The sequence below is a fragment of the Pseudomonas auratipiscis genome (assembly GCF_036324085.1).
In the GTDB taxonomy this organism is placed as follows: domain Bacteria; phylum Pseudomonadota; class Gammaproteobacteria; order Pseudomonadales; family Pseudomonadaceae; genus Aquipseudomonas; species Aquipseudomonas auratipiscis.
On the sequence record NZ_JAZDCU010000004.1, the window covers coordinates 171,565 to 229,235 of the forward strand.

Here is a 57,671-nt window from a genome sequence, read left to right on the forward strand (position 1 = left end):
CACTGAAGCCCCCTCCACCACCACGTCCACCACCAAAACCGCCGTAGCCGCCACCAAAACCACCGCCCATACCGCCACGGCCACCGCGCCCGCCACCGCCCAGCCCCAAGGACTGCGCGGCAAAGACCAGGATAATCATCAGCACGAACAAGCCAACGGCCCAGGCCGGCGCTTGCTCCTCAGCGCTACCTTGAGCGCGCGACGGTTCGGCCAAAGGGTTGCCACCCAACACCTGGAGAATCGCAGCTGTGCCCTGGACAATGCCCAGGCTGAACTCGCCACGGCGAAACGCTGGCGTGATGATGCCGTTGATAATCACCGAAGCCTGGGCATCGGTCAGACGCTCCTCAAGACCGTAGCCAACTTCGATGCGCAGCTTGCGCTGCGCCGGGGCGACGATCAACAGGGCGCCGTTGTCCTTGCCCTTCTGGCCGATGCCCCAATGGCGTCCGAGCTGGTAGCCGAAATCCTCGATGGGCAACCCTTGCAGATCCTTGACAGTGACAACCACCACCTGCTCGCCAGTCGCCTGTTCGTGGGCAGTGAGCATCCGTTCGAGCTGCGCGCGGCTGCCGCCATCGAGCAAGCCGGCGTTGTCCACAACACGGCCCGTCAAGGCCGGAAAACTTGGCTCGGCGCGCAACGGCGTGACAATCAGCAGCGCCAGCAGCAGCCCCCATTGCAGCAGACGCATCAGAATTTCACTTCAGGTGCTTTGTCGGCATCAGTGGCGGTGGCTTCGAAGTTCTCTCGCAGCGGCAGGCTGCTGTACATCACACTGTGCCACAGGCGCCCGGGAAAGGTGCGGATCTCGGTGTTATAGCGCTGCACCGCGGCAATGAAATCCTTGCGCGCGACGGCAATGCGGTTTTCCGTGCCTTCAAGCTGCGACTGCAGGGCCAGAAAGTTCTGGTTCGATTTCAGGTCCGGATAGCGTTCCGACACCACCATCAAGCGGCTGAGCGCACCGGTCAGTTGCGCCTGTGCCTGCTGGAATTGTTGCAGCTTCTGCGGATCGTCCAAGGTGCTGGCATCAACCTGGATCGAAGTGGCCTTGGCACGCGCTTCGATGACCGCGGTCAGGGTTTCCTGTTCCTGCTTGGCATAGCCTTTGACGGTTTCCACCAGATTGGGGATCAGGTCCGCGCGGCGCTGGTACTGGTTCTGCACCTGGGCCCAGGCAGCCTTTACCTGCTCGTCATAGTTGGGAATGTTGTTGATCCCGCAACCGGCCAGAATGCTGCTGAGTACCAGCAACAGCCATACCTTTGCGCCCTTGAACTGTATTGCCTGCATAGTTGCCTTACTCCTTGATCAGCGTGTACGTGTGTACTTGAGGCATAATCGATCACCGCCGCTGGATCGTGACGGCCCAATCGGCTAAAAGATGCCCAGCAAACTACAACAATAGCCGCTTCCCCAACTTCGGCTGGGCAGTATCACCGTGAATACTGCCATGAGCCTTGAGAAAAGAACTTAATGAATAAGCTGTGTTTGCTGGGCCTCCTTGTCAGCCTGGCCAGTCAGTCGGCCCTTGCCGACACATCTGCCGATCCGCTGAAGAACAAACAAGTATTCATCGCCGACCTCATGGGCCAGATGACCCTGGACGAGAAGATCGGCCAATTACGCTTGATCAGCATCGGCCCGGAGATGCCCCGGGAAATGATCCGCAAGGAAATCGCCGCAGGCCGCATTGGCGGAACCTTCAACTCGATCACCCGTGCCGAGAACCGTCCGATGCAGGACGCGGCAGGTCGCAGCCGCCTGAAGATCCCGATGTTCTTCGCCTATGACGTGATCCATGGCCATCGCACGATTTTCCCGATCAGCCTGGCCCTGGCGTCGAGCTGGGACATGGATGCAATCGCCAAGGTTGGCCGGGTTTCCGCCCTTGAAGCCGCCTCCGACGGTATCGACATGACCTTCGCGCCCATGGTCGATATCGCCCGCGACCCGCGCTGGGGCCGCACCAGTGAAGGTTTTGGCGAAGACACTTATCTGGTCTCACGCATTTCCAAGGTAATGGTCGAGTCATTCCAGGGCAAGAGCCCGGCCGAGCCCACCAGCCTGATGGCTGCCGTCAAGCATTTTGCCCTGTACGGCGCGGTGGAAGGCGGACGCGACTACAACACCGTCGACATGAGCCCGACGAAGATGTTCAACGAATACCTGCCGCCTTACCGCGCCGCCATCGATGCAGGCGCTGGCGGGGTGATGGTTGCCCTGAACTCGATCAACGGCGTACCAGCCACCTCCAATACCTGGCTGATGCAGGACCTGCTGCGCAAGGACTGGGGATTTAAAGGCGTAACCGTCAGTGACCACGGAGCCATCACCGAACTGGTTCGCCACGGCGTGGCCAGCGATGGCCGTGAGGCTGCAAAGCTTGCGATCAAGGCCGGCATCGACCTGAGCATGAACGACTCGTTGTACGGCGAGGAACTGGCCAGCCTGCTCAAGGCGGGTGAAATCGATCAGGCCGACATCGACAATGCCGTGCGTGAAGTACTGGGCGCCAAATATGACATGGGCCTGTTCGCCGACCCTTACCGACGCATTGGCAAGGCCAGTGAAGACCCGGCCGACACCTACGCCGACAACCGCCTGCACCGCGCCGAAGCGCGTGATGTAGCACGTCGCAGCCTGGTGTTGCTGGAAAACCACGAGCAAACCTTGCCACTGAAAAAAGCTGGCACCATTGCCCTGGTCGGTCCGCTGGCGGACGCGCCCATCGACATGATGGGCAGTTGGGCCGCCGCCGGTCGCCCGCATCAGTCGGTGACGGTGCGCGAAGGCATGCGTCAGGTGCTCGGTGACAAAGCCAAGGTGATCTACGCCAAAGGCTCCAACATCACCCACGACAAAGCCATTCTCGACTACCTGAACTTCCTCAACTTCGATGCTCCGGAAATCGTCGACGACCCACGTCCGGCCGCCGTGCTGATCGACGAGGCCGTCAAGGCAGCCAAACAGTCCGATGTCGTGGTGGCCGTGGTCGGTGAGTCCCGTGGCATGTCCCACGAGTCGTCGAGCCGTACCACGCTGGAAATTCCCGCGGCTCAGCGCGAGCTGATCAAGGCCCTTAAAGCCACCGGCAAGCCTCTGGTACTGGTGCTGATGAACGGCCGCCCACTGTCGCTGGCCTGGGAACGTGAACAGGCCGATGCCATTCTCGAAACCTGGTTCAGCGGCACCGAAGGTGGCAACGCAATTGCCGACGTTCTGTTCGGTGACTACAACCCGTCGGGCAAGTTGGCGATTACCTTCCCGCGCTCTGTCGGCCAGATCCCGATGTACTACAACCATCTGAGCATCGGTCGGCCGTTTACCCCGGGCAAGCCTGGTAACTACACCTCGCAGTACTTCGAAGAACCCAATGGTCCGCTTTACCCTTTCGGCTACGGCCTGAGCTACAGCGACTTCAGCCTGTCGGCGCTGACGCTGTCGAGCAAGACCCTGGAAAAGGGTCAGTCCCTCGAAGCCAGCATACGTGTGAAAAACACCGGCAAACGTGACGGCGAAACCGTGGTGCAGTTGTATGTGCAAGACGTTGCCGCGTCCATGAGCCGCCCGGTGAAGGAGTTGAAGAACTTCCAGAAGCTCATGCTCAAAGCAGGTGAAGAACGTACTGTACGCTTCCAGATCAGCGAACAAGACCTCAAGTTCTACAACAGCCAACTGCAATGGGCAGCGGAACCCGGCGATTTCAATGTCCAGGTCGGCCTGGACTCGCAAACCGTTCAGCAGCAGCGTTTCAAACTGCTGTAAGCCGCCGCCAAGCACCAAGGGAAGGCCAGGAGGCCTTCTCAATCTGCCGGGATTCGCACCATGCCCTACTCGTACCGCGCCCTGCGTTTGGGCCTGATCGTTTTTTTCATCCTTGCCGGCATGCTCCTCACTGCAGGCTGGGCGATGCACCATGCCAAGCGTCAGTCGATGGTCGAAGATGCCGGGCGCGCCAGCCAGCAATTGGGCTTGTACGCCACGTCGCTGCATACCTTGATCGAACGCTACCGTGCCCTGCCCGCAGTCCTCGCCCTTGACCCGGAATTGATCAACGCACTCGCAGGCCCGGTCAACGAACAGGTTCAGGATGCCCTCAATCGCAAGCTTGAACGCATCAATGGCGCCGCCAACTCCTCGACCCTGGAGTTGCTCGACCGAACCGGCCTTGCCGTGGCTGCCAGCAACTGGCGCTTGCCCAGCACCTACGTCGGCTCCAATTACGGTTTTCGTCCGTACTTCCAACAAACCCGTAGCCACGGCAGTGGACGTTTCTATGCCATTGGCGTGACCAGCGGCGTCCCCGGTTATTTCCTTTCCAGCGCGGTGCAGGATGAAAACAAGCGTTTTCTCGGCGCCATGGTGGTGAAACTGGAATTTCCGGAACTGGAACGCGAATGGCGCCAAGGCAACGACATTCTGCTGGTCAGTGATGCTCGCGGGATCATCTTCATTGCCAACCAGGACGGCTGGCGCTACCGCCACCTTGGTCCACTGAGCAGCGCTGACCGTGCCGAACTTGCCGCTACCCGTCAGTACGACAAGCAACAACTGGTGCCGTTGCAGCATCAGGTGCTCAACCGCTTTGGTGACAACAGCCAATTGATGCGGGTCCAGGGTCCTGAAGGCAACACCGAATACATTTGGGAGAGTTTGCCTTTGCAGGCCGAGGGCTGGACCTTGCACCTGCTGCGCAAGCCACAGGTCAGCGACGATGGCCGCAATGCTGCACTCGCTGCTGCAGCGGTGTGGCTGAGCCTGGTATTCGCGCTGCTGTTCATCAGCCAGCGTTTGCGCCTGGCACGCCTGCGCCAGCGCAGCCGTGAAGAACTCAAGCGCCTGGTCGAAGAGCGTACCCGCGAGCTGCGTACAGCCCAAGAGGGGTTGGTGCAATCCGCCAAATTGGCCGCCTTGGGCCAGATGTCGGCGGCCCTGGCGCACGAAATCAATCAACCGCTGACCACTCAACGCATGCAACTGGCCACCCTGCGCCTGCTGCTCGACAACCAGCGTTTCGATGAGGCGCGCCTGGCGCTGGAGCCGCTGGAGCAAATGCTCAAGCGCATGGCTGCACTTACCGGTCACCTGAAAACCTTCGCCCGCAACAGCCCCAGCGGCCTGCGCGAGCGCCTGGACCTGGCCACCGTGGTTGATCAGGCTCTACAGTTGCTGGATGCACGGATTCGCGCCGAACAGGTCGAAGTGGCTCAGTACCTGGCCCGCCCGGCCTGGATACGCGGCGATGCCATTCGTCTGGAGCAAGTACTGATCAACCTGCTGCGCAATGCCCTGGACGCCATGGCCGGTAAAAGCTACAAACGCCTGGAGATCCGTATCGAAGCCGTGGCCGAACATTGGCGACTGAGCGTGCTCGACAGTGGCGGGGGTATATCCGCCGAGCACCTGAGCAGTGTCTTCGACCCGTTTTTCACCACCAAACCTGTGGGTGACGGACTGGGCCTGGGCCTGGCGATTTCCTATGGCATCATTCATGAGGCCGGCGGCCGCCTGGAGGTAGACAATCAACCTGGCGGCGCCTGTTTCAGTTTTACTCTGCCTTACGATCTGGAGCCTTGATGTTCAATTCGGTAATGGTTGTCGATGATGAAGCCAGTATCCGCACTGCAGTCGAGCAGTGGCTGAGTCTGTCCGGTTTCGACGTACAACTGTTCAGCCGCGCCGACGACTGCCTGAAGCAACTGCCCGAACACTTTCCAGGGGTGATTCTCAGTGATGTGCGCATGCCTGGAATGGACGGCCTGCAATTGCTCGATCAGCTTCAGGCACGTGATGCCGACCTGCCAGTGATCCTTTTGACCGGGCACGGCGATGTGCCCATGGCGGTCGAGGCCATCCGCAATGGCGCTTACGATTTTCTGGAAAAGCCGTTCAGTCCGGAAAGCCTGTTGGGCAGCCTGCGCCGGGCGTTGGAGAAACGCCAATTGGTCCTGGAGAATCGCCGCCTGCATGAACAGGCCGACCTCAAGGCACGTCTTGAGCTTAACCTTCTGGGAATGTCGCACGGCATGCAGCAGTTGCGCAGACAAGTGCTGGACCTGGCCAGTCTGCCAGTCAACGTACTGATTCGTGGCGAAACCGGTAGTGGCAAGGAGCAGGTCGCGCGCTGTCTGCACGACTTCGGCCCGCGAGCCGACAAACCGTTCGTCGCACTCAACTGCGCCGCCATTCCCGAAGCATTGTTCGAGGCTGAACTGTTCGGGCATGAAAGCGGTGCCTTCACCGGAGCGCAGGGCAAGCGCATCGGCAAGCTGGAATATGCCAATGGCGGCACGGTGTTTCTCGACGAAATCGAGAGCATGCCTCTGGCCCAGCAAGCCAAGCTGTTGCGTGTACTGCAAGAGCAGAAGCTGGAACGCTTGGGCGCCAACCAGAGCATCACTGTCGACTTGCGCATCATCGCCGCGACAAAGCCGGACCTGCTCGAAGAAGCCCGCGCCGGACGTTTTCGCGAGGACCTGGCGTACCGTCTGAATGTGGCGGAACTGCGCCTGGCACCGCTACGCGAGCGGCGCGAAGACATCCCCCTGCTGTTCGAGCACTTTGCCCGTCTGGCCGGCGAGCGCATGGGCCGCAGTGCGCCAGCCTTGAGCGGCGCTCATTTGGGCCAACTGCTCAGCCACGCCTGGCCCGGCAACGTTCGCGAACTGGCCAACGCTGCCGAGCGTCATGCCCTTGGTCTGGGTGAACCAGACATTGCCGCGGTCGAATCCGGGCAGTCACTCGCGGCCCAGCAGGAAGCGTTCGAGGCGCAGTGCCTGCGTGCAGCCCTGAGCCGGCACAAAGGCGAGATCAAAGCGGTCATGGAAGAGCTGCAACTGCCGCGCCGCACGCTTAACGAAAAGATGCAGCGTCATGGCTTGATGCGCGAAGACTTCCTTTAGACAGCCCCCGATAAGCGGAATCTTGCCTAGCACCAAGGCTGACATGGGCGGATTTCCGCTCATCAACACGCTCAAACCCTTCTAGGCCGGCCCTTCAGAACCTGGCACAGCTCCTGCTATAGCCCTGTCAGGTTGCGTTTCGGCGCGCTCCACAAAAATAACGATGAAGGTCCCCTAGATGGATAACTCCACCACCCTGCCAGCCGGGGCGGCCATTGCGCCCGCCACGGAAAAAACTACCCGCAGTCGCCTGAAATCCATTTTCAGTGGTTCGATCGGCAACATGGTCGAATGGTACGACTGGTACGTCTACGCCGCGTTTTCCCTGTACTTCGCCAAAGCCTTCTTCCCTGCCGGGGACTCTACCGCCCAGCTTCTCAATACCGCCGCAATCTTTGCCGTAGGCTTTTTGATGCGCCCAATCGGCGGTTGGCTGATGGGCATCTACGCCGACCGCAAGGGACGCAAGGCAGCACTGATGGCCTCGGTATTGCTGATGTGCGCAGGCTCGCTGGTAATCGCCCTGACGCCTGGTTACGAAACCATCGGTGTAGCCGCCCCAGTCCTGCTGGTGGTAGCGCGCTTGATGCAGGGCTTGTCAGTGGGTGGCGAATACGGCACCTCGGCCACCTACCTCAGTGAGATGGCGACCAAAGATCGTCGTGGCTTCTTCTCCAGCTTCCAGTACGTCACCTTGATCTCGGGCCAGCTCATCGCTCTGGCGGTGCTGATCGTCCTGCAGCAAACGCTGACCACCGAGCAACTGTATGCCTGGGGCTGGCGTGTACCGTTCGTGATCGGCGCCCTGTGCGCGGTCGTGGCCCTGTACCTGCGTCGTGGCATGGAAGAAACCGCCTCCTTCACCAAGAAGGAAAAGTCCAAGGAAAGCCTGATGCGCACATTGATGCGTCATCCGAAGGAACTGGCCACCGTGGTCGGCCTGACCATGGGCGGTACTCTGGCCTTCTACACCTACACCACCTACATGCAGAAGTACCTGGTGAATACGGTGGGCATGAGCATCTCCGACTCCACCACCATCTCGGCCGCCACACTGTTCCTGTTCATGTGCCTGCAACCGATCGTTGGCAGCCTGTCCGACAAAATCGGTCGTCGTCCGATCCTGATCGCCTTCGGTGTACTGGGCACCCTGTGCACTGTGCCGATCCTGACCACGCTGCACACCATCCAGACTTGGTGGGGCGCGTTCTTCCTGATCATGGCAGCACTGATCATCGTCAGTGGCTACACCTCGATCAACGCGGTGGTCAAAGCTGAACTGTTCCCAACCGAAATCCGCGCCCTGGGTGTCGGCCTGCCTTACGCACTGACCGTGTCGATCTTCGGCGGCACCGCTGAATACATCGCACTGTGGTTCAAGGCCCAGGGCATGGAGTCCGGTTTCTACTGGTACGTGACCGCTTGTATCGCCTGTTCGTTGCTGGTGTACGTGTTCATGAAAGACACCCGCAAGCATTCGCGGATCACCACCGACTGAGGCTTGGCCTGATGCAGCGCGAAGGGGCGTCCAGCAGTGGACGCCCCTTTTTTATGTTTAACGCCGCATTAATCCGCGGTTGAGAGGGTGTTCATCACCGGCGCCACCATCCCACTCATTGAGTTAGAGAGATGTAACGTCGCCATACACATCGAATAACTTGATTTTTTAGCGCTATTTTTTGCGCTTTTTAATCAATTTAATCAGCGTAGCATTGAACACATAGAAACAAACAACCTCTCACCACCTCGGAGCAACGACCATGAAAACCAAACTGATCCTCACCCTGGCCTTCTCGGTACTGGCTGCCAACGCTTTTGCAGAAGACGGTTTTGATCGCACCAATGGCCACAACTTCAGTGCGGTACAAACCCAGTCGGCGGGATACGCAGAAGACGGATTCGATCGTACCGGCGCAGCCAAATTCGCCGAAGACGGCTTTGATCGCACCGGTGCTGCCAAGTTTGCCGAAGATGGTTTTGACCGTACTGGCGCGGCCAGATTTGCCGAAGACGGCTTTGATCGCACCCAGGCTCACCGCATCAGCTAACCCTGATGCGCTGCAATCAGCCCGGCTTCGGCCGGGCTTAATCGTTTTCAGTCGGACAAAGCCTTGGCACACTAGACGCTTTCACCAAGGGAAGGCCGCAAGGCCAGCGCAGATGTACTACTACGAACCCGCAAACGGCCACGGCCTGCCTCACGATCCGTTCAACGCCATCATCGGCCCCCGCCCCATCGGCTGGATTTCATCCCAGGACGAGCAAGGTCGCTTGAACCTGGCGCCGTACAGTTTCTTCAATGCCTTCAACTACATTCCGCCCATCATCGGTTTCTCCAGTGTCGGGCGCAAAGACAGCCTGAACAATATCGAGAAAACCGGCGAATTCGCCTGGAACCTGGCGACGCGACCACTGGCCGAAGCCATGAACCAGAGCTGCGCGGCGGTGGCGGCCGACGTCGATGAGTTTGCCTTGAGCGGCCTTTCACCGGTTGCCTCGAAGGTCATCGCTGTACCGCGGGTACAGGAAAGTCCGGTGTCCTTCGAATGCAAGGTGACGCAGATCATTCAGCTGCAGCGAGCAGACCAGATGCTGGTGCCCAGTTGGTTGATTCTGGGCGAAGTGGTGGCGGTGCATATTGCCGAACACCTGCTCAAGGACGGCATCTACGACACCGCTGCCGCCGAGCCAATCCTGCGTGGAGGTGGCCCTGCTGATTACTTCGAGTTGGGTAACTTGTTCAAGATGGCCCGCCCGCAGGTCAACGGCTGAGTTACCAGACCAGATCGGCGTCGTCACTGACGTCTTGCAGGCGTTCAAGCTCGGAGCAGGCAGCCTCGTCAGCGGCCATGGCTGTCTTGAACGTCTGCCCTTCGAGCACTTTATGAAACCGCGGCGCCCCCGTGGCGCCCAGGCCTTTCACGGCGATCGCAGCGCAGTACCCCTCATCGCCGCGAACAGCTGCCGATACTGCTTCGAACTGCGCAAACTCTTTACGTGCCATGTGTTTCACATCCACATCGATTACTTGAAAGCGTCATTCTAACCCGCAGACGGTTCCCCAAAGGTATGCAGGTCTAGACTGGCGACCACCTGGGCTTGAACCAGTTCACCAAACAGGTCCAATGTGGGCGAAGCAAAATAGCCGCTCATCGCCTGCTGATCACGCCACAGGCCGCTGAGCAACCACAGATCAGCGTCCGCTTGTGACTGTTGCAGGTTGAAGTGCAGGCAGCCAGGGCACTCCCGGGACGGTTCGAGCAATTGGCGCAAGCGCTCGCCCAGTTCCACGGAGCGACCGCTGCTGGCACGGATAAAAGCAAGATGGGTGACCGGTTGCGGCAAGGTCATGGGTATTTCTCCTAGAGCAGCCCGTTGTTACTGTCAGGCTGCCAAGACTAGGAGATGCATCGCGTGCGCCGTTAGGCCATTCCTGTCACCGGCTTGCCTGATCCTGCGCGCGGCAGGATCAGGCAAGCCAACGACAGCATTCGGCTAGCGTCGCTGCTTGCACATACCTATGCTGCTCAAGTCCTTTTCTGGAAGTACCGCGATGTCTACACCTGCCTCTGATCGCCCAATACTCGATCCGGCCCTGGAACTACAGCGCCAGAAACTGGCGGACCTGGTTCGCCGTCATGCGCCGCGCAGCGTCAGTGGTGAATCGGCCATCGAAGACTTGTTCCTGGTGCAATACGAAGAAAGCGTACGCTCCATGCCGACCCTGGCGCAGCCGGCCTTGTGCATTCTTGCCCACGGCAGCAAGGAAATCTGCCTGGGAGACGAGCGCTACCTCTACGATCCGTTGAATTACATGGTGTTGTCGGTGGCACTGCCAATCAGCGGTGTATTGCTGGAGGCCAGCCCCGAGAATCCCAGCCTTGGGGTGCGCATGAACATCGACCCGGCGCAGATCAATAACCTGATTGCCGAGGCCGGCCCCATGGGTGTTCCGGCATTGCCTTCGGGGCGTGGACTGTACGTCGAGCGCACCGATCCATTACTGCTCGATGCCTTGCTGCGCCTGATACGCCTGCTCGATACGCCAAAAGACATACCGGTGTTGGCGCCACTGATCCAGCGGGAAATTCTCTATCGCCTGCTGCGCGGTCCGCAGGGTTATCGCCTGTATGAAATAGCCATGTCCAGCAGCCAGACCCACCGCGTGTGCCAAGCGATTGAATGGCTCAACCAGCACTTCGATCGTCCGCTGCGCATCGATGATCTGGCCCGTGAGGTGAACCTCAGCAGCTCTACCCTGCATCACCGCTTCAAGGCCGTCACCTCCATGAGCCCTCTGCAGTACCAGAAGCAACTGCGCCTGCAGGAGGCTCGTCGGCTGATGCTCAACGACGGCCTGGAAGCGGCGGTGGCCGGGTATCGAGTGGGCTATGAAAGTCCGTCGCAGTTCAGCCGGGAGTACAGCCGCTTGTACGGCGCCCCGCCTGTACGGGATTTGGCGCGTTTGCGAAGTGCACTTTAGGAGTGCAGTGCCCCAGTCGGTGGTAGCCAGCGTCCTGTAGAGACCGGACACATCGCTGACACGTGTGCGCAGACATGGTTGACGCATTATGGGCCGCGGTCAGGTTTATTCACGCCAGTGGATCGGCGTCTGGCTGTATGTGTCACTGACTACACAGTTGGCCGACCGCAGGTGAGCACCGGAATGTGGCTCGAGTGGCGATGGGCATATCCGTTTGATGCAGCGGCGCAACTGGCTGGTTTCGCCTTTACGGCGACCCACTTTTGTCGGGGCAAAAGTGGGCAAAACCCCTTGTCCCTGCATCCGGCCCTATGCTGCGCTTCGGGTTCCCTCATTCCACCCTTGCTCCCGTGGGGACCGCGCCGAAGGGCCGTCCTGGCCCTGCGGCGCTCGCCGGCCATCCATGGCCGTCGCCCCACTACGCAAGGGTTCCATTCGGCCTACTGAAGGGACGATTTGTGGCGTCTGCACGATTTGTGTAGGTAGAAGCACAGCAATGGCAATGGCAATGGCAATGGCAATGAACCTGAGTAAAGTTGAAACCGACCTTGCCGGCGATAGGTGGACCGACCTACACCGCTCGGAGCACGTGCTTGATTTCCTGAAAGGCGCTCAATCCCCAAGGCCCAAGCTCCCGCCCGATGCTGCTTTGTTTGTAGCCACCCCAAGCGGTCTGCGGGAATATCACTTGCGGCGCGTTGATCCAGACCAAGCCAGCCTCAAGCGCGTTGGCCACCCGCTCGGCAGCGATCAAGTCGCTGCTGACCACACTGGCCACCAGCCCAAACTCGCTGTCGTTGGCCAGTGCCACAGCTTGGGCTTCGTCGGCCACCGGGCGTACACAAAGCACCGGACCGAAGATTTCCTCGCACCACAGCGCACTGTCCAAGGGCACATCGGTGAACACGGTGGGGCTGATGTAGTACCCGCTCGACAGCGTTGATGGCCGCGCGCCACCGCACAGCAGTCGCGCGCCGGCCTCCAGGCCTGCAGCGATATGTTGCTGCACGCGCCGGTATTGCGCCTGGTTGACCAGTGCACCCATTTCACTTTCGCCCGTGAACGGGTCGCCGACTCGAATGGCCTCTGCCCGACATTTCAGACGAGCGACAAAGTCCGGGTACAAGGCCTCAGCAACCAATACGCGACTGGTGGCCGAACACATTTGCCCGGCATTGAAGAAACCGCCCAAACACGCCAGCTCAACAGCCAGATCAAGATTAGCCGCCTCAAGCACCAGCAACGATGACTTGCCACCCAGTTCCAGGCTAACGCCCTTGACGGTTTCCGCGGCGCGCTGCATCACTTGGACCCCCACCGCATTGCTGCCGGTAAAGGACACCTTGGCGATACGCGGGTCCGCCGCCAAGGCTGCACCGACGTCGACTCCGGCGCCACAGACCAGGTTGAACACACCAGCAGGCAAGCCCGCCTGGGCAATCACATTGGCCAGTTCAAGTTCCGCCAACGGCGTTACCTCCGAAGGCTTGAGCACCACACAACAGCCGGCCGCCAATGCCGGTGCCAGTTTCCAGGCGGTAGTCACCATGGGGAAGTTCCAGGGCACGATCAAGCCGACCACACCGCACGGCTCGCGCCGTAACCGCGCAACAAAATCCTCGCTCGGCAGTGCCACTGGGCAGTCCTGCCCGGCATCGAGTTGATCGGCAAGCTCGGCGTAGTAGCGGAACGTTGCAATGACATCGTCGACGTCGATGTGTGCTTCGGCGAGCGGCTTGCCATTGTTACTGGCCTGGAGGAACACCAGGCGCTCACGACTCGCCTCGACACCCTCGGCAATCGTGCGCAGTACCACCGCACGCTCGCTTGCGCATGTTTTCGACCACTCTGCGAATGCAGCCCGAGCTGCCAGGGTCGCACGCGCTACCGCCGCGCCATCGCCGCCCGCCACTTCAGCCAATGGCTGCTCGTTGCTGGGGTTGATCACCGTCAGCGGCTGGCGCCCAAGCTCCCAAACACCGTTGATGTAGACCCCTGGAGTTTTGATCATGCCGGCACCACCTGCATCCAGCGGTTCTGATCGATTTCGATCAGGCTCGGTCCCTTGCGGTCACTCGCCTGGCGCAACGCCTCACGCAGTTGCTCGACATCGTTCACAGCCTTGGCGGCACAGCCTAGAGCCTTGGCCACACCGATGAAGTCTGGGGTATGAATATCCACGCCCACTGGCTCGATGGCGCGGTTGACCATGTACTTCTTGATTTCCTCGTAGCCCTGGTTGTTCCACAGCAAGACAATCAGCGGCACCTGCGCTTCGGTTGCGCTGGCCAATTCCGGCAAGGTGAACTGCAAACCGCCATCACCGATCAGGCAAATGACTGGCGCCCGGTTCTCAATGGCTTCGGCACTGCCCAGCCACGCGCCCATGGCTGCCGGCAAAGCGTAGCCCAGCGTGCCGTAGCCGGTTGAGGCATTGAACCAGCGCCGTGGATGATCCATGTCCAGGGTCAGGTTTCCGGTGTAGACCGGTTGAGTCGAATCGCCCACCAACACGGCATTGGGCAAGGTTTCGAGCAGGGTCTTGAGCATGCGGGTCTGGCTGTGCATTGGCGCATCCCAATCAGCCAACAGCCGCTCACGCAAACGTGCCGCGCGGCCGGCGCCCCACTGCGCAGCGCGCACCGGCGTCGGCTGATCGGCCAACGCTACGAGTAGCGCCTGGGTAGCGACTGTAGCGTCGGCGACCAACGCAAGCTCTGGCGGGTAGTTGCGTACCGTCTGGTCCGGATCGATGTCGATTCGCAGCAAACGGCCAGGGATCTCGAAGCCACCTTTGAAGGTCACGTCATAGTCGGTTTCGGCGAGCTCGGTGCCAATCGCTAGCACCACATCCGCCTCGGCTACCAACTCACGGGTTGCCACCAGCGACTGGGTCGAACCGATCTGCAGCGGGTGGTTGGAGGGCAGCACACCCTTGGCGTTGATCGTCAGCGCCACCGGCGCCTGCAGATATTCAGCCAGGCGCGTCAGCTCCCCGCTAGCATCGATGGCACCGCCACCGGCAAGAATCAGCGGGCGTCGTGCACTGGCCAAGAGTGTCGCCATCTGCGTCACGGCTGCCGGGGCAGCACCGGCACGGGCGATGTGCACAGGCGTACTGTTCAACAGGTGATCAGCGTCTTCAACCAGGACATCCAATGGAATCTCGATATGCACCGGGCGCGGGCGCCCCCCCTCGAACACCGCAAAGGCACGGGCCAACACCATCGGCAGATCATCGGCACTCATCAAGGTATGCGAAAAGCCCGCAACACCCGCGACCAGACTGCCCTGGGCCGGCAATTCATGCAGCTTGCCGCGCCCGCCTCCCAACTGGTTGCGCGACTGCACGCTGGAAATCACCAGCATCGGAATCGAGTCGGCATAGGCCTGGCCCATCGCGGTGGTGATGTTGGTCATTCCCGGACCGGTAATGATGAAGCAGACACCCGGCTTGCCACGAGTGCGCGCGTAGCCATCAGCCATGAAGCCTGCGCCCTGCTCGTGACGCGGGGTGATGTGTCGGATAGAAGAACGTGCCAGCCCACGGTAGAGCTCCACGGTATGCACGCCGGGAATTCCAAAGACATGGTCCACACCATAGCCTTCAAGGAGTTTTACCAGTACTTCACCGCAAGTCGCCATGTTCGTATGCCTGTTGTTGTGCCGAAAACAGGCTTCATTGGACCGCTGGCTGGCTACCGGCACAATGCAAAAAAGCTCATACTAGCCATGTCCAAAGATCATGGCTGAGTACTGATGAAACGCCTGCCGCCGTTGCCCGCCCTGCATACTTTTCTGGTCACTGCCCAGTGCTGCAACTTCACCCGCGCAGCGCAACTGCTGCACATTACCCAAGGGGCAGTGAGCCGGCAGATCGCAGGCCTGGAAGATCATCTTGGCTACGCCCTGTTCCTGCGCCAGGCCCGAGGCTTGAGCCTGACCCGCGAAGGTCATGACTGGTTGCCACGGGTGCAACAGGTTTTCGCCTTGATCGAAGAAGGTGTTCAGCAAGTGGGGGCACGCAGCACCACCTTGCAGATCAAGGCGCCCACCTGCGTCATGCGCTGGCTGCTGCCGCGCTTGATGGAATGGCAAGCGCTACGCCCGGATGTGCCGGTAGAGCTGACCACCACCGTGCAGCATGGCGTGGATTTTCGCCGCGAAGTGTTCGATGCGGCAGTGGTGTACGGCACCGCGCCCAATCATGGCCTGCAAACCCTCAAGCTGTTCGATGAACAACTCACACCTGTGTGCGCGCCGCAATTGCTCGCCGGGCCTTTGCCCTTGCAGCAATTGGCGGACCTTGAACACCACATGCTGCTGCACCCGACACGTGACCAGCGTGACTGGCACACTTGGCTCGCAGCAGCAGGTGCAAATCTGTCCCGGCAAGGCAAAGTCCAGCATTTCGAAACCTTGGACATGGCCATGTCCATGGCCTCACAGGGGACTGGCGTAGCGATCGGCGATTGGTCGCTGATCGCTGATGATCTGACTTGTGGCCGGCTGGTTACGCCGTTCCCGCTCAAGGTCGCTACCGGTCAGGCCTACTACCTGGTGCGACCACAAGGTTCGACGTCGACAGCCTTGCTAGAACTGCTCGACTGGTTGCGCGAGCAGTCCCAGGCCCGCACGCCTCAGTAACCGACGGTGAAGCGCTGGCGCGAGTGAGCGGGCTTTTCCACTTCATTGAGCATGGCGATGGCGTAGTCGGCAAAGCTGATCCAGCTTTTACCGTCGGCAGCGATCAGCAGATGATCCTTGCCGGCACGATAGTGGCCGGTTCGCGCTGCTTCGACGAACTCGGCCGATGGCGAAAGGAACGTCCAGTCCAGCTCTTTTTCCTGACGCAGGGTATCGAGGTAGTGCCCACCGGCCGTGGCTTCGGCCTTGTACGCTTCGGGAAAATCCGGACTGTCGATAACCTTGTGGCCCGAGGGCAGCAACAGGCTACCTGCCCCACCCACTACCAACAGTCGTTTGACCCCGGCCTTTTTCACCGGCTCGATAATGGCCTGTGGCTTGATGCCGGAAAAATGCGCAGCACTGAGAACCACGTCCTGGCCAACCAGGGCCCGCTCCAATGCAGCCGCGTCACTGACGTCCAGGGCTAAGGTGGTCACCCCTTCACGCCCCTGCAAGCAGGCCGGATTGCGTGCGATAGCGGTAACGCTATGCCCCCGTCGCAGGGCCTCTTCCAACAATTGACTACCGGCACGGCCCGTTGCACCAATGATTGCTATCTTGCTCATGGAAAATCTCCAGTCAGAGTTGAATGTCACTTACCACTTCATTTCGCCCTTGGCGACCTTGGCGCCAAGCTCCAACGAACTTTCTTCACCCAGACCCGGGTAGCGTTTTTTCATCGCAGCGATCAGCTCCGCGGCGTTACCGGCCTTGGCGGCTTCCTCATCGAAGGCACGGATGTAGTCAGCGGTAAAGTTCACTGCTTCAAGCGACTTTCCCGGCTGGCCCAAGTAATGACCAGGCACCACGACCTGCGGCTTGAGCATCTGGATGCGCTGAAGTGTGGTAAGCCAATCCTTGTGGGACTGCGCCGATTGGGTGTCAGCCATCCACACATGCAGGTTGTCTGCGACTACGACCCCACCGACCACCGCCTTGATCGAAGGAATCCAGACAAAACTGCGATCCGCTTGCGGGCCATCCAGGCCAAGCACTTGCAAAGGCTGGCCTTCCAACGTCAGCTCGTTACCTTCCAGCACTTGCGGCACGACCAACCGTGCAGGTTTGTCGGTACCCATCTGCGGCCCCCAGTACGCCAGTTTGGCGTCCATGGTCTGTTGGATATGCGCCACAGTGGCCGCGGAGGCGACGACCTTGGCCTGCGGATAGGCATCGGTGAGCGTCTGCAAGCCGAAGTAGTAATCCGGATCACCATGGCTGATATAGATCGTGGTGAGGTTTTTGCCACTGGCGCGAAGCTTGGCCAGGACCTGTTCGGCTTGGGCCTTGCCGAACTGGGCATCGACCAGAATAGCGTCATGTTTGGCGCTGACAATTGCCGAGCTGACCGGAAACAATGCGCCAGTGCCTGGGTTGTAGACGTCCAGGTGCAGCGGCGGCTCGGCGGCATGGCTCTGGGCCAGAACGCCGAAAGTGACACAGGCCAGCAGCAACCCACGCAAGGAGAATGAACGACGCATCGAGGCAGATCCTGTAAGTAAAGGCAGTGGGCAACAGCTTAGTTGCACAAACCAACACAAAAAATGCGATGCTTGGACATAGTTTGTTTCTAAAACCGGGCAAATCATGGATCGTCTGAACGCAATGCGGGTCTTCGTCAGTGTCGTGGATCTGGGCAGCCAATCGGCGGCTGCCGATCACCTGGACCTGTCACGCCCGGTTGTCTCTCGCTACCTGGCAGCGCTTGAGGACTGGGTGGGTGCGCGCTTGATGCAACGCACGACCCGACGCTTGAGCCTGACTGCCGCCGGCCAGGAAACCTTGCCGCGCTGCCGTCAGATGCTGGAATTGGCTGGCGACCTGCAAGCAGCCGTCAGCACCCCGGACGAAGCGCCACGCGGTGAATTGCGCATCAGCGTCAGCACCTCGTTTGGCCAGGCACAATTGATGGACGCTGTGGCCGAATACGTCAAACGCTATCCAGGCGTAAAGATCGACCTGCAAATGCTCGATCGCACCGTCAATCTGGTGGATGAGCGCATCGATCTGGCGATCCGCACCAGCAACGACCTGGACCCCAACCTGATCGCTCGACGCCTGACCGTGTGCCGCTCGGTCATCTGCGCATCCCCCGCCTACTTGCGCAGCAACCCCACGCCCTTGCAGGTGCAGGATCTGAGTCAGCACAACTGCCTCACCCACTCCTACTTCGGCCGCAGCCTCTGGCACTTCGAAGTACGCGGCGAAGCCGTCGCGGTGCCAGTACAGGGTAATATCAGCGCCAATGAAGCGATGACCTTGCAACGTGCGGCACTGGCCGGCGTCGGCATTGCCATGCTGCCCACCTACCAGGCCGCAGCCGCCTTGCGCAGCGGTGAACTGATGCGCCTGCTGCCCCACGCACGCCCGCGTGAACTCAACCTCAATGCGGTCTACACCTCACGCAAGCACATGCCTGCAACGCTGCGCAGCATGCTCGACTTCCTCGCCGAGCGTTTTACCGCCGAACCACAATGGGACCGCGACCTGCCCTGATACAGGCAGCCCAGGCAAAGCTGGCCTATGCTTTAGGTAGCACTTGTGTGCGGATGAAAAGAGGTGAGCATCATGACCCTCAAGTCCAGAAGATGCGCTGTCATTTGCGCCATCGCCGCGGTGCTGGGGCTCTATGCCGCAGCCGCTTTCAGGGTCGAACAGGCCCGCCACCAGCCGTATTCAGCAGCCAGTTGCAGCCTGGCCCATTGCGTCCCCCACACCGCCACCTTGAGCGCGCTCAGATAGCTTCCGGCGCAAAGGTTATTAGCAGCATGTGCTTCGCGGCAGACGCTTAGCAAGCTATCGAGTACACTGGGTAGCACTTGCTCCCGCAGCTCAAGCCTGGGGGATAACTCTGCCTTTCGAGCTGGCCTGTGACGCAACTCAATACCCCGCAACCGGTCCTGCGCAGCGTGCTGGTAGCGCTGATGCTGGCGATTTTCCTGGGTGCCCTGGACCAGACCATTGTCGCCGTGTCGATGCCGGCGATCTCCGCTCAATTCAACGATGTCGGCCTGCTTGCCTGGGTAATTTCCGGCTATATGGTTGCCATGACCGTGGCTGTGCCGATTTACGGCAAGCTGGGCGATCTGTACGGCAGGCGCCGGATGATTCTCACCGGTACCGCGCTGTTTACCCTCGCATCGCTGTTATGTGCCCTGGCCCAGAATATGGAGCAGTTGGTGCTGGCGCGGGTACTCCAGGGTATCGGCGCAGGTGGCATGGTCTCAGTGAGCCAGGCGATCATCGGCGACTTCGTGCCACCACGAGAACGGGGCCGCTATCAGGGTTACTTCAGCAGCATGTACGCGCTGGCCAGCGTCCTCGGCCCGGTGCTGGGTGGTTATTTGACCGAATATTTGTCGTGGCGCTGGGTATTCTGGTTGAACCTGCCGCTGGGACTGACGGCATGGTGGGTGACCCGCCGCGCGCTGCGAACCCTGGCGGTGCCGCAGCGCCAGGTTCAGGTCGATTACATGGGGGCTGCGTTGCTGATCTTCGGGCTGAGCAGCTTATTACTGGGTATTACTCTGATCGGCCAGGGTCAATCCTGGTACTCACCAGCAGTCAGCGCTCTGTTGCTCTGCGCCCTCGTCGGGTTGCTGGTTTTCGTCCTTCATGAGCGCCGCACGCCGGAGCCGCTGCTGCCACTGAAACTGTTCGCCAACCGGGTCGCGACCCTGTGTTGGTGCACCCTCTTCTTCACCAGTTTCCAGGCCATTTCCCTGACGATGTTGATGCCCTTGCGTTATCAGAGCATCACCGGTGCGGGCGCCGACAGCGCCGCATTGCACCTGCTGCCCTTGGCTATCGGCCTGCCAATCGGTGCCTACTGCGGTGGACGCCTGACCAGTTTTACTGGTCGCTACAAACCGCAGATTCTGGGTGGCGCGCTGCTCATGCCGTTTGCCATCGTCGGCATGGCCTATACGGCACCAGAAGCTGTCTGGCTCAGCGGTGTGTTCATGCTACTGACCGGAATTGCATCGGGCCTGCAGTTTCCAACCTCGCTGGTCGCGGCCCAGAGCGCAGTAGAACCAAAGGATATCGGCGTAGCGACCAGCACCAGTAACCTGTTTCGCTCCCTGGGGGGAGCAATGGGGGTTGCGTGTATGTCGGCGCTGCTGCTGGCGATGCTGCAACAGGGAGGTCTGAGCCTCGCCGGTGACGCGCTGCTCGGAAGCCTCAAAGCCGCAGGCCCGAGTGCGACCCTGCAAGCCGAATTGCTGCTGACCTTTCGTCAGCTGCTGCTTGGTAGTGCAACAGTGTCGCTACTCGGATTAACCGCCGCGCTGGCTTTGCCTGACAGACAGTTACGCGGCCGCATGTAGGGCTTTATGAAGTAGACCGCAACAATTGATCACAAACCTTCACAAAGTCTTATTTGCGCAACGAGGGGCTCAAGCGCAGCATATCCAGCCCGGTATCGACCCATAGCTCGGCGTCACCCAGCAAGTCGAAGCTTTCCGGTAGCAGCAGCCAGCGGCGTATCAAGCCATCTATATAGGCATAGATCGCCAACGCAGCGCGCTCCGGGTTCATATCCGCGGGTAATTGCCCACGCCTGACTGCATTGCCCAGTGATAAGGCGATGTTGGCATGACATTCAAAAGTCGACGTCTGCCGTTGCTGGCGGATTTCGCACATATCATCGGTAAATTCACATTTATGATGGAGAATTTCGTTGATACGGCGAGTTTTCGGGTCGAGCACCATCTGATGCATCAATTGCACGAGAAGCTTGCGCATGCAGCCCAGAGGATCAACCTCATCTTCGCTTTCACTGGCCCGGGCCAAGGCGTCCAGAGGCTCGTGCAGGCTTTCGAGCATAGCTTCGACCAGTTCTGCCTTGTCGTTGAAATGCCAATAGATAGCACCGCGCGTCACCCCAGCCAACTTGGCGATGTCGGCGAGTGTGGTACGCGCTACCCCGCGCTTGTAGAAGGCTTTTTCCGCAGCTTCGAGAATTTGCGCGCGGGTTTCCTGAGCTTCCTCTTTGGTTCGACGGACCATGGCATCACCACCTCATCAAGACCCAGATACGTCTGCAGGAACCTGGGAGCTGCGCCGGATCAACCTCTGTTGGGCGTTACCGGAGTATTAATTTCAAGGCTTGCGACAGCCACTGGCATCACGCGCAAGGTATTTACAAACAACCATGAATGTAAGTATATTCCTTAGCAAGCTATTAATCCATATAGACAAATTTATTTCATAGCGCCCCCTTTCCATTATTCTTGAGCGTCTTCAGCTCTTGCGACCCGAGGATCTTCATGCAATTCAAGCCAGCTGTTACCGCTCTGGTATCCGCCGTCGCCCTGGCAACACTGCTCAGCGGCTGTAAAAAGGAAGAGGCTGCGCCTGTCGCGCAAGTTCCTCAGGTCGGCATCGTTACGCTCCAGACTCAAGCCTATACCCTGACCTCCGACCTGCCGGGGCGCACCACTGCGTACCGCATCGCCGAAGTTCGTCCACAGGTCAACGGCATCATTCTCAAACGCCTGTTCAAAGAAGGCAGCGAGGTCAAGGAAGGCCAGCAGCTGTACCAGATCGACCCTTCGGTGTACGAAGCGACCCTGGCCAGCGCCCAAGCCAACTTGCAATCAAGCCGTTCGCTGTCCGAGCGCTACAAGCAACTGGTCGCCGAACAAGCGGTGAGCCGTCAGGAATACGACGACGCGCAAGCCAAACGTTTGCAAGCTGAAGCGGCACTGCGCAGCGCCCAGATCGACTTGCGCTACACCAAGGTCCTGGCACCGCTGAGCGGGCGTATTGGCCGTTCCTCGGTGACCGAAGGTGCGCTGGTCAACAATGGTCAGGCTGACGCGATGGCCGTGATCCAGCAACTCGATCCGATCTACGTCGACGTCACCCAATCCTCGGCCGAGCTGCTCAAGCTGCGCCGCGAGCTGGAAAGCGGCCAGTTGCAGAAAATTGGCGACAACGCGGCCAAGGTCACCCTGACCCTGGAAGACGGCAGCACCTACCGCCAGGAAGGTCGCCTGGAGTTCTCGGAAGTCTCAGTCGACCCAACCACCGGCTCAGTGACGTTGCGTGCCGTATTCCCGAACCCTGAGCACAACCTGCTGCCGGGCATGTTCGTTCATGCGCGCCTGAAGGCCGGGGTCAACGCTCAAGCCATCCTCGCGCCACAACAGGGTGTAACCCGCGACCTCAAGGGCCAGCCAACCGCCCTGGTTGTCAACAAGGAAAACAAGGTTGAGCTGCGTCAGCTTGAAGCCAGCCGTACCGTTGGTAGCGACTGGCTGATCGCCAAAGGCCTGAACGCCGGCGACCGCCTGATCACCGAAGGCTTGCAGTTCGTCAAGCCGGGCGATGAGGTCAAGGTCAGCGAAGCGACCAACGTCAAGCCTGCCCAGCCAACCCAGGCCAATGCAACGACTGCAGGGGCCAAAGGGGAGTAAACCATGTCGAGATTTTTTATCGATCGCCCGATCTTTGCCTGGGTGATCGCTTTGGTGATCATGCTGGTCGGTGCGTTGGCGATCCTGAAGTTGCCAATCAACCAGTACCCCAGCATCGCCCCACCGGCTGTGGCGATCTCCGTGACCTACCCGGGTGCTTCGGCACAAACCGTGCAGGACACCGTGGTTCAGGTTATCGAGCAGCAGCTCAACGGTATCGACAACCTGCGGTATGTATCGTCGGAAAGTAACTCCGACGGCACCATGACCATTACCGCGACCTTCGAACAGGGGACCAACTCCGATACCGCTCAGGTTCAGGTACAGAACAAGCTGAACCTGGCAACGCCACTGCTGCCGCAAGAGGTTCAGCAGCAAGGTATCCGTGTGACCAAGGCAGTGAAGAACTTTCTTCTGGTAATCGGTCTGGTATCTGAAGACGGCAGCATGACCAAGGACGACTTGGCCAACTACATCGTCTCCAACATGCAGGACCCGATCTCGCGAACCGCCGGTGTCGGTGACTTCCAGGTGTTCGGTGCTCAGTACGCAATGCGTATCTGGCTGGATCCGGCCAAGCTGAACAAGTACCAGTTGACCCCGGTCGACGTACGCACCGCGGTATCGGCGCAGAACGTCCAGATTTCCTCTGGTCAGCTTGGCGGCCTGCCGGCCCTGCCGGGTACTCAGCTCAACGCCACCATCATCGGCAAGACGCGTCTGCAGACTGCCGAGCAGTTTGAAAACATCCTGCTCAAGGTCAACCGCGACGGCTCGCAAGTGCGTCTGAAAGACGTAGCTGAAGTCGGTCTTGGCGGTGAGAACTACGCCGTCAGCGCCCAGTTCAACGGCAAGCCGGCCTCGGGTCTGGCGGTCAAGCTGGCAACCGGCGCCAACGCCCTGGATACTGCCAAGGCCCTGCGCAAGACCATCAGCGACCTGGAACCGTTCTTCCCGGAAGGCATGAAGGCGGTATTCCCGTATGACACCACGCCAGTGGTGACCGAATCGATCAGCGGGGTAATCCATACCCTGATCGAAGCGATCGTGCTGGTGTTCCTGGTGATGTACCTGTTCCTGCAGAACTTCCGCGCCACCATCATCACAACCATGACCGTGCCCGTGGTACTGCTCGGCACCTTTGGCATCCTTGCTGCCGCAGGCTTCAGTATCAACACCCTGACCATGTTCGGCATGGTGCTCGCCATCGGCTTGCTGGTGGACGATGCCATTGTTGTGGTGGAGAACGTCGAACGGGTAATGGCCGAGGAAGGCCTGTCACCCAAGGAAGCGACGAAAAAGTCCATGGGCCAGATCCAGGGGGCCCTGGTTGGTATCGCCATGGTGCTTTCCGCTGTATTGCTGCCGATGGCGTTCTTCAGTGGTTCTACCGGGGTAATCTACAAGCAGTTCTCGATCACCATCGTCTCTGCGATGGGACTCTCGGTGCTGGTTGCCTTGATCTTCACCCCAGCGCTGTGCGCGACCATGCTCAAACCAATCGCCAAGGGTGGGCATCATGTCGCCAAGCGCGGCTTCTTCGGCTGGTTCAACCGCAACTTTGACCGCAGCGTAGAGAGCTATGAACGTGGCGTAGGCAACATCCTGCGAAACAAAGCGCCGTACCTGCTGGCCTACCTGCTGATCATGGTCGGCATGATCTGGCTGTTCACCCGTATCCCGACGGCTTTCCTTCCCGAGGAAGACCAAGGCGTACTGTTTGCCCAGGTCCAAACGCCGGCGGGCTCCAGTGCCGAGCGGACCCAGGTGGTGATCGACGAAATGCGCGCCTACCTGCTGGACAAGGAAGCCGATACCGTTGCCTCGGTGTTCACTGTGAACGGCTTCAACTTTGCCGGTCGCGGCCAAAGCTCCGGCATGGCCTTCATCATGCTCAAGCCATGGGAAGAGCGCTCCGCCGAGAACAACGTGTTCAATCTGGCGACCCGCGCCCAGCAGCACTTCTTCACCTTCCGCGATGCCATGGTGTTCGCCTTTGCCCCGCCTGCGGTGCTTGAGCTGGGTAACGCCACCGGTTTCGACGTGTTCCTTCAGGACCGTGCCGGTGTCGGCCACGAAAAACTGATGGAAGCGCGCAACCAGTTCCTCGGCATGGCAGCGCAAAGCAAGATTCTCTCTGCTGTGCGTCCAAACGGCCTGAACGATGAACCGCAGTACCAGTTGACCGTCGACGACGAACGCGCCAGCGCTTTGGGCGTGACCATTGCCGAGATCAACAACACCCTGTCGATTGCCTTGGGTGCGAGTTACGTCAACGACTTCATCGACCGCGGTCGGGTCAAGAAGGTCTACATCCAGGGTGAGTCCGCATCGCGCATGAGCCCAGAAGATCTGCAGAAGTGGTATGTGCGCAATGCCGTTGGCGAGATGGTGCCGTTCTCCTCCTTCGCCAAGGGTGAATGGATCTACGGCCCACCGAAACTTGCGCGCTACAACGGTGTAGAGGCGATGGAAATTCTCGGTGCCCCGGCCCCTGGCTACAGTACCGGTGAAGCCATGCTTGAAGTTGAGCGCATTGCCGCCCAGTTGCCAAAAGGCATCGGTTACTCCTGGACCGGCCTGTCGTACGAGGAACGCCTCTCGGGCTCCCAGGCGCCGGCCTTGTATGCGCTGTCGCTGCTGATGGTGTTCCTGTGTCTGGCAGCGCTGTATGAAAGCTGGTCGATTCCGATCGCGGTCATGCTCGTAGTACCCCTGGGGGTCATTGGTGCGCTGCTGGCCACCAGCCTGCGCGGTCTGTCCAACGACGTGTACTTCCAGGTGGGTCTATTGACCACCATCGGTCTGGCAGCGAAGAACGCGATTCTGATCGTGGAGTTCGCCAAGGAACTGCATGAGCAGGGTCGAAGCCTTACCGATGCAGCGATCGAAGCCTGCCGGATGCGTCTGCGGCCGATCATCATGACCTCGCTGGCGTTCATTCTCGGCGTGGTACCGTTGGCTATCTCCACCGGTGCAGGCTCGGGCAGCCAGCACGCTATCGGTACCGGGGTAATCGGCGGGATGCTGACGGCCACCGTACTGGCGATCTTCTGGGTACCGCTGTTCTTTGTAATGGTGTCGTCGATGTTCAGCAGCAAGAAACCTGAAGAAGACGCCAAACCTGAAACTCCACGCTACGAGGCTGGGCAATGAGTAAGTCCCTTTTGTCCCTGGCGGTAACCGCTTTCATACTTGGCGGCTGCTCGCTGATCCCTGATTACCAGACCCCGGAATCGCCGGTGGCCGCGCAGTGGCCGCAAGGCCCTGCGTATTCACCGACCGAGTCGGCGAATGTCTCGGCCGCCGAGCAGGGCTGGCGTCAGTTTTTCAATGACCCGGCACTGCAGCAGCTGATCCAGACCTCGCTGGTCAACAACCGTGACCTCAAGGTTGCGGCGCTGAACATCGATGCCTACCGGGCCCAGTACCGTATCCAGCGCGCCGACCTGTTTCCGGCAGTCAGCGCCAATGGCAGCGGCAGCCGCCAGCGCATGCCCGGCAACATGACGCAGACTGGCGATTCGGAAATCACCAGTTCATATTCGGCCACGCTCGGTGTAAGCGCCTATGAACTCGACCTGTTCGGTCGGGTTCGCAGCCTCACTGAACAGCAACTGGAAATCTACCTGTCCAGTGAAGAGGCTCGCCGCTCCACCCAGATCGCTCTGGTTGCCAGCGTCGCCAATGCCTATTTCACCTGGCAGGCCGACCAGGCTTTGCTGAAGCTGACCGAAGAAACCCTCAAGACCTATGAGCAAAGCTACGCACTGACCCTGCGCAGCAATGAAGTCGGTGTAGCGTCAGCCCTGGACCTGAGCCAGGCAAGGACGTCGGTCGAAGGCGCCCGGGTCAAGCTGGCCCAGTACCAACGCCTGGTCGCCCAGGATGCGAACAGCCTGGCAGTCCTGATCGGTACCGGCCTGCCCGCCGACCTGCCAGCAGCACAAAACCTGGACAGCGACCTGTTGGCCGAAGTGCCAGCGGGCTTGCCGTCCGACCTGCTGCAACGTCGTCCGGACATCCAGGAAGCCGAACACCTGCTCAAGGCCGCCAATGCCAACATCGGCGCCGCCCGTGCAGCGTTCTTCCCGAGTATCAGCCTGACCGCCAATGCCGGTACCCTGAGTCCGGACATGGACGGCTTGTTCAAGGGCGGCTCCGGAACCTGGCTGTTCCAGCCGCAGATCAATCTGCCGATCTTCAACGCCGGTGCCTTGCGTGCCAGCCTCGACTACTCGAAGATCCAGAAAGATATCAACATCGCCAAGTACGAGAAAACCATCCAGACCGCTTTCCAGGAAGTGTCTGATGGTCTCGCGGCACGCCGTACCTTCAACGATCAGTTGCAGGCCCAGCGCGATCTGGTCGCCGCCAACCAGGACTACTACCGTCTGGCTGAGCGTCGCTACCGTATCGGTGTCGACAGCAACCTGACCTTCCTCGATGCACAGCGCCAGCTTTTCAACACCCAACAGGCGTTGATCAGTGATCGTCTGTCGCAACTGATCAGTGAGGTCAACCTGTACAAGGCCCTTGGTGGCGGCTGGAACGAGCAGACCGCTCAGGCCCAGCAGCACGCGGCGATCGACTCGTCGAAAAGCTGAATACCTGTTGCGTAATCAAGCCCACCCCAGCGGTGGGCTTTTTTATGGTTCTTCAGGGAGTTCCGGGAACTATAGTTTCTGGGTAGGTGGTTGGGTTTGAGGCTGCGAGGTTATCCAATCCATGCGGCGCCGCTGCCGACCCTACGGTCACCAATTACTCAGTTGGCCTTTCGCGGGTAGTACCGGAATGTGGCTCGTGTGTCGATGGGCATATCCGTTTGATGCAGTGGCGCTACTGGCTGGTTTCGCCTTTACGGCGACCCACTTTTGTCGGGGCAAAAGTGGGCAAAACCCCCTGTCCCTGCATTCGGCCCTACGCTGCGCTCCGGGTTCCCTCATTCCACCCTTGCTCCCGCGGGGACCGCGCCGAAGGGCCATCCATGGCCGTCGCCCCACTCCGCAAGGGTTCCATTCGGCCTGCTGAAGGGACGATTTGTGGCGTCTGCACGATTTGTGTAGGTAGAAGCACAGCAGCGGCAACGGCAACAGCGAGGTGCTGGTGTGCAGCTTTTGCTTTTGATCTGGCTCTTCGTACATCGCCAGCCCAGACACCCTGGATCGTCCCTTCAGTAGGCTGAGTGTAGGTATTGCGTAGTCGGGTGCAGGCCATGGATGGCCTGCGAGCACCGTAGGGCCAGGACGGCCCTTCGGTGCGGTCCCGACGGGAGCAATGCCGGAGCGAAGGGACCCGGAGCGCAGCGTAGGGCCGAATGCAGGGACACACGGTTTTGGTTCCTTTTGCCAAGACAAAAGGGACCCGCCGTAAGGGCGGAAGGGGCCAACAGCGGCGCCGCATTGAATGGATAAGCTCGCAGACTCAAATCCCAGCCCAGCCTAGACCAGCCCCAAGATCATGCCCCCGGGACTCCGTGAAGAACCAATAAAAAGCCCCACCCGAAGGTGAGGCTCTGTGTGGCAATTGCGCTACTTACAGGAATACAAACTTGGCAATGAAGATCGCGGTCAACACCCACAGGCTCGCCGAGATTTCGCTGAAGCGACCTGTACCTGCCTTGAGCACCACGTAGGTGATGAAGCCCAGAGCAATACCGTCGGCAACCGAGAAGGTCAGCGGCATCATGATCGCGGTGACGATCGCCGGGATGCTGTCGGTGGCTTCATCCCAATTGATGTGGGCCATGCTGCCCATCATCAGCATGGCCACATAGATCAGGGCACCTGCAGTAGCGTAAGCGGGGATCATGCCGGCCAGCGGCGCGAAGAACATTGCGGCAATGAAGAACAAGCCAACTACAACTGCAGTGAGACCGGTTCGTCCACCTGCGGCTACACCGGCAGCACTTTCCACGTAGCTGGTGACGGGCGGCACACCCACCACGGCGCCGAATACGCTCGAAGCACTATCAGCCTTCAAGGCCCGCGAAAGGTTTTCGATGCGCCCGTCAGCTTTCACCAGATTGGCCCGTTGCGCTACACCCATCAGAGTGCCGGCGGTATCGAACATGTGCACGAAGAGAAACGCGAACACTACGGCAATCATGCTGACGTTGAATACGCCTGCCACATCCATTGCCATCCAGGTCGGCGCCAGGCTCGGTGGCAGTGAGAACACACCGCCATATTCGACCAGGCCCAGGCCCCAGCCCGCCAGGGTGACGCTGATGATGCTGATCAGGATCGCACCGAACACGCGGTGGTAGCTAAGCACCGCGATCATCAGAAAGCAGATTGCCGCCAGCAGCGGGCCAGGTTCATGCAGGGAGCCAAGCTTGATCAGGGTGGCAGGGCTGTCGACGACAATCCCGGCAGTTTTAAGACCGATCAGTCCGAGGAACAATCCGACGCCGGCACCCATTGCATGACGCAAGCTTACGGGAATGCTGTTGAGCAGCCACTCACGTACGCGCGACAGCGTCAGCAGCATGAACAGCACCCCGGAGACAAACACTGCGCCCAGCGCGGCTTCCCAGGTGTAGCCCATGGTGCCAACCACGGTATAGGTAAAGAAGGCGTTGAGCCCCATGCCTGGCGCTAGACCCACCGGCCAGTTGGCATAAAGGCCCATCAACAGGCAGCCGAGGGCGGCGGCAATACAAGTTGCGACGAATGCAGCTCCATGATCTATGCCGGCGTCGGCCATGATGTTGGGGTTGACGAAAATGATGTAGGCCATGGTGATGAAGGTGGTCAACCCGGCGATCATTTCGGTTTTGACGGTAGTGCCGTGTAGCTTGAGTTTGAAAATCCGCTCCAGCCAACTCGTTTCGAGTGGTGGGGCAAGATCCAGCGTAGGGGCTTCGGATTTGCGGCTTTCCACAGCATGTACTCCTCAAGTCTTTTCTTGTTTTTCAGAGCCAGTCCTGCGCACGCACTGGGGAGCTCTGTGAGGCGGATGGGATGGCAGGCTACCGGACTTTTGTTGACTTCTGGGTCAGGAAGTTGCACGCATGGATTATGCGTTTGTATACAAAGAATGCAAATAATGTTTTCGTTGCTGTGCGCAAATAATTTGCCTGAGCAGCTATAAAGGCCATCACCCCTGCAGAAATCGCTGCGCCTGTGTACAATGTGCCCATACCTTAATCGTTTAATTTTCTTATCAAGACTTGCCTTCGCCCCACTGGCTGGTATTACAGTCAGGGTCCGACCGGCCGATCCCTGTGCTCGAGTGCCCATGAACGAACAGCTGCAACCTCTCAAGAAACCAGTGCGTACCGGCAAGGCTGGACGCAGCGGAACCCAGGACGACATCGTCTACGCGCATATTTTCGAGGCCATTCTCGAGCAGCGATTGGCGCCGGGTACCAAGTTGAGCGAGGAAGCGCTGGGCGAGATCTTTGGCGTCAGTCGCACTATCATTCGTCGTGCGCTGTCGCGTCTGGCTCACGAAAGCGTGGTGCTGCTGCGACCTAACCGCGGCGCGGTGGTGGCCAGCCCTACAGTTGAAGAGGCGCGCCAGGTGTTCTTCTCTCGGCGTATGGTCGAGCGGGCGATCACCGAGCTTGCGGTCGAGCATGCCACTGGCGAGCAATTGAACGAATTGCGCCAGATGGTGCGCGATGAGCGCGACAGTTTTTCCCGTGGCGACCGTGGCGCCGGCATTCGCCTGTCTGGCGAGTTCCACCTGAAACTCGCCGAAGCCGCTGGCAATGCACCCTTGATCAGCTTCCAGCGCAGCCTGGTGTCGCAAACTTCCCTGATCATCGCCCAGTACGAAAGCGGCAACCGCTCGCACTGCTCCTACGATGAACACATGCAACTGATCGATGCTATCGAAGCCCGTGATGTCAACCAGGCGGTTAGCCTGATGATGCACCACATGGATCACATCGACAGCAAGCTCAACCTCGACGAAGACAGTGCCTCGGATGACCTGCATGCGGTGTTCTCGCATTTGCTGCAGACCAAGAAGCGCGGTAGCCCTGCACCAGTGAAGGGCTGAGACATTTCTTGGGGCTGCAACGCAGCCCCATTGGATACTGGCACTTCATCCAACCTCTGCTAGATTCTCAGCTGATCCACCCCGCAAACCTTCATCAAGCAGTTGGGCTTGCGCGCATTGCGTGAAACGTCAACGACTTGAGGATAGGCACATGTCATCACCTCTGGGTACACGTATGGGTGCTGAGTTGGTCGGCACGTTCTGGTTGGTGTTGGGCGGTTGTGGGAGTGCGGTGCTGGCGGCGTCTTTACCCGCCGGAATCGGGCTTGTCGGTGTGGCCATGGCCTTTGGTCTCACCGTTCTGACCATGGCGTTCGCTATTGGTCATATCTCCGGATGTCATCTCAATCCGGCCGTGTCGCTCGGTCTGGTAGTGGGTGGGCGATTCCCGGCCAAGGAGCTGCTGCCTTACGTTGTCGCACAGGTGGCTGGGGCGATCATTGCCGCAGGCGTGATCTATTTCATCGCCAGTGGCAAGGCCGGGTTCGATATTGCTTCCGGGCTGGCCTCCAATGGCTATGCCGAGCATTCCCCGGCGGGTTATTCGCTGGCGGCAGGCTTTGCCAGTGAAGTCGTGATGACCGCGATGTTCATCCTGATCATCATGGGCGCTACCGACCGTCGTGCACCTGCTGGTTTTGCCCCGATTGCCATCGGCCTGGCTCTGACCCTTATTCACCTGATTTCGATTCCGGTGACCAATACCTCGGTCAACCCCGCGCGCAGTACAGGCCCGGCGCTGTTTGTCGGTGGTTGGGCGTTGCAGCAGTTGTGGCTGTTTTGGGTGGCGCCGCTGATCGGAGCAGTGATCGGCGGCGCGTTGTACAAGGGGCTTTTCGAGGGGCTTAGCGCTGATGAACGCAGCGGCCGGCAGCAAAGGTCTGCTTGACGGTCCGGTCATCGCCCAGGGTCATCAGCACGAACAGCGTCTCGTCGATGCTGTTCGACTGCTGGATGCGGTAGTCCATCAGTGGTGTGGCCTTGTAGTCCAGCACCACGAAGTCGGCGTCATTGCCGGGCTTGAGGTTGCCGATACGATCGTCGAGATACAGTGCCTGGGCGCCGCCCAGGGTGGCGAGGTACAGCGACTTGAACGGACTCAGTCGTGCGCCTTGTAGCTGCATGACCTTGTACGCTTCGTTGAGCGTATTGAGCAGCGAGAAGCTGGTGCCTGCCCCCACGTCGGTACCCAGGCCCACCTTGACTTTGAACTTCTCGGCTTGCGGCAGGTTGAACAGGCCGCTGCCGAGAAACAGGTTGGAGGTGGGGCAGAAGGCGACCGCCGAACCGGTTTCGGCCAGACGCTGGCATTCCTCGTCGCACAGGTGCACACCGTGGGCGAACACGGAGCGTTTGCCAAGCAGTTTGAAGTGATCGTAGACGTCCAGGTAGCCCTTGCGCTCTGGAAACAATGCTTTTACCCAGTCGATTTCCTTGAGGTTTTCGCTCAAGTGGGTATGCATATACAGGTCTGGAAATTCACTCAGCAGTTGGCCGGCCAGGGCCAGTTGCTCCGGGGTGCTGGTCGGTGCGAAACGTGGCGTGACCGCATAATGCAGGCGAGCCTTGCCGTGCCAACGTTCGATCAATGCCTTGCTTTGGGTATAGCCCGATTCGGCGGTGTCGGTCAGGTAGTCCGGGGCATTGCGATCCATCATCACCTTGCCGGCGATCATGCGTAGATCCAGGCGCTCGGCTTCTTCAAAGAAGGCGTTGACCGATTCAGGGTGCACGCTGCCAAACACCAGGGCAGTGGTGGTGCCGTTGCGCAGCAGTTCTTCGACGAAGATTTTCGCCACCTTATCGGCATGCGCCTTGTCGGCAAACTGCTTTTCGCAGGGGAAGGTGTAGGTGTTGAGCCAATCCAGCAGTTGCTCGCCGTAGGAGCCGATCATGCCGGTCTGCGGAAAGTGAATATGGGTGTCGATAAAGCCAGGGGTGATCAGCGCATCCTGATAATGCTGCACTTCGATGTCGGCTGGCAGGGTCGGCAGCAAATCGCTGGCGTGGCCTAGGGCGCTGACCTTGCCGTTGTCGACCAACAGCAGGCCATCTTCGAAATACTCGTAAGACGCTTCGATGCCTACCTCGGCAGGGTCGGCGACACTGTGCAAAATGGCGGCACGGTAAGCTTTGCGGGTTGCGCTCATAGGGCTCTCGTCATATGGCTTGGCTGCGCCGAGAGGGCGGCAGCAATTGGGCAATGGGGCCGGCGTTGACAGCAGTATCGTGCTGGCCAAAGCTGGCGTTGTAGGTGGCGATGATTTCCGCGGCGATGGAGACAGCGATCTCGATCGGTAGCTTACCTTTGACCTCGGCCAAGCCCATCGGGCAGCGCATGCGTTGCATGCGCTCCTCGGTAAAGCCGCGGTCTTGCAGGCGGTGTTCGAACTTGACCCGTTTGGTTTTCGAGCCAATCAAACCGAACCAACTGAAATCATTGCGCTTGAGGATTGCAGCGGTCAGTTCCAGGTCCAGTTGGTGGTTGTGGGTCATGACGATGCAATAACTGCCCGCGGGCAGGTCGTCGACTTCATCGACCGGCTCTTCGCTGACAATCTTGCTGACCCCGGCTGGAATATTTTCGGGAAATTCCTGCTCGCGCGAATCGATCCAGCGCACCCGGCAGGGCAGCGCGGCGAGCAAGGGTACCAGAGCGCGGCCGACATGACCTGCACCGAACACGGCGATTTGTGCCTGCACCTGGCCCATCGGTTCAAACAGCAACACGGTGGCGCCGCCGCAGCACTGGCCCAGGCTGGCACCGAGGCTGAAACGTTCAAGATGTGGCGATTCGCGACGCTCGGCGAGCATTTCGCGGGCGATCTTCATCGCCTTGTACTCAAGGTGTCCGCCGCCAATGGTATCGAACAGTTGCTCGGCGCTGACCACCATCTTCGAACCGGCATTGCGCGGTGTAGAACCGCGCTCTTCGATGATGGTCACCAGCACGCAGGCTTCGCCACGGGCTTGCAGGTCGGCGAGGGCATTGATCCAAATGTGCATAGCTGATTTGCCTCGTTGATCGCGGGGCAATTGAGCTCCCACAAGGTGGGAGCTCAATTGCCCGTGATATCACCTTACGGTGTGACGGTCTCGACCTCGGTAGCCGGCTGCTGCGCCGCCACCACCTTGCGCATCTGCTCGCAACCCCACAGCACCCGCTCAGGTGTAGCCGGGGCGTCGACCTTCGGCTGCACACGGTAGTCGGCAAGGCTGGCCACGGCGTCCTTGATCGCGCACCAGGCAGCGATCCCCAGCATGAACGGCGGTTCGCCGACAGCCTTGGAATGGAAAACGGTGTCTTCCGGGTTCTTGCGGTTCTCCACCAGCTTGACCCGCAGGTCTATTGGCATGTCGGCCACCGCCGGGATCTTGTAGCTGGCCGGGCCGTTGGTCATCAACTTGCCCTTGGCGTTCCATACCAGTTCTTCGGTGGTCAGCCAGCCCATGCCCTGAATAAAGCCACCTTCGACCTGGCCAATGTCGATGGCCGGGTTAAGCGAAGCGCCGACATCGTGGAGGATGTCGGTGCGCAGCATCTTGTATTCGCCAGTCAGGGTGTCGACGATCACTTCGGCACACGCGGCGCCGAACGCGAAGTAATAGAATGGGCGGCCGCGGGCCTGGCTGCGGTCGTAGAAGATCTTCGGGGTCTTGTAAAAACCTGTGCTGGACAACGATACCTGAGCGAAATAGGCCTGCTGTACCAGTGCTTCGAAGCTGAGAATTTCGTCACGCACGCGCACATGGCCATTGCGAAACTCGACGTCCTCTTCGCTGACCTTGTAGTGACGAGCGGCAAATTCAGTCAGGCGCTTCTTGAGAATTTCGGCAGCGTTCTGCGCCGCCTTGCCGTTCAGGTCAGCGCCGCTGGAGGCCGCGGTGGGGGAGGTGTTGGGCACTTTGTCAGTGTTGGTCGCGGTGATCTGGATACGCTCGAAGTCGACCTGGAATACTTCGGCAACCACCTGGGCAACCTTGGTGTTGAGGCCTTGGCCCATCTCGGTGCCGCCGTGGTTCAAGTGAATGCTGCCGTCGGTGTAGATGTGCACCAGTGCGCCGGCCTGGTTGAGAAAGCTGGCGGTGAACGAGATGCCGAATTTTACCGGTGTCAGCGCCAGGCCTTTTTTCAGAATTGGGCTGTTGGCGTTGAAGCGGCGGATGGACTCGCGACGCTGCTGGTAGTCACTGCTGGCTTCCAGCTCCGCGGTGATTTCCTCGAGCATGTTGTGCTCGACGGTCTGGTAGTAGTGGGTGACGTTGCGATCGGTCTTGCCGTAGTAGTTGGCCTTGCGCACAGCCAGCGGATCAACGGCAAGATGGCGAGCGATATGATCCATCACCTCTTCGATGGCGACCATGCCTTGCGGACCGCCAAAGCCGCGATAGGCCGTGTTGGAGGCGGTATTGGTCTTGCAGCGGTGGCCATGGATAGTGGCATCGCCGAGGTAGTAGGCGTTGTCGGAATGGAACATGGCGCGGTCGACGATCGAGGCCGACAGGTCAGGCGAGCAACCGCAGTTACCGGCCAGGTCGAAGTTGATCCCATGCAGGCGACCGCTGTCGTCAAAGCCGACGTCGTACTCGATGTAAAAAGGGTGACGCTTGCCGGTCATCAGCATGTCTTCGACCCGCGGCAGGCGCATCTTGGTTGGCTGGCCGGTCAGGCGAGCGATGACAGCACACAGGCAGGCCGGGCTTGCGGCCTGGGTTTCCTTGCCGCCAAAGCCGCCACCCATGCGGCGCATGTCGACGACGATCTTGTTCATCGACACGTCGAGGACTTCGGCAACCAGCTTCTGTACTTCGGTGGGGTTCTGAGTGGAGCAGTAAACGATCATCCCGCCGTCTTCGGTAGGCATCACCGAGGAAATCTGGGTTTCCAGATAGAAGTGTTCCTGACCGCCAATGTGCAAGGTGCCTTGCACGCGGTGCGGGGCGCTGGCCAGGGCGCTCACCGAGTCGCCGCGCTGATGGGTGTGGCTGTCGAGCACGAAGTGTTTCTTGCGCAGCGCTTCAACGACATCCAGCACCGGCTCCAGGTCTTCGTATTCGATGATGGCGGCCATTGCCGCACGACGTGCGGTATCCAGGTCGCGCGCGGCAACGGCAACCACCGGTTGCCCGACGAACTCCACCTTGTCGATAGCCAGCAGCGGATCACCGGGCAGCAACGGGCCGATGTCCTTAAGGCCGGGGATGTCCTCATGAGTGATGGCAATACGCACACCCTCAAAGGCATAGCAGGGGCTGGTGTCGATACTCAGGACCCGAGCGTGGGCGCGATCGGACAAGCGCGCGTAGACGTGCAACTGGTTAGGGAACTCCAGCCGGTCGTCGATATACATTGCTTCGCCGGACACATGTTTGTCGGCGCTGTCATGCTTGAGGCTGCGACCGACACCGGTGGTCAGGTCCTGGCTGAACAGTTCGGCCATTTGCGCCTGGCTTTTGGCGACGTGATGGTTAGACATAAGCGGTCACCCGAGTCTCGATGTGCGGCGTTTGCAATTCGATGAAGTATTTGCGCAGCAGGTTCTGTGCGCTGAGCAGGCGATATTCCTTGCTGGCGCGGAAGTCCGACAGCGGGGTGAAGTCTTCAGCCAGGGCCTGGCAGGCGCGCTCGATGCTGGACGAGTTCCAGGCTTTGCCGATCAGTGCCGCCTCGCAGGCGCGGGCGCGCTTGGGGATAGCAGCCATGCCACCGAAGGCTATGCGCGCAGCTTCGACCACACCGTTTTCGATACGCAGATTGAACGCGGCGCAGACGGCAGAAATATCGTCATCCAGGCGCTTGGACACCTTGTAGGCACGGAACGTCCAGGCACTGCGGGCGCGCGGCACAATGATCTTCTCAATGAACTCGCTTTCCTGGCGTGCGGTGATGCGGTAGTCGATGAAATAGTCTTCCAGCGCCAGGGTGCGAGAGCTGTCGCCCTTGCGCAGGACAATTTGCGCATCGAGGGCAATCAACAGGGGTGGGGAGTCGCCAATCGGCGAAGCATTGCCAATATTGCCACCCAAGGTGCCCTGGTTGCGGATTTGCAGGGAGGCAAAGCGGTGCAGCAGTTCACCGAAGTCCGGGTACTCGCGACTCAACGCGTCATAACAATCGGTCAACGGGGTGGCAGCACCGATCTCCAGGTGCTCGTCGAAGCTGTCGATGCGTTTGAGTTCGGCGACGTTGCCAACATAGATCATCACCGGCAAGGTTTTGTGAAATTGAGTCACTTCCAGCGCTAGGTCGGTGCCGCCCGCGAGCAGGCGGGCCTCCGGATGCGATCCGTAGAGGTCGGCGAGATCGGCCACGGTCAGCGGCACCAGGCAGCGCTTGTCGCCACTGTTGAGCTCACCGGTTTCGCTTGGCGCAATGGCTTTGAGGCGAGCGATGGTCTGGCTTTGGTTGCTATCGAACTGGTCAGGCTTGGCCTGGCAGCAGGATTGCTCGGCCGCGGCGAGAATTGGGCGATAGCCAGTGCAGCGGCAAAGGTTGCCAGCCAGTGCTTCCTGGGCCTTGTGCAGGTCCGGTGCATCGCTGTTCTTTTGCAGGGCAAACAGCGACATGACAAAACCAGGCGTACAGAAGCCACACTGAGAACCGTGGCAATCGGCCATAGCCTGTTGCACGCTGTGCAACTGACCTTGGTGCTTGAGACCTTCGACGCTGATCAGTTGTTTACCGTGCAGGGACGAGACGAAAGTCAGGCACGAGTTCAGGCTGCGGTAGCGAATGAGTTCGCGGCCGCTGTCGTCTGCGGCCAATTCGCCTACTACCACGGTGCAGGCGCCGCAATCGCCGCTGGCGCAGCCTTCCTTGGTACCGGACTTGCCCAGGTGCTCGCGCAGGTATTGCAGCACCGTCAGGTTGGGATCCAGGGCATGCTCACTGCGCAGCTCCTGGTTAAGTAGAAACTGGATCACGGAAGGCCTCACACGCGGTTTATTGTTGTTGAGCGGACTGTAAGCAGACTTGATTTTTAGGTCAACAATTTTCTGACTTTTGGGTCAGGAAAAATTACGCAATGTTTCCGACCACCTCAGGCGCTCCTCTATTGAGCATAGTTGGTTGTGACGTTGGACAGTTTTTTGCTTCATTTATGCCAACTTCTCGCTGCAGGCCCCTGCGCGGCGCAGAGGCAAGTGCGCTACAATTGCGCCCTTTGCACTGTTCAATGATTTTGAAGGAAAACCATGACGTTCAAGGCTCCGGACAGCCTCTCCGAGCAAATTGCCCACTACCTCGCCGACCGCATCATTCGCGGTGAGCTCAAGCCTGCCGAGCGTATTCAGGAGCAAAAGGTCACCCAGGCTTTGAACGTCAGTCGTGGTTCAGTGCGCGAAGCACTCCTGATCCTTGAGCGACGGCACCTGGTAACTATCCTGCCGCGCCGTGGTGCGCATGTGACCGAGCTCGATGAGCACGGGGTGCGCAGCCTGTGCAACCTCATGGGTGAACTCTACATTCTGCTCGGCAATGCAGTAGCGCAGAACTGGCAGGTAGAGCGCGACTTGCTGGCCTTTTTGAATATTCAGCAGCGCCTTACCGTTGCCTTGGAGCGTCAGGACATCAAGGTATTCGTTGAAGAAAGCTTTTCGGTCATGCGTGCTGCCTATCCGTTTGCCAACAACCCCTATCTGGAAGAAACCGTAGAGAACTTGCACCCGGCCATGAGCCGCGCCTATTACCTGGCGCTGGATCAGCGCAAGGCTGAGATGAACGACTTTCTTGCGTTGTTCGCCAGCCTGCTGGAAGCCGTCGTTGCGCGTGATCTGGTGCGCATTCGCACGGTGCTGACTGAATATTGCCAGCGCAGCTGCGAGCTGGTGCTGGCGGCATTGGCGTCTGCCTGAGCATGCGCCTCAAGTGCATTCGCCTGGCCGGGTTCAAGTCGTTCGTCGACCCCACCACAGTCAACTTCCCCAGTAACATGGCGGCGGTCGTCGGGCCCAACGGCTGCGGCAAATCCAACATCATCGATGCGGTGCGCTGGGTGATGGGCGAAAGTTCGGCAAAAAACCTGCGCGGCGAGTCGATGACCGACGTCATCTTCAACGGCTCCACCAGTCGCAAGCCAGTGAGCCAGGCCAGCATCGAGCTGGTGTTCGACAATTCCGACAGCACCTTGGTCGGGGAGTATGCCGCTTACGCGGAAATTTCCATTCGCCGCAAAGTGACCCGCGACGCACAGAACACTTACTACCTGAACGGTACCAAATGTCGGCGCCGCGATATCACTGATATCTTCCTCGGCACCGGTCTGGGTCCGCGAAGCTACTCGATCATCGAGCAGGGGATGATCTCCAAGCTGATCGAAGCCAAGCCGGAAGACTTGCGCAATTTCATTGAAGAAGCAGCAGGGATTTCCAAGTACAAAGAACGCCGGCGCGAGACCGAAAGCCGTATCCGTCGCACCCATGAAAACCTCGAGCGTCTGACTGACCTGCGTGAAGAGCTGGAGCGTCAGCTTGAACGCTTGCATCGCCAGGCCCAGGCCGCCGAGAAGTACAAAGAGTACAAAGCCGAGGAGCGCCAACTCAAAGCGCAACTGGCCGCCTTGCGCTGGCAGGCCCTGGATCAACAGGTTGCTCAACGCGAAGTGGTGATCGGTGATCAGGAAGTGGCGTTCGAAGCTTTGGTGGCTGAGCAGCGCAATGCCGATGCCAATATCGAGCGCTTGCGTGATGGCCATCATGAGTTGTCCGAACGCTTCGGCCAGGTGCAGGGGCGCTTTTATTCGGTGGGTGGCGATATCGCCCGCGTCGAGCAAAGTATCCAGCATGGCCAGCAACGTTTGCGTCAATTGCAGGATGACTTCAAGGAGGCCGAGCGTTCGCGCCTGGAGACCGAGTCGCACCTGGGCCATGACCAGACGTTGCTGGCGACCTTGGGCGAAGAGCTTCAAATGCTCGAGCCCGAGCAGGAAATGACGTTGGCCGCCGCTGAAGAGTCGGCGGCTACTTTGGAAGAAGCCGAAACCACCATGCACGGCTGGCAGGAGCAGTGGGATAGCTTCAACACCCGTTCCGCCGAGCCACGCCGACAAGCCGAAGTGCAGCAGGCTCGCATCCAGCAACTCGAGCAAGTTCTCGAACGCCTGGCTGAGCGCCAGCGCAAATTGGCAGAAGAGCGTGACGTGCTCAGCGCCGATCCCGAAGATGCCGCCATTCTCGAACTGGGCGAGCAAGTCGCTGCCAGCGAGTTGGTGCTGGAAGACCTGCAACTGCAAGAGCAGCAGGTGATCGAGCAGTCTGAAACCTTACGTGAGCATCTGCAGCAGGCCACCCAGGCACAGCAGCAGGCGCAGGGCGAGTTGCAGCGCCTGGGCGGGCGCCTGGCCTCGCTGGAAGCCTTGCAGCAAGCTGCGTTAGACCCTGACGCCGGGACCGCACAATGGTTGCGTGAGCAAGGCCTGGAACAGCGCCCGCGCCTGGCCGAGGGGCTGCGTGTAGCGCCGGGCTGGGAGCTGGCAGTAGAAACTGTGCTGGGCGCCGATTTGCAGGCTGTGTTGGTCGATGACTTCAGTGGTCTTGATCTGGCAGCGTTCCGTCAGGGTGATCTGCGGTTGCTTGAAGCGAGCACCGACACTGCGCGCGCACCGGGTAGTTTGCTCGACAAGGTTGAAGGGCGGATCGATCTGGCACCCTGGCTGGGTCAGGTGTTGCCGGTGGAAAGCCTGGAGCAGGCCCTGGCTCGGCGCGGTAGCTTGAAAGACGGCCAGAGCCTGGTCAGCCGCGACGGCTATTGGCTTGGGCATCACTTTTTGCGGGTCTGCCGCGCCAGCGATGCCCAGGGTGGTGTGCTGGCCCGGGGGCAAGAGTTGGAGCGATTGGCACTTGAGCGTCTGGAACAGGAGGCGGCGCTGGAATTGCTGGATGTGCAACTTCAGACCAAGCGTGAACAACTGCAAGCACTTGAAGAACGTCGCGAGCAGCTGCGACGTAACACTCAGGGCGAAGCGCGTCAGCAGAGCGATCTCAATGCGCGCCTTAGCGCCGTAAAGGCGCGGGCCGAGCAGTTGAGCCTGCGGCGCCTGCGACTGGAAGAAGAACTTGCGGAAGTGCTCGAACAGCGAGCATTGGAAAGCGAAAACCTCGGTGAGTCGCGCTTGCAACTGCAGGATGCCCTGGAGCTGATGGCCCAGGACACCGAGCAGCGAGAGCTGCTCATGGCCCAGCGTGACAGCCTGCGCGAGCGTCTCGACCGGGTGCGCCAGGAGGCTCGCCAGCACAAGGATCACGCCCACCAGTTAGCCGTGCGCTTAGGGTCATTGCGAACCCAATACGACTCTACTCGTCAGGCCCTGGAGCGCCTGGAGCAGCAGTCGGAGCGCCTGGCGCAAAAGCGCGAGCAGCTCAGCTTGAATCTTGAGGAGGGCGAAGCGCCTCTGGAGGAATTGCGCCTCAAGCTCGAGGAACTGCTGGAAAAACGCATGAGCGTGGATGACGAAATGCGTTTGGCGCGCTTGCACATGGATGAGGCCGACCGTGAGCTGCGCGACGTGGAAAAGCGTCGAACCCAGGCCGAGCAGCAAGCGCAATTACTACGCGGTCAGTTGGAGCAGCACCGGCTTGAGTGGCAGGGCTTGAACGTACGGCGCAACACGCTTCAGGAACAGCTGCAGAGCGATGGTTATGACCTGCAAGGGGTGCTTGCGACCTTGAACGAAGCGGCTAGCGAACAAGAGGCCGAGCAGGAGTTGGAGCGCATCGATGCGCGCATCCAGCGTTTGGGTGCGATCAACCTGGCGGCCATTGATGAGTATCAGCAGCAGTCAGAGCGCAAGCGCTACCTCGATGCCCAGAATGATGACCTGGTCGAGGCTCTGGATACCCTGGAAAACGTTATTCGCAAGATCGACAAAGAAACCCGTAACCGCTTCAAAGATACCTTTGATCAGATAAATGCCGGATTACAGGCACTTTTCCCAAAAGTTTTCGGTGGTGGCAGCGCTTATCTGGAACTGACGGGCGAAGATCTACTCGATACAGGGGTGACAATTATGGCGCGGCCACCGGGCAAGAAGAACAGCACCATTCACCTGCTCTCCGGCGGGGAGAAAGCGCTGACTGCCCTGGCCCTGGTTTTTGCCATTTTCAAATTGAATCCGGCACCGTTCTGCATGCTCGATGAAGTCGATGCACCGCTGGACGATGCCAACGTCGGACGCTATGCCCGACTGGTCAAGGAAATGAGTGAGACGGTGCAGTTCATCTATATCACCCACAACAAGATCGCCATGGAGATGGCGGACCAGTTGATGGGGGTTACCATGCACGAGCCGGGTTGCTCTCGTCTCGTAGCTGTGGATGTGGAGGAGGCGATGGCTATGGTCGACGCCTGATTCGAGGCGATAAGGCCTGAACCTGAGGTAAATGGCCCTGTCAGTTGCGACAGACGGTGTAAAGTTATCTTTGGTCGTGCTAGCTTAATGTCACTTATTTTTTGCGTGGGTAAAACGCCTGTCAGAACATAGAGTTGGCGCCACGTTTTAAAGGGGTTTAAACCCTTTATTTTTCAGCATTTTTTACAGAGGCACAGGATTACATGGAAATCGGTCTGCGCGAGTGGCTGATCGTCATCGGCATAATTGTCATTGCCGGTATTCTTTTTGACGGCTGGCGCCGTATGCGCGGCGGCAAGGGCAAGCTGAAATTTCGCCTGGATCGCAGCTTTTCCAATGCGCCGGATGACGACAGCAGCGCCGAGGTAATCGGCTCGCCACGGGTATTGGACACCCATCAGGAGCCTGAGCTGGATGAGCACGATTTGCCGTCGATGAGTGCGGGGCGCGAGCGTGACACCAGCAGCAAGCCTAAAGCCTCCAAGCGCAAGCGTGGCAACGAACCGCATCAGGGCGACCTGAACCTGGCGGCTGAGCCGCGTGAGCGCGAGCCGGATCTGTTCGCTAGCGTCGACGATGACTTTCCCGATGAAACTCGCAGTACCGGGACTGCCTTTGGCACCAGTGAAGCGCGCGATCTGCCACCGGTTGAAGAGGTGCTGGTGATCAGTGTGATCTCCCGTGATGAAGGCGGCTTCAAAGGTCCGGCACTGCTGCAGAACATCCTGGAAAGCGGTTTGCGTTTCGGTGAAATGGATATTTTCCACCGTCACGAAAGCATGGCCGGTAATGGTGAAGTCCTGTTCTCGATGGCCAACGCCGTTAAGCCAGGCGTGTTCGACCTGGATGACATCGACCATTTCAGCACCCGCGCGGTAAGCTTTTTCCTGGGGCTGCCAGGCCCGCGTCATCCCAAGCAAGCCTTCGATGTCATGGTGGCTGCGGCGCGTAAGCTGGCCCACGAGCTCAATGGCGAGCTTAAAGATGATCAGCGCAGTGTAATGACTGCCCAGACCATCGAGCATTACCGTCAGCGCATTGTCGAGTTCGAGCGTCGCGCCCTGACCCAGAAACGCTAAGGCATCGCAGGGCAAGCCCACTCCTGTAGGTAGGAGCGGGCTTGCCCCGTGATAAGGCCCCGAAGGCCCGCCCCGAACACGCAAGAGCAGCCCAGGCTGCTCTTTTGCTTTGCAAGAGAATATGAAAATGACCGCCGAATCCCGAATCCTTGAACTGCGTGCCGAGCTCGACCAGCACAACCATCGCTACTATGTGCTTGATGAGCCCAGCGTTCCGGACGCCGAGTACGACCGTCTGTTCAATGAACTCAAGGCACTGGAGGCCGAGCACCCTGAGCTGGTAACGCCTGACTCGCCGACTCAGCGGGTCGGCGGTGCGGCATTGTCGGCATTCAGTCAGGTGCGCCACGAAGTACCGATGCTCAGCCTGGGCAACGCCTTCGAGGAGAACGACCTGCGTGAGTTCGACCGGCGCGTGGTCGAGGGTCTGGACCTGCCAGCAGGCGACCTGTTCGGTGATGCAGCGGCAGTGGACTACAGCTGTGAGCCCAAACTCGATGGCCTGGCTGTCAGTCTGCTGTATCGCGACGGGCAACTGGTGCAGGGCGCCACCCGAGGTGATGGCACCACGGGCGAAGACATCAGCGTCAATGTTCGTACCGTGCGCAACATTCCCCTGAAGCTACAAGGCGAGGGCTGGCCTGCCGTGCTGGAAGTGCGCGGTGAGGTGTACATGTCCAAGGCCGGGTTCGAGCGCCTGAACCTGGCGCAGATCGAGGCGGGCGCCAAGACCTTCGCCAACCCGCGCAACGCCGCGGCGGGCAGTTTGCGCCAGTTGGATTCGAAGATCACCGCCAGCCGCCCGCTGGAATTCTGCTGCTATGGCTTGGGCCAGGTTTCGGCGCCACTTGCTGATACACACATCGGTACCCTCGAGCAGCTCAAGGCCTGGGGCTTGCCGATCAGTCGCGAGCTGCGTCATGCCGCAGGCGTGGCCGAGTGCTTGGCGTACTACCGCGATATCGGTGCGCGTCGTAACGACCTGCCTTACGAGATCGATGGCGTCGTGTTCAAGGTCAACAGCCTGGCTTCCCAGCGCGAGTTGGGTTTTCGTGCCCGCGAACCGCGTTGGGCCATTGCCCACAAGTTCCCGGCAATGGAAGAGCTGACTGAAGTGCTGGATGTTGAATTCCAGGTAGGTCGCACCGGCGCGGTAACTCCGGTAGCTCGGCTGAAACCAGTGAAGGTGGCTGGTGTTACGGTCTCCAACGCGACATTGCACAACATGGACGAAGTGGCGCGCCTGGGCCTGATGATCGGCGACACGGTTATCATTCGCCGCGCGGGCGACGTGATCCCGCAGGTCATGCAGGTTGTGACCGATCGACGTCCGGACCATGCGCGTCCCGTGCACATACCCACGCAGTGCCCGGTATGTGGTTCCCAGGTTGAGCGCACCCAACTGATCAAACGCAGCAAAGGCAAGGAAACCGTCAGTGAGGGTGCGGTGTACCGTTGTGTGGGCCGCCTGGCCTGTGCCGCGCAACTCAAGCAGGCGATCATTCACTACGTTTCGCGACGGGCCATGGATATTGAGGGTCTTGGCGAAAAAAGCGTCGAACAACTGGTGGATGAAGGCCTGATTCGTTCTCCGGCAGACCTCTATCAGCTGACGTTCGAGCAGATTGTCGACCTGGAAGGATTTGCCGAACTGTCGAGCAAGAATCTGCTGGCAGCCATAGCCGCCAGCAAACAGCCTGGCCTGGCACGCTTCATCTATGCCCTCGGCATTCCTGATGTAGGCGAAGAGACAGCCAAGGTGCTAGCGCGCTCTCTGGGCTCGTTGCAGCGGGTTATGGCGGCATTGCCGCAGGTACTCACTTACTTGCCGGATATTGGCCTGGAAGTGGCGCATGAGATTCACAGCTTCTTTGAAGACGAGCACAACCGCACCGTCATTGCGCAATTGCTTGAGCGTGGACTGCAATTGCAGGATGAAGGCGAGTTGGCGGCGGAGTTCGCTGCAAGCACTACCCTGGCCGGCTTGATCGCCAAACTGGATATTCCTTCGGTAGGGCCGACGGGCGCCGAGAAGCTGGTGGCCAAGCTCGACAGCCTGGAGAAGATCATCGCTGCCGACGGTATCGACTTACGTCAGGCATTGGCTGCCAAGCAGGCGGAGGCAGTGCGCAATTATTTCCAGGTGCCGGCAAACGCGGCGCTGGCCTTGGCCATCGAAGCGCAGTTGCGTGACTTTGGCATGCATTGGACGAGTGAGAAAAAGGTTGCTGCCGGCTTGCCGCTGGCTGGTCAGACCTGGGTGTTGACTGGCTCGCTGGAGCGCATGAGCCGCGATATTGCCAAGGACAAGCTCGAAAGCCTGGGTGCCAAGGTGGCCGGTTCGGTGTCGGCCAAGACTCACTGTGTGGTCGCTGGGCCCGGTGCCGGCTCCAAGTTGGCCAAGGCCAACGAGCTGGGTCTGAAGGTGTTGGATGAAGATGCATTCGTGACCTTCCTGACCGAGCAGGGAATTGCTGTGTAAGCGTAGAAACTCGTGGCGGTACCTGTGGTCTAGTCCTGAGAGTAGCCAGGAGGGCCATCATGTACCGTTTTTTCGAGCAATTGAGCGGCAGGATCGCCGCCGTACTAGCCGGTCGTGAACAGCGCGCGGCAAGGGTTTGGCAATGCCGTTGCGGGCAGTCGGTATTTTTTCGCAACAGCCGTTGTCTGGCGTGTCAGGCCGCGTTGGGTTTTTGGCCGCCAGACCATCAGATCAGCAGCCTGTCGGCGGGTGCTGGTGAAGGCCTCTGGCTACTCGATGGTGCGCCTGAGGCGGGCGCTCAGCGCCGGTGTGCTAATCTCGATACCCCGGCGGCCTGCAATTGGCTACTGAGTGCTGATGAGCCGCACAGTTTGTGCCTGGCTTGTCGCTTGACTCAAACGCTTCCTGACCTGTCTATTGCCAACAACCCTGCGCGCTGGTGCAAGCTGGAGATGGCCAAGCGGCGCCTGGTCGCGCAACTGCTGGACCTGGGGCTTACAGTTACGCCGAAAAGCGCCATCCACACACAAGGCTTGGCGTTCGACTTCATTGGCGTCGACCTGGAGGGCAATGCGCCTACCACGGGTCACGCCGATGGGCTGATCACCCTGGATGTGCGTGAGGCCGACGATGACTGGCGCGAGCGGGTGCGGGTGCAGTTGCATGAACCCTATCGAACCTTGCTGGGCCATATGCGCCACGAAGTCGGCCACTACTACTGGGATCGCTTGATTGCCCAAGCAGACTGGTTGGAAGATTTTCGCGCCTTGTTCGGTGATGAGCGCCTGAACTACGCCGAGGCGCTTGAGCGTCATTATCAGCAAGGCGCGCCCGCAGATTGGGCGCAAGCCCATGTCAGCGCCTACGCAACCATGCACCCATGGGAAGACTGGGCGGAAACCTGGGCCCACTACCTGCACATGAGCGATGCTCTCGATACCGCCTTGGCCCTGGGCATGAACGCTAAAAGTCTGGACCTTGACTATCCACCGTTCCAGCATGAAGACCTGTATTGCCCAGACGACCCCAGCGCGGATCGCTTCCTGGCATTTCTCAATGCCTGGGTCGAACTCTCGGCGATGCTTAACGAACTGTCACGCAGCATGGGACAGGCGGATTTTTATCCCTTCGTGTTGAGCAAGCCGGTGGTGGCCAAGCTGCACTTTATCCACATGCGGATTGCTCGCCAGACGCCATGAGCGCGGTGTGAGGGTTGCCTCGCCACCCACGAAAACGAGCCAAGTCATTGAGTGGCGATGGTTTTTTTTGAATTAATGGTTGTATCTTCACTTGATGCCGGTACAATGGCGCGGCTCGTCGCCAGATGAGCTGCGTTATGGTGACCCCATCGGTCCCCCCGCAACGATTACCCGTGAACCTGGTCAGATCCGGAAGGAAGCAGCCACAGCGGGAACATTGTGTGCCGGGGTGTGGCTGGTGGGGTCGCCACCTATCTCTAAGTCCTTGGTTCTACAAGGATCTCTCGCTTAAGAAAACTCGAATTGGAACAGCGTCTGGGATCACCTAAGTGGTGCACTCTGCCTAGTATTCTAGTTTTCTCCGACCCTCTCTCCAATAGGCTTTTTCATCGGCTTGATCCTGGCATTGAGCGTCCCTCGCGCATCTGCTGATTGCCGGTGTTTGGCCTGGCGTGATTTGCAATTGCCAGTACTGCCGGCTGCTACTAGGATGTGGCATCTGAGCGAGGAGCGAGATATGGAATTCGTAGAGCGACTGAACGCGTTATCAGCCAAAATCCGCCAGCAAGGTCCAGCAATCCAGACGGAAGAGGCGACCAAGATCGCTTTTGTCATGCCCTTCATCAACTCCGTCCTGGGTTACGATGTCTTCGACCCTTCTGAGGTGACGCCAGAATACGTCTGCGATGTGGGGACGAAGAAGGGCGAGAAGATTGACTACGCCATCATGAAGAATGGCGAAATCCAGATTCTGATTGAGTGTAAGAAGATCGGAGAGCCGCTGCACATCAATCACGCCAGCCAGCTCTTCCGGTATTTCCACGTTACCAGTGCTCGCATCTCGATCCTCACTAACGGTCAGGTATACCGCTTCTTCACTGACCTCGATGCTCCCAACAAGATGGATGAGAAGCCCTTCTTGGAGTTGGACCTTCTGGACATCGATGAGCATGCTCTACCTGAGCTTCAGAAGCTGACCAAATCTGCATTCGACGTTGATTCGATCATCAGCGCTGCTGGCGAACTTAAGTACGTTGGGCAGATCAAGAAAGAGATGGCTACCCAGTTCAGTCAGCCCAGTGATGACTTTGTGAAGTTCTTCGCTACTCGTGTTTATGACGGGATCATTACGCAGAAGGTTCGGGAGCAATTTACTACCTTGACCCGGAAGGCAGCAATTCAGTTCCTGGGTGATCAAGTCAATGATCGCCTAAAGTCCGCAATGAGCGGGGCTGTTGAGCCCTCATATGCTATGGCTGCTGTCCAGCCTGCTGCGGAAAGCGAGTTGGCTGAGGACGCTGGGGAAGATCGAGTCCAAACGACACTTGATGAGTTGGAGGGCTTCCATATCGTCAAGGCGATAGTCAGGGCGGTTGTAGACGCCAAACGAATCTTTCATCGCGATACTCAAAGTTACTTCGGTGTTCTGCTTGATGACAACAACCGCAAGCCGATTTGCCGACTTCACTTCAATCGTAGTCAGAAGTACATAGGCATCTTCGATGCTGAGAAAAACGAGACACGCCATCCAATCGCGTCTTTGGATGATATCTACGGATTTGCAGAGCAGCTGAAGGGAACCATCTCGTTATACGAGTAGGCACTTATTGCTCGCACTCAAGACTCTAAATCTAGGGTGCGAGCCCCTTCTTAGCCGCCTGTACTTCCCTGACCACTGATATTGGATTTCAGCTTCGCGTTAGGCAACGCGCCTGCGGCTGACACCTTTAACAAGCGCTGAAACGTCGGGCAGTTCAAATGATCCTCTTGCGGACATTGAGCTGCATGGCGCAGGCCTTTGCTCATCGCTTGCAGACGTCTAGCGCTGGCTTCGAGTTCTTCGGCCTTTGCCACCAGCATCTGTCGATCGACGCGCAGGTGGATCAGCATGCTGCTCACTTCGTCCAGGGAAAAGCCGGACGCCTGCCCCAGTGAAATCAACGCCAGGCGCTCGATGACATCGGCGGCGAATTGGCGTCGCTGACCCGGGGCTGCCAGTGAGGTGATCAGCCCTTTTTTCTCGTAATAACGCAATGTCGAAGCGGGAACTCCGGTGCGTTTGGCGACGTCGGCAATGTCCATGTCTGACCCTTGACTTGAAGTTGACTTCAACTTCTATGCTGCGTGGCAGGTTTCATGACGTCAATAGCGCGAGGGTTTCACATGCCTATCTCCACTTTTGTTATCGCAAGCTTAGTGATCGGTGCCGGGGCCACGCTGCTCATCGATCTCTGGGCGATGGTGCTTAGGCGTCTTGGGGTGCCTACGCTTAATTTCGCCATGGTAGGGCGTTGGGCGGGGCATCTGCTGCAAGGTAGATTGCGTCATGTTGCCATTGCCAAGGCCCAGCCGGTTCGTGCCGAGCTTATGTGGGGCTGGATCATCCACTACGCCATCGGTGTGCTGTTCGCTGCCTTGTTGCTGGCAGCTTGTGGTAGCGATTGGTTGCAGTCGCCGCTGCTGTGGCCCGCCCTGGTCGTGGGTGTGGGTTCGGTGGTGGCGCCACTGTGCATCATGCAGCCGGCGATGGGGGCAGGGTTCGCGGCCTCGAAAACACCGACGCCGTTGTGCAATTGTCTGCGCAGTCTGGTAACGCACACGATATTTGGCCTGGGCTTGTACCTGTCGGGATTGGGGTTTTCTGTGTTTGCGGCGTGAGCTGCGTCAGTTGGGGGGTAGGGGCGAGGTGGGCTGGCTGCCGTAGCGCTGGAAAATTCGCTCGATTTCTCCCGACTGCTTCATTTGCGCCAATGCCCGCAGCACGGTTTGTGTAGGGACAGGCGGGGCGTTGAGTACCATGCACCCCAATTGTTGCTCTTCCAGTACCGCCAAGCCTTTCAGGCGCTGCTCGGCGGGGAGTTGTCGATTGAACCAGTCCAGGCTCAGCTGGCTGCTCACCGCGTAGCTGTAGCGACCGGCCTGGAGCTTCTGCAGCACTTGCAGCTGGTTGCGCGCATCATCGCGCTCGAAGTGGCCATTATCGAATTGTGGCTGCAGCACAGGATATTTGAAGCCAAGTACGGTGCCGATAGCCTGCCGAGGCATTTGTGCCAGGTTTGTGGGCACCGTTTTTGGGTTCAGGGTAACCAGGAGGTCGCGCTGTTTGAACAGTGGCTGGCTCCAGCTGTAGTTGTTGTGTGCATCGTCGGCCCAGGCCGGCATGACAAAGCAGCGCACGTCTACGCTGCCACGCTCCATGGCCATTGGCAGGCGCAAGCGGGGGATCACCACAAACTCGGCGCGATGTCCGGTGTGCACGGCCAACGCATTCATCATGTCAAACATGATGCCGTCGACCGGTTGGTTGTTCTCGATGTGGACCAACGGCATGGTCCAGCTATCGGCAACGGCAAAGCGCATAGGCGGTAGCTCATTTGCCGTAAGCTGGCCGATGTACAGTATCAACAGGTTTAAAACCCAGCGCATCCACTTCTCCCTGTGTCGCCTCAGCATCCCGGCGAACAAAGCTTATACGTTAGGCCGCATAGCGGATGCAATTTCAGGGCTGCTCCGCTAGGATTAGCGGTCTTTGATCTAGCTATTTGACGGTTTTCGATGAGTTATCAGGTTCTTGCACGTAAATGGCGTCCGCGCTCGTTCCGCGAAATGGTCGGCCAGACCCATGTGCTCAAGGCCTTGATCAACGCGCTGGACAACCAGCGCCTGCACCACGCCTACCTGTTTACCGGTACCCGCGGCGTGGGCAAGACCACGATTGCGCGAATTATCGCCAAGTGCTTGAACTGTGAAACCGGGATCACGTCCACGCCGTGTGGTACCTGTTCGGTATGCCGGGAGATCGATGAGGGGCGCTTTGTCGATCTGATCGAGATCGACGCCGCCAGCCGTACCAAGGTCGAGGATACCCGCGAGCTGCTTGATAACGTGCAGTACGCACCGAGCCGTGGTCGCTTCAAGGTCTACCTGATCGACGAAGTGCACATGCTTTCCAGCCACTCGTTCAACGCCTTGCTCAAGACCTTGGAAGAGCCGCCGCCTTACGTCAAGTTCATTCTCGCCACCACTGATCCGCAGAAGCTGCCGGCAACCATTCTTTCTCGCTGCCTGCAGTTTTCGCTGAAGAACATGACGCCGGAGCGGGTGGTTGAGCACTTGAGTCATGTGCTGGGCGCCGAAAACGTTCCTTTCGAAGATGATGCGTTGTGGTTGCTGGGCCGTGCGGCTGATGGCTCGATGCGAGATGCCATGAGCCTTACCGATCAGGCTATTGCTTTCGGCGAAGGCAAAGTATTGGCCGCCGATGTGCGGGCCATGCTCGGTACGCTCGATCATGGGCAGGTCTATGGCGTGCTGCAGGCGCTGCTCGAAGGTGATGCGCGTGCTTTGCTTGAAGCGGTGCGTCATCTGGCCGAGCAGGGGCCGGATTGGAGCGGTGTGCTGGCCGAGATGCTCAATGTGCTGCATCGCGTCGCCATTGCCCAGGCGCTACCTGAGGCGGTCGATAACGGCCAGGGCGATCGTGACCGAGTACTGGCCCTGGCGCAGGCGCTGCCCGCCGAAGATGTTCAGTTCTACTATCAAATGGGGCTGATCGGTCGCCGGGACCTGCCATTGGCGCCCGAACCGCGCAGTGGCTTCGAAATGGTCCTGTTGCGCATGTTGGCGTTCCGTCCAGCCGATACCGATGATGCGCCGACTCCGGTGCTAAAGCCGGTGGGGATCAGCCAGGCCACAGCTGATTCGGCAACAGCGGTGGCAGCACCTGGCGTCGTTGCGCCTGCGGTGACGCCTATAGCGGTTGTCGAAGCTGCTCCTATCGTTGCGCAGCCGTTACCGGTTGCGGAGCCTGTACCCGAGCCCGAGCCCGAGCCCGAGCCCGAGCCCGCTGCGGTCGACACCGAGGAAGCGGCGCCTGAGCCGGTGATCGATCTGCCCTGGAACGATGCTGTGCCGGTCGAGCCCGACGCTGCGGCTGAGCCGATAATCGAAACCCCACAGCCGGAGCCCGTACCGGCGCCAGCACAGCCTGCTGCTCGCCAGGATGAGCCGCCTCTCAACGACCACATCGGCTATAGCCCGGCAGGTATGGATCGGGACGACGAGCCGCCGCTGGATGAAGATTACTACGAGCCGGAGATGGATCCGGCAAGTTACAGCTACCTGGACGAGCTGGCCATCGAGCATGTCCATGAGGACACCTCGGCCGTTGCCCCCGAACCGTTGCCGGCAGCCATGCCGGCCACTGGCCTGGCGTTGCAATGGCTGGAATTATTCCCGCAGTTGCCGATTTCCGGGATGACCGGCAGTATCGCCGCCAACTGTACGTTGATCGCCGCCGAAGGCGATGATTGGCTGCTGCACCTGGACCCGGCCCACAGTGCCCTGTTCAACGCTACCCAGCAGCGCCGCTTGAACGACGCCTTGAACCAGCATTTCGGGCGTGCGCTGAAGCTGTCTATCGAATTGATCCGCCCGGAGCAGGAAACCCCCGCTCAGGCGGCGGCGCGCAAGCGTGCAGAGCGCCAGGGAGAAGCCGAGGCGTCGATTGACGCCGATCCGCTCATCCAGCAGATGATCAAGCAGTTTGGTGCAATGGTTCGACACGATACCATTGAACCTGTAGACGCCCCGGTAACCCAGGGCGAATGACCGAATGACACAAGCGGCCCGGGTCGAGCCCGCGCCGCATCCCGTAAGTCTAAATTTGAGGTGATCCCCATGATGAAAGGTGGCATGGCCGGCCTGATGAAGCAGGCTCAGCAAATGCAGGAAAAAATGGCCAAGATGCAGGAAGAACTGGCCAATGCCGAAGTGACCGGCCAATCGGGCGCTGGCCTGGTGAGTGTGGTGATGACCGGTCGTCACGACGTCAAGCGCATCAGCCTGGATGACAGCCTGATGCAAGAAGACAAAGAAGTCCTGGAAGACCTGATCGCTGCCGCCGTCAACGACGCCGTGCGCAAGGTCGAGCAGAACAGCCAGGAAAAAATGGGCGGCATGACTGCTGGCATGCAGTTGCCACCTGGCTTCAAGATGCCATTCTGAGTCGATACTTGTAGTACCTTCGGTGGGAGCGCGACTGTAGGGTCGTTGCTCCCATCGTCGTTTTTCCCGCTTTTTTGAAATTTCAGGCTAACCACCATGAGCTTCAGCCCACTGATTCGCCAATTGATCGATGCCTTGCGCACCTTGCCCGGTGTCGGCCAGAAAACCGCTCAGCGCATGGCTCTGCAATTGCTTGAGCGCGACCGCAGCGGCGGTCTGCGCCTGGCTCAGGCGCTGAGCCAGGCCATGGAAGGGGTTGGCCATTGTCGTCAATGCCGAACCCTGACCGAGCAAGAGCTGTGCCCGCAATGTGCTGATCCGCGCCGTGACGATACGCTGCTGTGCGTGGTTGAGGGGCCGATGGATGTCTATGCGGTAGAGCAGACCGGCTATCGCGGTCGTTACTTTGTGCTCAAGGGGCACTTGTCACCGCTAGATGGCCTGGGGCCCGAGGCCATCGGCATTCCGCAGTTGATGGCGCGAATCGAGCAGCAAAGCGCCTTTACTGAGGTCATCCTGGCCACCAACCCGACGGTGGAAGGCGAGGCGACTGCTCATTACATCGCCCAGTTGCTGGCCGACAAGGGGCTTGTGGCTTCGCGTATTGCCCACGGCGTGCCATTGGGTGGCGAGCTGGAATTGGTGGATGGCGGTACGCTGGCGCATTCATTTGCCGGGCGTAAGCCGATTTCGTTGTGAGCTGCAGTTATTGAATGTGGGTCAAGCCCGCTCCCTCTGCCGGTGGTCCAAGCGATGGGAGCGAGCTTGCCTGACGATGCGCTCTAAAGGATTACCGCTCGCTCAGCGAGAATTCGGTCAGGCAGAAGGTCGGTACGCCGGCAGCGTTCAGGCGCTGGGAGCCTTCCAGTTCGGGCAGGTCAATAATTGCCGCCGCCTCGAACACTTGTGCACCCATGCGGCGCACCAGGTTGGTGGCTGCCAGCAAGGTACCGCCAGTGGCGATCAAGTCGTCGAAAACCAGCACCGAGTCACCTTCGCACAAGCTGTCTGCATGCACTTCCAGGAATGCTTCGCCGTATTCGGTCTGGTAGCCTTCGGCAAGGACATCGGCCGGCAGCTTGCCCTGTTTGCGGAACAGAATCAGTGGCTTGTTCAGTTGGTGGGCAATGATCGAACCGATCAGAAAACCGCGCGCATCCATGGCCCCGATATGGCTGAATTCAGCCTCGACATAACGTTCGATGAAGGCGTCAGCCACATGACGCAGGCCCCGTGGCGACTGGAACAGCGGGGTGATGTCTCGGAAGATTACACCGGCTTTCGGAAAGTCGGGAACCGGGCGGATAAGGGCTTTGAGGTCGAAAGTGTCGCTGTGCATGGGGGCGGGTGTCCTGAGAAACGAATACCCGCCAGTATACCTTTATCCTGCGGGCTCAGCTCTCTATAGCGCCGCCGGCCAGCGCACACAGCTGGATCGGATCAAGAATGTGGATTTCCTTGCCTTCGGCGGCGATCAGGCCGTTTTGCTGGAAACGGGTGAAAACGCGTGAAACCGTTTCCACGGCCAGGCCCAGGTAGTTGCCGATTTCGTTGCGCGACATGCTCAGGCGGAACTGGTTGGCCGAATACCCACGCGCACGGAAGCGTGCGGACAGGTTGACCAGGAACGTCGCGATGCGCTCGTCCGCGGTTTTCTTCGACAACAGCAGCATCATTTGCTGGTCATCGCGAATTTCGCGGCTCATCACCCGCATCAGCTGACGACGCAGTTGTGGTAGTTGCACCGACAGTTCGTCGAGGCGTTCGAAGGGAATTTCACAGACCGAAGTGGTTTCCTGGGCCTGGGCCGACACCGGGTAGGCTTCGGTGTCCATGCCGGACAGGCCGACCAGCTCGCTTGGCAGGTGAAAACCGGTGATTTGTTCTTCACCGCTGTCACTGAGGCTGAAGGTTTTCAGGGCGCCGGAACGCACTGCATAGACCGAAGCGAAATTGTCACCCTGGCGGAACAGAAACTCGCCTTTTTTCAGCGGACGCCCGCGTTTGACGATTTCATCCAGTGCGTCCATATCTTCCATGTTCAATGACAATGGCAGGCATAGAGGCGCCAGGCTGCAATCCTTGCAATGGGCCTGGTTATGAGGGCGCAGTTTGACTGGCTCGGACATTTCTTCATTCCTTGGTGTAAAGCACACATAAGCCGTAAGGGTAACTCAGGGCATGGGGTTTCGGCCAGCCCGCGCCTGGGTAAGGTGGGCTGGTTGAGGTGCGGCTTATCGTCCGACCTCACTCGGAACAATAGTGTGCTTAACAAGTATTACTGTAAACAGTACCCGCATTTGAACCGTCAGATCACCCGGGAAAAACGCTGTTGGTTGTGCATGCCGAGGTAGGCGTCAAACACCATACACACCGAGCGTACGAGCAGGCGCCCGGCCGGACGTACCTCGATGCGCTGGTTGCTGAGGCTGATCAAGCCATCGTTGTGCATGGCTTGCAGCGCGGGCCATTGGTCTTTGAAGTAACCGCGAAAATCGATAGTGAATTGCTGTTCGATGGTTTCGAAGTCCAACTCGAAATGGCAGATCAACTGTTGGATCACTGCGCGGCGCACGCGATCATCGCTCGTGCAGAGCAGCCCACGACTGGTGGCCAGCTGAGCCGTCGACAGTGTGTCCTGATAATTATTCAGGTCGCTGGTGTTCTGGCAGTACAGCTCGCCGATCTGGCTGATGGCAGACACGCCAAGGCCGATCAGGTCGCAGTGACCGTGGGTGGTGTAACCCTGGAAGTTGCGCTGAAGGGTCGATTCTTCCTGGGCGATGGCCAGTTCGTCATCAGGTAGTGCGAAGTGGTCCATGCCGATGTAGCGGTAACCTGCTGCTGTCAGCTGCTCGATGGTGTTGTGCAGCATCTCAAGCTTAGTGGCAGGGCTTGGCAAGTCGTTGCTGTCGATGCGCCGCTGGGGCATGAAGCGTTCCGGCAAGTGCGCATAGTTGAACACCGATAGCCTGTCCGGTTGCAATTTGATGATTTCATCGACGGTGCGCGCGAAACCTTCCGGCGTCTGTTTGGGTAGGCCATAGATCAGGTCGATATTGATCGAGCGAAATTGCAGCGTCCGTGCAGCCTCGATGATCGCGCGCGTCTGTTCCAGGCTTTGCAAGCGATTGATGGCGCGCTGTACCGCGGGATCCAGGTCCTGGACGCCAAGGCTGACACGATTGAAGCCCAACTCTCGCAACAGACCCATGGTTGGCCAGTCGGCCTCTCGCGGGTCGATCTCGATGCCATAGTCACCGGAGTCGTCGTCCAGCAGGTTGAAATGCTGGCGCAAGTGAGCCATCAGTTGACGTAATTCAACGTGGCTTAGAAAAGTTGGAGTACCGCCACCAAAATGCAGCTGTTCGACAGTCTGCTTGGGGTCCAGGTGGCAGGCGATCAGCTGGATTTCCTGCTCCAGGCGCTGCAGATAAGGCTGGGCGCGAGCGCGATCCTTGGTGATGACTTTGTTGCAGGCACAGTAGTAGCAAATATTGGCGCAGAATGGCACATGCACATACAGCGACAACGGGCGTACCGCACGGCGGCTGTCTCGCAGAGCGTGCAGCAAATCGAAGGAACCGACTTCGCTGTGCAGTTGCACTGCGGTCGGATACGAGGTGTAGCGTGGACCGGACAGGTCGTAGCGACGGATCAGGTCGGAGTCCCAACGGAGTGCGTCGAGCATGTGGGCAATCCCCAGAATAGGCAGCAATGGGCGAAGTCTAGGGGGTGGTGAATATGCCGTCTTGATTTGCATCAACGGCGTTTTTGTTTGCATCTGGCAGGTGTGTCAGTGGCCCATCAGCCAATGTTGGTGCGGGCCGGGAAGGGTCCAGAGGCCAAACAGAATCACCAGCAAGCCTCCAGCGACACGCACACCACGTTTGCGCAGCAAGGCATTGGTGCGTTCGGCGGCAAGGCCTGTGGCAAGCAACACCGGCCAGGTGCCAAGACCAAAGGCCAGCATCAACAGGGCACTGTTGCCGGCATTGCCCTGACTCGCTGCCCATAGCAGCGTGCTGTAGACCAGGCCGCAGGGCAGCCAGCCCCACAGGGCGCCAAGTAGCAGGGCGCGGGGCAGGCTGGAAACCGGTAGCAGCCGGTTGGCCACGGGCTGAATATGTCGCCACAGGCCGCGTCCCAGGCTTTCAATACGGGTTAGACCGCTCCACCAGCCGGCCAGGTACAAACCCATGCTGATCAGCAGTAGTGCCGCTACCACGCGCATGGCAACGGCAACCGGACTGTTGGCTACGGCCCAACCGGCCAGCCCGAGCAACAGGCCGGCCAGGGCGTAGCTCAAGATGCGGCCGAGGTTATAGGCCAGCAGCAAGCGAAAGCGGCGGCTGCGCTGTTCCTTGGGAATGGCCAGGGTCAGGGCGCCCATCAAGCCACCGCACATACCCAGGCAGTGTCCGCCACCCAACAGACCGAGAATCAATGCCGAGCTGAGCAACGGGAGCAGATCAAGCACGAGGAGGCGCGCCGTCTTCGGGTTTCTTGCCGTCGGCTTGGTCCATGGCAGCGGTGTGCTGCGGGTCTTGGTCGTCGAACAGAATGCTGTGCGCCGGGCCGTCGAGGTCGTCGTACTGGCCGCTGTCCACTGCCCAGAAGAAGATGAACACAGCAATGGCGACGATCAGCAGCGCGGCCGGAATCATTACATATAACGCGGGCATGGAGGCTCCTGATCAGGCCGTGGCCGGGTGTGAGTCGCGGGCCGCTGCGTCGGCGGCTACGGGATCGCTGATACGGGTAAGGCGCAGCGCGTTGAGTACTACGATCAGCGAGCTGACCGACATGCCCACGGCCGCCCATATCGGTGTGATCCAACCCAGGGCTGCAAAGGGCAACATCAGGCCATTATACAGCGCTGCCCAGAGCAGGTTCTCGATAATGATCCGGCGTGTGCGACGCGCCAGGCTGAAGGCCTGGACCAGCGCGTCGAGGCGGTTGGACAACAGTACTGCGTCGGCGCTGGTCTTGGCCAGGTCGGTGGCCGAGCCCATGGCGATACTGATATCCGCGGCAGCAAGCACTGG

Annotated in this window: 47 protein-coding genes and 1 other RNA gene (2 of these 48 only partly in view); 26 read left to right on the top strand and 22 right to left on the bottom strand. The window is 59.5% G+C overall.

All coding sequences use genetic code 11. The features are described 5' to 3' along the window. Both V0R60_RS07420 and V0R60_RS07425 read right to left on the bottom strand, forming a co-directional pair. Positions 1-694, bottom strand: partial view of a TPM domain-containing protein gene (locus V0R60_RS07420; RefSeq protein ID WP_136474792.1) — the 5' portion only. Its footprint begins 47 nt before the window's first position; only the first 694 of its 741 coding nucleotides appear in the window; the start codon lies at positions 692-694; the stop codon falls past the left edge of the window. Beyond that, positions 694-1,296, bottom strand: a complete 603-nt coding sequence (locus V0R60_RS07425) for a LemA family protein (RefSeq protein ID WP_136474791.1) — start codon at positions 1,294-1,296, stop codon at positions 694-696. Before V0R60_RS07425 ends, V0R60_RS07420 begins: the two co-directional genes overlap by 1 nt. A gap of 183 nt (positions 1,297-1,479) precedes the next feature. Here V0R60_RS07425 and bglX point away from each other — a divergent pair, with 183 nt between their 5' ends. The 6 genes from bglX to V0R60_RS07455 all read left to right on the top strand — a co-directional run bounded on the left by bglX (position 1,480) and on the right by V0R60_RS07455 (position 9,680). Then, entirely contained in the window at positions 1,480-3,771 is a 2,292-nt protein-coding gene (bglX, locus tag V0R60_RS07430; RefSeq protein ID WP_136474790.1) for a beta-glucosidase BglX, read from the top strand. Between the two features lie 60 nt (positions 3,772-3,831). Further along, on the top strand, positions 3,832-5,583 hold the full coding sequence (locus V0R60_RS07435) for an ATP-binding protein (RefSeq protein WP_136474789.1): 1,752 nt from the start codon (positions 3,832-3,834) through the stop codon (positions 5,581-5,583). Next, a complete protein-coding gene (locus V0R60_RS07440) occupies positions 5,583-6,908 on the top strand; it encodes a sigma-54-dependent transcriptional regulator (RefSeq protein WP_136474788.1) in 1,326 nt (441 codons plus the stop codon). Before V0R60_RS07435 ends, V0R60_RS07440 begins: the two co-directional genes overlap by 1 nt. A gap of 178 nt (positions 6,909-7,086) precedes the next feature. Continuing rightward, positions 7,087-8,406 carry an MFS transporter gene (locus V0R60_RS07445; RefSeq protein ID WP_136474787.1) on the top strand — a complete coding sequence of 440 codons (1,320 nt, stop codon included), beginning with the start codon at positions 7,087-7,089 and terminating at the stop codon, positions 8,404-8,406. Positions 8,407-8,668: 262 nt separating this feature from the next. Beyond that, entirely contained in the window at positions 8,669-8,956 is a 288-nt protein-coding gene (locus tag V0R60_RS07450) for a hypothetical protein (protein WP_136474786.1), read from the top strand. 112 nt (positions 8,957-9,068) lie between these two features. Beyond that, positions 9,069-9,680 carry a flavin reductase family protein gene (locus tag V0R60_RS07455; RefSeq protein ID WP_330080191.1) on the top strand — a complete coding sequence of 204 codons (612 nt, stop codon included), beginning with the start codon at positions 9,069-9,071 and terminating at the stop codon, positions 9,678-9,680. 1 nt (position 9,681) lies between these two features. Here V0R60_RS07455 and V0R60_RS07460 read toward each other — a convergent pair whose 3' ends face one another. Both V0R60_RS07460 and V0R60_RS07465 read right to left on the bottom strand, forming a co-directional pair. Further along, positions 9,682-9,912: a hypothetical protein gene (locus V0R60_RS07460; protein ID WP_136474784.1), complete on the bottom strand. Its 231-nt coding sequence runs from the start codon at positions 9,910-9,912 to the stop codon at positions 9,682-9,684. A 38-nt stretch (positions 9,913-9,950) separates the two neighbouring features. Continuing rightward, a complete protein-coding gene (locus tag V0R60_RS07465) occupies positions 9,951-10,259 on the bottom strand; it encodes an antibiotic biosynthesis monooxygenase family protein (RefSeq protein ID WP_136474783.1) in 309 nt (102 codons plus the stop codon). Positions 10,260-10,461: 202 nt separating this feature from the next. Between V0R60_RS07465 and V0R60_RS07470 the strand changes: the two genes are divergently transcribed. After that, on the top strand, positions 10,462-11,391 hold the full coding sequence (locus V0R60_RS07470) for an AraC family transcriptional regulator (protein ID WP_330080192.1): 930 nt from the start codon (positions 10,462-10,464) through the stop codon (positions 11,389-11,391). 571 nt (positions 11,392-11,962) lie between these two features. Here the strand turns inward: V0R60_RS07470 and V0R60_RS07475 are convergent. Beyond that, positions 11,963-13,402, bottom strand: a complete 1,440-nt coding sequence (locus tag V0R60_RS07475; protein WP_330080971.1) for an aldehyde dehydrogenase family protein — start codon at positions 13,400-13,402, stop codon at positions 11,963-11,965. Further along, a complete protein-coding gene (locus V0R60_RS07480) occupies positions 13,399-15,036 on the bottom strand; it encodes a 5-guanidino-2-oxopentanoate decarboxylase (RefSeq protein WP_330080970.1) in 1,638 nt (545 codons plus the stop codon). Before V0R60_RS07480 ends, V0R60_RS07475 begins: the two co-directional genes overlap by 4 nt. A 114-nt stretch (positions 15,037-15,150) precedes the next feature. On the opposite strand from V0R60_RS07480, the gene V0R60_RS07485 reads away from it, so the two are divergent. Continuing rightward, the gene (locus tag V0R60_RS07485; protein ID WP_136474779.1) at positions 15,151-16,038 is read left to right on the top strand and encodes a LysR substrate-binding domain-containing protein; all 888 of its coding nucleotides are present in this window, start codon (positions 15,151-15,153) and stop codon (positions 16,036-16,038) included. Here V0R60_RS07485 and V0R60_RS07490 read toward each other — a convergent pair. Together V0R60_RS07490 and V0R60_RS07495 are read right to left on the bottom strand one after the other, a co-directional pair. Next, positions 16,032-16,646: an NAD(P)-dependent oxidoreductase gene (locus V0R60_RS07490; RefSeq protein ID WP_330080969.1), complete on the bottom strand. Its 615-nt coding sequence runs from the start codon at positions 16,644-16,646 to the stop codon at positions 16,032-16,034. The genes V0R60_RS07485 and V0R60_RS07490 overlap by 7 nt on opposite strands. 30 nt (positions 16,647-16,676) lie before the next feature. Continuing rightward, positions 16,677-17,561 (bottom strand): MBL fold metallo-hydrolase, encoded by an 885-nt coding sequence (locus tag V0R60_RS07495; protein ID WP_330080968.1) that lies wholly within the window; start codon positions 17,559-17,561, stop codon positions 16,677-16,679. Positions 17,562-17,667: 106 nt separating this feature from the next. Between V0R60_RS07495 and V0R60_RS07500 the strand changes: the two genes are divergently transcribed. Together V0R60_RS07500 and V0R60_RS07505 are read left to right on the top strand one after the other, a co-directional pair. Then, positions 17,668-18,576: a LysR family transcriptional regulator gene (locus V0R60_RS07500; RefSeq protein WP_330080967.1), complete on the top strand. Its 909-nt coding sequence runs from the start codon at positions 17,668-17,670 to the stop codon at positions 18,574-18,576. Between the two features lie 374 nt (positions 18,577-18,950). Next, positions 18,951-20,408: an MDR family MFS transporter gene (locus tag V0R60_RS07505; RefSeq protein ID WP_330080966.1), complete on the top strand. Its 1,458-nt coding sequence runs from the start codon at positions 18,951-18,953 to the stop codon at positions 20,406-20,408. Positions 20,409-20,457: 49 nt separating this feature from the next. On the opposite strand, the gene V0R60_RS07510 is transcribed toward V0R60_RS07505, so the two are convergent. Continuing rightward, positions 20,458-21,090 carry a TetR family transcriptional regulator gene (locus tag V0R60_RS07510; protein WP_136474775.1) on the bottom strand — a complete coding sequence of 211 codons (633 nt, stop codon included), beginning with the start codon at positions 21,088-21,090 and terminating at the stop codon, positions 20,458-20,460. 260 nt (positions 21,091-21,350) lie between these two features. Here V0R60_RS07510 and V0R60_RS07515 point away from each other — a divergent pair, with 260 nt between their 5' ends. Genes V0R60_RS07515 through V0R60_RS07525 form a run of 3 tightly spaced genes read left to right on the top strand, consistent with a single transcriptional unit; the run spans position 21,351 to position 27,109 of the window. Next, the gene (locus V0R60_RS07515) at positions 21,351-22,502 is read left to right on the top strand and encodes an efflux RND transporter periplasmic adaptor subunit (protein WP_136474774.1); all 1,152 of its coding nucleotides are present in this window, start codon (positions 21,351-21,353) and stop codon (positions 22,500-22,502) included. A 3-nt stretch (positions 22,503-22,505) separates the two neighbouring features. Next, positions 22,506-25,658 (top strand): efflux RND transporter permease subunit, encoded by a 3,153-nt coding sequence (locus tag V0R60_RS07520; protein ID WP_136474773.1) that lies wholly within the window; start codon positions 22,506-22,508, stop codon positions 25,656-25,658. Beyond that, positions 25,655-27,109, top strand: coding sequence for an AdeC/AdeK/OprM family multidrug efflux complex outer membrane factor (locus V0R60_RS07525; protein ID WP_330080965.1), 1,455 nt, complete (start codon positions 25,655-25,657; stop codon positions 27,107-27,109). Before V0R60_RS07520 ends, V0R60_RS07525 begins: the two co-directional genes overlap by 4 nt. Positions 27,110-28,037: 928 nt before the next feature. On the opposite strand, the gene V0R60_RS07530 is transcribed toward V0R60_RS07525, so the two are convergent. Beyond that, positions 28,038-29,387, bottom strand: coding sequence for an NCS2 family permease (locus tag V0R60_RS07530; RefSeq protein WP_136477451.1), 1,350 nt, complete (start codon positions 29,385-29,387; stop codon positions 28,038-28,040). 357 nt (positions 29,388-29,744) lie between these two features. Here V0R60_RS07530 and V0R60_RS07535 point away from each other — a divergent pair, with 357 nt between their 5' ends. Together V0R60_RS07535 and aqpZ are read left to right on the top strand one after the other, a co-directional pair. After that, positions 29,745-30,512, top strand: a complete 768-nt coding sequence (locus V0R60_RS07535) for a GntR family transcriptional regulator (protein WP_136477450.1) — start codon at positions 29,745-29,747, stop codon at positions 30,510-30,512. Positions 30,513-30,663: 151 nt separating this feature from the next. Continuing rightward, on the top strand, positions 30,664-31,401 hold the full coding sequence (aqpZ, locus tag V0R60_RS07540) for an aquaporin Z (RefSeq protein WP_136477449.1): 738 nt from the start codon (positions 30,664-30,666) through the stop codon (positions 31,399-31,401). Here the strand turns inward: aqpZ and guaD are convergent. The 4 genes from guaD to xdhA all read right to left on the bottom strand — a co-directional run bounded on the left by guaD (position 31,358) and on the right by xdhA (position 37,436). Next, positions 31,358-32,662 carry a guanine deaminase gene (gene guaD / locus V0R60_RS07545; protein WP_136477448.1) on the bottom strand — a complete coding sequence of 435 codons (1,305 nt, stop codon included), beginning with the start codon at positions 32,660-32,662 and terminating at the stop codon, positions 31,358-31,360. The genes aqpZ and guaD overlap by 44 nt on opposite strands. Positions 32,663-32,672: 10 nt before the next feature. Beyond that, positions 32,673-33,518, bottom strand: coding sequence for a xanthine dehydrogenase accessory protein XdhC (xdhC, locus tag V0R60_RS07550; RefSeq protein ID WP_330079316.1), 846 nt, complete (start codon positions 33,516-33,518; stop codon positions 32,673-32,675). Positions 33,519-33,592: 74 nt separating this feature from the next. Beyond that, the gene (gene xdhB / locus V0R60_RS07555; RefSeq protein WP_330079317.1) at positions 33,593-35,989 is read right to left on the bottom strand and encodes a xanthine dehydrogenase molybdopterin binding subunit; all 2,397 of its coding nucleotides are present in this window, start codon (positions 35,987-35,989) and stop codon (positions 33,593-33,595) included. Beyond that, complete coding sequence (xdhA, locus tag V0R60_RS07560) at positions 35,982-37,436, bottom strand: xanthine dehydrogenase small subunit (RefSeq protein WP_330079318.1); 1,455 nt, start codon at positions 37,434-37,436, stop codon at positions 35,982-35,984. The genes xdhB and xdhA overlap by 8 nt, the downstream gene beginning before the upstream one ends. 270 nt (positions 37,437-37,706) lie before the next feature. Here xdhA and V0R60_RS07565 point away from each other — a divergent pair, with 270 nt between their 5' ends. From V0R60_RS07565 to V0R60_RS07595, 7 genes are all read left to right on the top strand, one after another. Beyond that, a complete protein-coding gene (locus V0R60_RS07565; RefSeq protein ID WP_330079319.1) occupies positions 37,707-38,366 on the top strand; it encodes a GntR family transcriptional regulator in 660 nt (219 codons plus the stop codon). 2 nt (positions 38,367-38,368) lie between these two features. Then, positions 38,369-41,857 (top strand): chromosome segregation protein SMC, encoded by a 3,489-nt coding sequence (gene smc / locus V0R60_RS07570; protein WP_330079320.1) that lies wholly within the window; start codon positions 38,369-38,371, stop codon positions 41,855-41,857. 203 nt (positions 41,858-42,060) lie between these two features. Next, positions 42,061-42,936 (top strand): cell division protein ZipA, encoded by an 876-nt coding sequence (gene zipA, locus V0R60_RS07575; protein ID WP_330079321.1) that lies wholly within the window; start codon positions 42,061-42,063, stop codon positions 42,934-42,936. Between the two features lie 127 nt (positions 42,937-43,063). Next, positions 43,064-45,418, top strand: coding sequence for an NAD-dependent DNA ligase LigA (ligA, locus tag V0R60_RS07580; RefSeq protein ID WP_330079322.1), 2,355 nt, complete (start codon positions 43,064-43,066; stop codon positions 45,416-45,418). A gap of 59 nt (positions 45,419-45,477) precedes the next feature. Next, a complete protein-coding gene (locus V0R60_RS07585; RefSeq protein ID WP_330079323.1) occupies positions 45,478-46,617 on the top strand; it encodes a zinc-binding metallopeptidase family protein in 1,140 nt (379 codons plus the stop codon). A 147-nt stretch (positions 46,618-46,764) separates the two neighbouring features. After that, positions 46,765-46,861, top strand: an RNA gene (gene ffs, locus V0R60_RS07590) — signal recognition particle sRNA small type. A gap of 273 nt (positions 46,862-47,134) precedes the next feature. Then, a complete protein-coding gene (locus V0R60_RS07595) occupies positions 47,135-48,217 on the top strand; it encodes a type I restriction endonuclease (RefSeq protein ID WP_330079324.1) in 1,083 nt (360 codons plus the stop codon). Positions 48,218-48,267: 50 nt separating this feature from the next. On the opposite strand, the gene V0R60_RS07600 is transcribed toward V0R60_RS07595, so the two are convergent. Further along, on the bottom strand, positions 48,268-48,699 hold the full coding sequence (locus V0R60_RS07600) for a helix-turn-helix domain-containing protein (protein ID WP_330079325.1): 432 nt from the start codon (positions 48,697-48,699) through the stop codon (positions 48,268-48,270). 81 nt (positions 48,700-48,780) lie between these two features. On the opposite strand from V0R60_RS07600, the gene V0R60_RS07605 reads away from it, so the two are divergent. Beyond that, positions 48,781-49,275: a DUF2938 domain-containing protein gene (locus V0R60_RS07605; RefSeq protein WP_330079326.1), complete on the top strand. Its 495-nt coding sequence runs from the start codon at positions 48,781-48,783 to the stop codon at positions 49,273-49,275. A gap of 6 nt (positions 49,276-49,281) precedes the next feature. Here the strand turns inward: V0R60_RS07605 and V0R60_RS07610 are convergent, their stop codons facing one another. Continuing rightward, positions 49,282-50,043, bottom strand: a complete 762-nt coding sequence (locus V0R60_RS07610; RefSeq protein ID WP_330079327.1) for a substrate-binding periplasmic protein — start codon at positions 50,041-50,043, stop codon at positions 49,282-49,284. Between the two features lie 129 nt (positions 50,044-50,172). Between V0R60_RS07610 and dnaX the strand changes: the two genes are divergently transcribed. The 3 genes from dnaX (at position 50,173) to recR (ending at position 53,322) form a co-directional block, all read left to right on the top strand. Then, a complete protein-coding gene (gene dnaX, locus V0R60_RS07615) occupies positions 50,173-52,227 on the top strand; it encodes a DNA polymerase III subunit gamma/tau (protein WP_330079328.1) in 2,055 nt (684 codons plus the stop codon). Positions 52,228-52,296: 69 nt separating this feature from the next. After that, a complete protein-coding gene (locus tag V0R60_RS07620) occupies positions 52,297-52,623 on the top strand; it encodes a YbaB/EbfC family nucleoid-associated protein (protein ID WP_028945400.1) in 327 nt (108 codons plus the stop codon). A 96-nt stretch (positions 52,624-52,719) separates the two neighbouring features. Next, positions 52,720-53,322, top strand: coding sequence for a recombination mediator RecR (gene recR / locus V0R60_RS07625; protein ID WP_136477434.1), 603 nt, complete (start codon positions 52,720-52,722; stop codon positions 53,320-53,322). A 91-nt stretch (positions 53,323-53,413) separates the two neighbouring features. Here the strand turns inward: recR and V0R60_RS07630 are convergent, their stop codons facing one another. The 6 genes from V0R60_RS07630 to V0R60_RS07655 form a co-directional block, all read right to left on the bottom strand. Continuing rightward, positions 53,414-53,962, bottom strand: coding sequence for an adenine phosphoribosyltransferase (locus tag V0R60_RS07630; protein WP_136477433.1), 549 nt, complete (start codon positions 53,960-53,962; stop codon positions 53,414-53,416). Positions 53,963-54,017: 55 nt separating this feature from the next. Continuing rightward, on the bottom strand, positions 54,018-54,752 hold the full coding sequence (gene fnrA / locus V0R60_RS07635; protein ID WP_136477432.1) for a Crp/Fnr family transcriptional regulator FnrA: 735 nt from the start codon (positions 54,750-54,752) through the stop codon (positions 54,018-54,020). Between the two features lie 179 nt (positions 54,753-54,931). Beyond that, positions 54,932-56,314, bottom strand: coding sequence for an oxygen-independent coproporphyrinogen III oxidase (hemN, locus tag V0R60_RS07640; RefSeq protein WP_136477431.1), 1,383 nt, complete (start codon positions 56,312-56,314; stop codon positions 54,932-54,934). 105 nt (positions 56,315-56,419) lie between these two features. Continuing rightward, complete coding sequence (locus V0R60_RS07645) at positions 56,420-57,103, bottom strand: sulfite exporter TauE/SafE family protein (RefSeq protein ID WP_330079329.1); 684 nt, start codon at positions 57,101-57,103, stop codon at positions 56,420-56,422. Further along, positions 57,096-57,308, bottom strand: a complete 213-nt coding sequence (ccoS, locus tag V0R60_RS07650; protein ID WP_136477429.1) for a cbb3-type cytochrome oxidase assembly protein CcoS — start codon at positions 57,306-57,308, stop codon at positions 57,096-57,098. The genes V0R60_RS07645 and ccoS overlap by 8 nt, the downstream gene beginning before the upstream one ends. A gap of 12 nt (positions 57,309-57,320) precedes the next feature. Next, positions 57,321-57,671, bottom strand: the 3' portion of a protein-coding gene (locus V0R60_RS07655; protein WP_330079330.1) for a heavy metal translocating P-type ATPase. 2,103 nt of this gene lie beyond the right edge of the window; only the last 351 of its 2,454 coding nucleotides appear in the window; the start codon falls outside the window, past its right edge; its stop codon occupies positions 57,321-57,323.

Bases quoted from the DNA above. Each gene is read 5' to 3' on its own strand.
- V0R60_RS07425 (WP_136474791.1), bottom strand. From the start codon at position 1,296: ATGCAGGCAATACAGTTCAAGGGCGCAAAGGTATGGCTGTTGCTGGTA.
- bglX (WP_136474790.1), top strand. From the start codon at position 1,480: ATGAATAAGCTGTGTTTGCTGGGCCTCCTTGTCAGCCTGGCCAGTCAG.
- V0R60_RS07435 (WP_136474789.1), top strand. From the start codon at position 3,832: ATGCCCTACTCGTACCGCGCCCTGCGTTTGGGCCTGATCGTTTTTTTC.
- V0R60_RS07440 (WP_136474788.1), top strand. From the start codon at position 5,583: ATGTTCAATTCGGTAATGGTTGTCGATGATGAAGCCAGTATCCGCACT.
- V0R60_RS07445 (WP_136474787.1), top strand. From the start codon at position 7,087: ATGGATAACTCCACCACCCTGCCAGCCGGGGCGGCCATTGCGCCCGCC.
- V0R60_RS07450 (WP_136474786.1), top strand. From the start codon at position 8,669: ATGAAAACCAAACTGATCCTCACCCTGGCCTTCTCGGTACTGGCTGCC.
- V0R60_RS07455 (WP_330080191.1), top strand. From the start codon at position 9,069: ATGTACTACTACGAACCCGCAAACGGCCACGGCCTGCCTCACGATCCG.
- V0R60_RS07460 (WP_136474784.1), bottom strand. From the start codon at position 9,912: ATGGCACGTAAAGAGTTTGCGCAGTTCGAAGCAGTATCGGCAGCTGTT.
- V0R60_RS07465 (WP_136474783.1), bottom strand. From the start codon at position 10,259: ATGACCTTGCCGCAACCGGTCACCCATCTTGCTTTTATCCGTGCCAGC.
- V0R60_RS07470 (WP_330080192.1), top strand. From the start codon at position 10,462: ATGTCTACACCTGCCTCTGATCGCCCAATACTCGATCCGGCCCTGGAA.
- V0R60_RS07475 (WP_330080971.1), bottom strand. From the start codon at position 13,402: ATGATCAAAACTCCAGGGGTCTACATCAACGGTGTTTGGGAGCTTGGG.
- V0R60_RS07480 (WP_330080970.1), bottom strand. From the start codon at position 15,036: ATGGCGACTTGCGGTGAAGTACTGGTAAAACTCCTTGAAGGCTATGGT.
- V0R60_RS07485 (WP_136474779.1), top strand. From the start codon at position 15,151: ATGAAACGCCTGCCGCCGTTGCCCGCCCTGCATACTTTTCTGGTCACT.
- V0R60_RS07490 (WP_330080969.1), bottom strand. From the start codon at position 16,646: ATGAGCAAGATAGCAATCATTGGTGCAACGGGCCGTGCCGGTAGTCAA.
- V0R60_RS07495 (WP_330080968.1), bottom strand. From the start codon at position 17,561: ATGCGTCGTTCATTCTCCTTGCGTGGGTTGCTGCTGGCCTGTGTCACT.
- V0R60_RS07500 (WP_330080967.1), top strand. From the start codon at position 17,668: ATGGATCGTCTGAACGCAATGCGGGTCTTCGTCAGTGTCGTGGATCTG.
- V0R60_RS07510 (WP_136474775.1), bottom strand. From the start codon at position 21,090: ATGGTCCGTCGAACCAAAGAGGAAGCTCAGGAAACCCGCGCGCAAATT.
- V0R60_RS07515 (WP_136474774.1), top strand. From the start codon at position 21,351: ATGCAATTCAAGCCAGCTGTTACCGCTCTGGTATCCGCCGTCGCCCTG.
- V0R60_RS07520 (WP_136474773.1), top strand. From the start codon at position 22,506: ATGTCGAGATTTTTTATCGATCGCCCGATCTTTGCCTGGGTGATCGCT.
- V0R60_RS07525 (WP_330080965.1), top strand. From the start codon at position 25,655: ATGAGTAAGTCCCTTTTGTCCCTGGCGGTAACCGCTTTCATACTTGGC.
- V0R60_RS07535 (WP_136477450.1), top strand. From the start codon at position 29,745: ATGAACGAACAGCTGCAACCTCTCAAGAAACCAGTGCGTACCGGCAAG.
- aqpZ (WP_136477449.1), top strand. From the start codon at position 30,664: ATGTCATCACCTCTGGGTACACGTATGGGTGCTGAGTTGGTCGGCACG.
- guaD (WP_136477448.1), bottom strand. From the start codon at position 32,662: ATGAGCGCAACCCGCAAAGCTTACCGTGCCGCCATTTTGCACAGTGTC.
- xdhC (WP_330079316.1), bottom strand. From the start codon at position 33,518: ATGCACATTTGGATCAATGCCCTCGCCGACCTGCAAGCCCGTGGCGAA.
- xdhB (WP_330079317.1), bottom strand. From the start codon at position 35,989: ATGTCTAACCATCACGTCGCCAAAAGCCAGGCGCAAATGGCCGAACTG.
- V0R60_RS07565 (WP_330079319.1), top strand. From the start codon at position 37,707: ATGACGTTCAAGGCTCCGGACAGCCTCTCCGAGCAAATTGCCCACTAC.
- smc (WP_330079320.1), top strand. From the start codon at position 38,369: ATGCGCCTCAAGTGCATTCGCCTGGCCGGGTTCAAGTCGTTCGTCGAC.
- zipA (WP_330079321.1), top strand. From the start codon at position 42,061: ATGGAAATCGGTCTGCGCGAGTGGCTGATCGTCATCGGCATAATTGTC.
- ligA (WP_330079322.1), top strand. From the start codon at position 43,064: ATGACCGCCGAATCCCGAATCCTTGAACTGCGTGCCGAGCTCGACCAG.
- V0R60_RS07585 (WP_330079323.1), top strand. From the start codon at position 45,478: ATGTACCGTTTTTTCGAGCAATTGAGCGGCAGGATCGCCGCCGTACTA.
- V0R60_RS07595 (WP_330079324.1), top strand. From the start codon at position 47,135: ATGGAATTCGTAGAGCGACTGAACGCGTTATCAGCCAAAATCCGCCAG.
- V0R60_RS07600 (WP_330079325.1), bottom strand. From the start codon at position 48,699: ATGGACATTGCCGACGTCGCCAAACGCACCGGAGTTCCCGCTTCGACA.
- V0R60_RS07605 (WP_330079326.1), top strand. From the start codon at position 48,781: ATGCCTATCTCCACTTTTGTTATCGCAAGCTTAGTGATCGGTGCCGGG.
- V0R60_RS07610 (WP_330079327.1), bottom strand. From the start codon at position 50,043: ATGCGCTGGGTTTTAAACCTGTTGATACTGTACATCGGCCAGCTTACG.
- dnaX (WP_330079328.1), top strand. From the start codon at position 50,173: ATGAGTTATCAGGTTCTTGCACGTAAATGGCGTCCGCGCTCGTTCCGC.
- V0R60_RS07620 (WP_028945400.1), top strand. From the start codon at position 52,297: ATGATGAAAGGTGGCATGGCCGGCCTGATGAAGCAGGCTCAGCAAATG.
- recR (WP_136477434.1), top strand. From the start codon at position 52,720: ATGAGCTTCAGCCCACTGATTCGCCAATTGATCGATGCCTTGCGCACC.
- V0R60_RS07630 (WP_136477433.1), bottom strand. From the start codon at position 53,962: ATGCACAGCGACACTTTCGACCTCAAAGCCCTTATCCGCCCGGTTCCC.
- fnrA (WP_136477432.1), bottom strand. From the start codon at position 54,752: ATGTCCGAGCCAGTCAAACTGCGCCCTCATAACCAGGCCCATTGCAAG.
- hemN (WP_136477431.1), bottom strand. From the start codon at position 56,314: ATGCTCGACGCACTCCGTTGGGACTCCGACCTGATCCGTCGCTACGAC.
- ccoS (WP_136477429.1), bottom strand. From the start codon at position 57,308: ATGCCCGCGTTATATGTAATGATTCCGGCCGCGCTGCTGATCGTCGCC.